Here is a 49644-nt window from a genome sequence, read left to right on the forward strand (position 1 = left end):
ATCATGTCGGACATCCTCGGTCGGCGGACAGGGCTCCCTGAGAGCGTAGCCAGTTGCCACATCCGGGTCGAAAAGGCCACCCCTACCGCCCCGTCTTCCGCCCCGACGAGGCGCGGATGCCGGGTCAGCGCAGGCGGCGGGTCAGCGCGGTGAGGGCCACCGCCAGCCCGGCCAGGGCGACGCCGGAGACGGCCGGCTTGTGCGTACCGATCCACAGGGCGGCCGAGTGGCCGCGGGCCCGGTCGGTGAACACGCCCTCCGCGCCCCGGTCCCGTTCGTCGTCCCCGGGACGCTCCAGGTTGTCCCGCCAGGTGGCCGGGTCGATCGGGGTCTCGGTCTGCTGGCTGTCGTAGCCGTCGCGTGCCAGCTTCCGGTCGAGCAGGCCGGGCGCGACGATGTCGCCGAGCCGGGCGCGCCAGGTCGGTCCGCCCACGTTCAGCTCGCGTGGCCCGTGGTCGGCCGCCCAGACGATCGCCCTCGCGGCGACCTCGGGTGCGAAGATCGGCGGTACGGGCTGGGGGTGCCGGGGCAGCCGCGTGCGTACCCAGGAGAACTGCGGGGTGTTGATCGCCGGCAGCTGCACCATCGACAGCTTCACACCCGGGCAGTCGTGCAGCAGCTCCGCCCGCAGCGAGTCGTTGAAGCCCTGGATGGCGTGCTTGCTCGCGCAGTACGCCGACTGCAACGGGATCCCGCGGTAGGCCAGCGCGGAGCCGACCTGCACGATCGCGCCCCGGCCACAGGCCCGCATGTGCCGCAGCGCCGCCAGGGTGCCGTGCACGGTGCCGAGGTAGTTGACCTCGGTGACCCGCCGGAACTCGGTGGCCGGGATCTCCCAGGCCGGGGCGAAGACCGAGGCCATCGCGTTGTTCACCCACACGTCGATGCCGCCGAAGCGGTGCACCACGTCGTCGGCGGCCTGCTGCACCGCCCCCGCGTCGGCCACGTCCACCCGGTAGGTGCGCACCTCCGAGGCGCCCCGCTCGCGGCAGTCGCGCTCCGCGGCGGCCAGCCCGGCCTCGCCGCGGGCGAGCAGCGCGAGCCGGGCGCCGCGCTCGGCGTACCGGCGGGCGACCGCCCGTCCCACGCCGGCGCTCGCCCCGGTGACCACCACGGTCTGCGTCACCGGTCCGCCTTCTGTCGCACGGCGATGTCGGCCAGCCGGGTCAGGGTCTCCTTGTTGCGCTGGTGCAGCACCAGGTCGTTGACCTTGTTGCGCACCCAGCGCAGCGGACCGGCGGCGAAGTCCTCGCCGATGCGTACGCGGGTCGCGCCCGTGCCGACCGCTTCGAGGGTGAACACCACGATGGCCTCCCCGGCCGGCCAGAGGCCGGCGCGGATGACCAACCGGCGCGGCGGCTCGCAGGTCAGCACCGTCGAGGAGTCGTGCAGGGAGATCGGCCACGGCCCGGCCTTGTGGTGCAACTGGCTGCCCACCCGGGGCCAGGCGTCGTCCACGTCGCGGACATGCACCGTGCCGACGACCCAGTCGCTGTACGTCCACCCGTCCGCCAGCACCGCCCAGACCTGCTCCGGGGAAGCTTCGATCACTTTCTCCACAATCGCCACTGCGCTCCCATACCCCGGGTGTGGGCGGGGCTAACGGTGCCGGCGGGTTAGCTTCTCCCGGGCGACGGGTAACGGCACCTGCGGGCCGGCGTGTCGACGCCGCCGGCGCGCGACGCGGCGGGCGCGTTCAAGCCGACGTTTACTCCCCGGGGCGCCGGGAACCCGCCGGCTGTGCGACAGGACCAGGTGGAGCCGGATCAGCGCAGGTCAGCCCGGGTTTTTGCCGGCGCTGACGGGGTCGCGTCCGGGCCCGTCCTGTTCGACGCGGTGCTGCTGGACCGCGACGGCACGCTGATCGAGGACGTGCCGTACAACGGCGATCCCGAGAAGGTGCGGCCGGTGCCGGGGGCACGGGCCGCCCTGGACCGGTTGCGGGCGGCGGGCCTGCGGCTGGCGGTGGTGACGAACCAGTCCGGCCTGGCCCGCGGATTGTTCACCGAGGCGCAGATGCGGGCGGTGCACGCCCGGGTCGAGCGGCTGCTGGGGCCGTTCGACGCCTGGCTGGTGTGCCCGCACGACGACGGCGACGGATGCGGGTGCCGCAAGCCGTCGCCGGGGCTGGTGCACGCCGCAGCGCGGGAGCTGGGCACCGTGCCGTCGCGGTGCGTGCTGGTGGGGGACATCGGCCGGGACATGGTCGCGGCGTCGGCCGCGGGCGCGTCGGGGATCCTGGTGCCCACGCCGGTGACCCGCCCACAGGAGGTGGCCGCCGCGCCGCAGGTCGCCTCCGACCTGCCGGCGGCGGTGGCGGAGATCCTGCGCCGCCAGGCGGCGGTCGGCCCGGCTGCGGCGCGGGGAGCCGGGCGGGAGCGGGCGGGGACGGTGCTGGTGGTACGCGCCGATTCGGCGGGGGACGTGCTGGTGACCGGGCCGGCCATCCGCGCCGTCGCCGCCATCGCCGAACGGGTGGTGCTGCTGTGCGGGCCCCGGGGGCGCGCCGCGGCGGAACTCCTGCCCGGCGTCGACGAGATCGTCGAACACCGGCTGCCGTGGATCGATCCCGTGCCCGATCCCGTCGACCCCGCCGACATGCGTCGGCTCGCCGACCGGCTGGCCGCCGTGGGCGCCGACGAGGCGGTCGTCTTCACCAGCTTCCACCAGTCGCCCCTGCCCCTGGCCCTGCTGCTGCGCCTGGCCGGGGTCCGACGCGTGAGCGCCATCAGCGACGACTACCCGGGCAGCCTGCTCGACGTCCGGCACCGCGTGCCGGCCGGCGTACCCGAACCGGAGCGCGCGCTCTCGCTCGCCGCCGCCGCCGGCTTCACCCTCGCCGACCACGACGGGCCCGCCCTGCGCCTGCGCCCGGCGCAGGCGCCGCCGCCGGAGGTCGGCGCGCCCGGCTACGTGGTGCTGCACCCCGGCTCGGCGGCGCAGGCCCGGGGCTGCCCGCCGGAGCTGGCCGCGCGCATCGCCCGCGCCCTGACGGCCGCCGGTCACCGGGTGGTGGTCACCGGCGGCCCCGACGAGCAGGAGCTGACCGCGCGGGTGGCCGGCGACGTCGCCGTCGACCTGGGCGGGCGTACCTCCCTCGCCGGGCTGGCCGCGACGGTCGCCGGCGCCGGCGCGGTCGTCGTCGGCAACACCGGCCCCGCCCACCTCGCCGCCGCCCACGGGGTGCCGGTGGTCAGCCTGTTCGCCCCCACGGTCCCGTTCGGTCAGTGGGGGCCGTGGCGGGTGCCCACGGTGCGGCTCGGCGACGCGGAGGCCGCCTGCCGGGACACCCGCGCCGCGCGCTGCCCGGTGCCCGGGCACCCCTGCCTCAGCGGCGTCGAACCCGGGCAGGTGCTCGACGGGTTGCGGCTGCTCGGGGTGGCCCCACCGGTCCGGCCGGCACCGCCCGCCGCCGGCCGGGCAGGCGGCGTGCCGGCGGGGGCCCACACCGGCGGGAGTGGCCGATGAACCTGCTCCTGTGGCACGTGCACGGCTCCTGGACCACGTCGTTCGTGCACGGCAAGCACCGGTACCTGGTGCCCGTCACCCCGGACCGGGGCCCCTACGGCCTCGGCCGCGCCCGCACCTACCCGTGGCCCGACACGGCCGTCGAGGTGACCCCCGAGCAGTTGCGTACCGCCGACGTCGACCTGGTCGTCCTGCAACGCCCCGAGGAGATCGACCTCGCCGAGCAGTGGCTCGGCCGGCGGCCCGGCCGCGACGTCCCCGCCGTCTACGTCGAGCACAACACGCCCAAGGACGGCGACGTGCCCAACAGCCGGCACCCCATGGCCGACCGCGACGACCTGCTCATCGCCCACGTCACCGGGTTCAACGAGCTGTTCTGGGACACCGGCACCACCCGCACCACGGTGGTCGACCACGGCATCGTCGCCCCCACCGCCGAGTACACCGGCGAACTCGACCGGCTCGCGGTGGTGATCAACGAGCCGGTACGCCGCTGGCGGGTCACCGGCACCGACCTGCTGCCCCGCTTCGCCGAGATCGCCCCGCTGGACGTCTTCGGCATGAAGGTGGCCGGGCTGGCCGAGCACCTGGGCCTGCCGGCGGACCGGCTCGCCAGCCACGACGACGTCCCCCAGCACCGGATGCACGCCGAGCTGGGGCGGCGGCGGGCGTACCTGCACCTGTGCCGGTGGACCTCGCTGGGGCTGAGCCTGATCGAGGCGATGTCCATCGGGATGCCGGTGGTCGCGCTGGCCGCCACCGAGGCGGCGATGGCGGTGCCACCCGGGGCGGGAGCGCTGTCCACCCGGCTCGACACCCTGCTCGACGCCGCCCGCCGGTTCGTCGACGAACCGGCGGAGGCGCGCCGGGCGGGGGAACGGGCCCGCGTCGCCGCCCGGGACCGCTACGGCCTCGACCGTTTCCTCGCCGACTGGGACCGGCTGCTGGAGGAGGAAGTATGCGCATCGCGATGATCTCGGAGCACGCCAGCCCGCTCGCCATCCTGGGCGGCGAGGACGCCGGCGGTCAGAACACGCATGTCGCCGAGCTCTCCGCAGCCCTCGCGGCCGCCGGACACGACGTGCGGGTCTACACCCGCCGCGACGCGGTGGACCTGCCGGTCACGGTGCGCAGCGCGGACGGCTACGACGTGGTGCACGTCCCGGCGGGGCCGGCCGAGCCGGTCGCCAAGGACGCCCTGCTGCCGCACATGAGGGAGTTCAGCCGCTGGCTGGTCGACCGGTGGCGGGGCGGCGACTGGATGCCCGAGGTGATCCACGCGCACTTCTGGATGAGCGGGCTCGCCGCGCTGGCCGCCAGCCGGCAGACCGGGGTGCCGGTCGTGCAGACGTACCACGCCCTGGGGGTGGTCAAGCGGCGGCACCAGGGCGTGCAGGACACCAGCCCGGCCCGCCGCATCGGCTACGAGCGGGAACTGGGCCGGGCCGTCGACCGGGTCATCGCCCAGTGCCGGGACGAGGTCGGCGAACTGGTCCGGATGGGCGTGCCCCGGTCCCGGATGACGGTCGTGCCGTCCGGGGTCAACCTGGGCACCTTCGCCCCGCTCGGGCCGACCGCCGAGCGCCAGGACGGCCGGCCGCGGATCCTGACCGTCGGGCGGCTGGTCGAGCGCAAGGGCTTCCAGACCGTCGTCCGGGCGATGGCGTACGTGCCCGGGGCCGAGTGCGTGGTGGTCGGCGGCCCGCCCGCCGGCCTGCTGGAGACCGACCCGTACGCCCGCCGCCTGCGCGCCCTCGCGGTCAGCTGCGGGGCGGCCGACCGGGTGAAGCTGGTCGGCGCGGTGCCCCGCGAGGAGATGGGCCGCTGGTACCGCTCGGCCGACGTCCTGGTGGCCGCCCCCTGGTACGAGCCGTTCGGGCTCACCCCGCTGGAGGCGATGGCGTGTGGCGTGCCCGTGGTGGGCACCGCCGTCGGCGGGATCAAGGACACCGTGGTCGAGGGCGTCACCGGCGACCTCGTGCCGGCCCGGGACCCGCGTGCGTTGGGCGACGCGATCCAGGGGCTGCTCGACGACCGGATCCGCCGCTTCGCGTACGCGACGGCGGCGAGGGAACGGGCCCGGCGACGGTACTCCTGGGCGGCCACCGCGGAGCGGCTGGTGGAGGTCTACGGCGACGTGGCGGCGGTCCGCCGGCCGACCCGGGTGGTGGCCTGATGGCGGCGCCCACGCCGCTGGACGCGCACCTGACGAACCTGGCGGCGGCGCTGGTGCCCTTCCGGACGCACGAGACGCTGCTGGCCCGGTGGGGCGAGGCCCTCGCGCGTCGGCTGGTCGACGGCGGCCGGCTGCTGGTGGCCGGCAACGGCGGTAGCGCCGCCGAGGCCCAGCACCTCACCGCCGAACTCGTCGGGAAGCTCCGCGACGACCGCCAGCCCCTGTCCGCCATCGCGCTGCACGCGGAGACCTCCGCGCTGACCGCCATCGGCAACGACTACGGCTACGACGAGGTCTTCGCCCGCCAGGTACGCGCCCACGGCCGCCACGGCGACGTCCTGTTGCTGCTGTCGACCAGCGGCACCAGCGCCAACCTGCTCGCTGCCGCCCGTGCCGGCCGCGACGGCGGACTCACCTGCTGGGCCCTGACCGGTCCCGCCCCCAACCCCCTCGCGGAGCTCTGCCACGACGTGCTCGCCGTCGGCTCGCCCGACAGCCAGGTCGTGCAGGAACTCCATCTCGTGACCAGCCACCTCCTCTGCGAGTACGTCGAGCGGGCGCTGCCCGCCGCGCCCGTACGGACCGGGGTCGAGGTGGTGCTCGACGGCGGTGCAGGTCAGCAGGTCCAGGCGTGATGAGGGGGGAAGCGTGAGGGGACCCGTCGTGGTGGTCGGTGACACCCTGCTGGACCGGGACGTCGAGGGGGTGGTGAACCGGCTCTGCCCGGACTCGCCCGTGCCGGTGCTGGACGAGACCGCGCACGTCGACCGGCCCGGTGGCGCCGGGCTGGCCGCGGTCTTCGCCGCCGCGCAGGGCGCCGAGGTGGTGCTGGTGACCGCGTTGGCGGACGACGCGGGGGGTGCCCGGCTCGCCTCGCTGCTCGCCGACGCCGGCGTGCAGGTGTATCCCCTCGGGCTGCGTGGCGGCACGCCGGAGAAGGTCCGGCTGCGCGCCCGGGGCCGGGTGCTGCTGCGCCACGACCGGGGCGGCGCGGCCGCTACGCCGGGCGAGCCGTCCGAGGCGGTGCTGCGGGTGATCGCCCGGGCCTCCGCCGTGCTGGTCAGCGACTACGGCCGGGGCGTCGCCCGGCAGCCCGCGCTGCGGGCGGCCCTCGCCGCCACCCGGGCGCCGGTGGTCTGGGACCCGCACCCGCGGGGACCGGCGGCCGTCCCGGGGGTGCACCTGGTGACCCCCAACGAGTCCGAGGTGCGGGAGTTGGTCACCGTCGCGCCGGGGGCGACCCGGCTGGCGACGGCGGCGCGGGGCGCGCAGGGGCTGCGCCAGCGCTGGCGCGCCGGCGCGGTCGCGGTGACCCTGGGCGGGGACGGCGCGCTGCTCTGCCACGCCGGCGCGACCCCGATGGTGGTGCCCGCCCCGGCCACCGCCGAGGGGGACACCTGCGGGGCCGGTGACCGGTTCGCGGCCACCGCCGGCCTCGCCCTGGCCCGGGGGGCTTTGGTCTCCGAGGCGGTGCAGGAGGCGGTCGCTGAGGCGTCGGCGTACGTGGCCGGCGGGGGAGTGGCGACGGCGCTGCCGCGGCCGGTGCGTCCGCTGCCGCCGGCGGTCTCCGGCCCCGGCGGCGAGCGCGTCGGCGTGGCCGCGGCCGCCGGCGTGGTGTCGGCGGTACGCGCGTCCGGCGGGACGGTGGTGGCCACCGGCGGCTGCTTCGACCTGCTGCACGCCGGGCACGTGGCGACGTTGCAGGCCGCCCGGCAGCTCGGCGACTGCCTGGTGGTCTGCCTGAACTCCGACGCGAGCGTGACGGGGCTGAAGGGCGCGGACCGGCCGGTGATCCCGCAGGGCGACCGGGCCCGGCTACTCGCGGCGCTGAGCTGCGTCGACGCGGTCATGATCTTCGACGAGGCCACCCCGCACGCGGCGCTGTCGTGGCTGCGGCCGGACGTCTGGGTGAAGGGTGGCGACTACGCCGGCGACGGCGGCGAGCCCGCCCTGCCCGAGGCGGAGGTGCTGCGCCGCTGGGGCGGCAACGCCGTGGTGGTGCCGTACCTGGACGGTCGCTCCACGACCGGGCTGATCGCCGCCGCCCGGTCGACCGGCACCGCCGTCGCGGTCGGGCCGCCGCTCACCGACACCGTGCCGCCGGCCTGTACGCAGCCACCCGGCCCCGCCCCCGGCGGAGCCTCGGCGCCCTCCGGCGGCGAGCGCCCGCGGGCGCGCTCCGGCCGGCCCGTCGCGGGGCCGAGCACGGCGGAGGGCACCCGATGAGCGGCGGGTCGCCCGGCGCGGGGCGGACCGTGCTGGTCACCGGCGGATCGAGCGGCCTGGGTGCCGCCGTGGTCGCGGCCGTGGCCCGGGCCGGCGGTCGACCGCTGGTGCTGGACCGGCAGGCGCCCGCCGACGGGGTGCCGTGGGTGGAGTGCGACCTGGCCGACACCCGCGCCGCAGAGGCCGCCACCCGGCAGCTTGCCGAGCGCTCGGGCGGGCTGGACGCGGTGGTCACCGCGGCGGGTATGGACGTGCCCGGGAAGCTGGCGGACGTGCCCGGCGAGACCTGGGACCGGATCGTGGCCGTGGACCTGCTCGCCACGGCGGCCGTGGTGCGGGCCGCCCTGCCCTTCCTGGAGACCTCCCGGGGGAGCATCGTCACCGTCGCCTCCACGCTGGGGGTGAAGGCCGTCGCCGACGCGACCGCCTACTGCGCCGCGAAGTTCGGGGTCGTCGGCTTCACCCGGGCCCTCGCCGCCGAACTCGCCGGCAGGGTCGGCGTCACGTTGCTCGTTCCGGGCGGCATGCGCACGGCCTTCTTCGACGACCGCGACGCCGCGTACCGACCCGGTCCCGACGCCGTCCTGAACGACCCCGCCGACACCGCCGCCGCCGTCATGTTCGCGCTGTCCCAACCCGCCGGCTGCGCCGTCCGCGAGATGGTCGTCTGCGCCGACCAGGAGACCTCCTACCCGTGATCCTCGCCCTGCGCGCCCTCGGCGTCGGCGACCTCGCCACCGCCGTGCCGGCCCTGCGCGCCCTGCGCGCCGCCCACCCCGACCGGGAGCTCGTCCTCGCGGCACCCGGCTGGCTGGCGCCGCTGGTCGACCTGGTGGGCGGCGTCGACCGGCTGGTGCCCACGGACGGGCTCGGTCGCCCCGACCCGGCCCTGCGGACGCCGCTCGTCGCCGTGAACCTGCACGGCCGGGGCCCCGAGTCGCACCGCCTGCTCACCGCCACCCGACCCGGTCGGCTGCTCGCCTACGCCAGCCCGGAGGCCGGCCACCACGACGGGCCGAAGTGGCGCGACGACGAACACGAGGTCGACCGCTGGTGCCGGCTCCTCGGCTGGTACGGCATCCCCGCCGACCGCGCCGACCTGGACCTGCGGCGCCCGCCCCCCGGCGGCGCCCCGGCGGCCGGCGTGACCGTGCTGCACCCCGGCTCCAAGATCCCCGCGAAGCGCTGGCCGCCCGGACGCTTCGCCGCGCTGGCCCGGGAACTGGCCGCCCGGGGGCACCGGGTGGTGCTCACCGGCAGCCCCGACGAGCGGGTCACGGCGCAGCGGATCGCGGATGCCGCGGGGCTGCCCGCCGACGCGGTGCTGGCCGGCCGGACGGACCTGGGCCGGCTGGCCGCGCTGGTGGCGTACGCCCGGCTGGTGGTCAGCGGGGACACGGGCGTGGCGCACCTCGCGACCGGCTACCGCACCCCGTCGGTGGTGCTTTTCGGCCCGGTCCCCCCGGCGCTGTGGGGTCCGCCGCCGGACCGGCCCCGGCACCGTGCACTGTGGGCGGCCGCGGGGGATTGGCCCTGGTGGGACGGGGTAGGAAGCCATCCGACGTTGGCGGGCATCGGTGTCGACGACGTGGTGACCGCCGTGGACGAGGTGGAACGGGCGGTGCGTGGCTCCGGTGCGGTTGCGGCGTAGCGATCCGGGCGGGCCGGGGTACGGGCGACGCCGGCGCGGTCGGGGCTGGCTCTTCCTGGATCCGTCCGGGCAGCCGGTCCGCGACCCCGACCGGTTGGGCCGGCTGCGCGCGCTGGTGATCCCGCCGGCCTGGCGGGACGTGTGGATCTGTCCGCACCCGAACGGGCACATCCAGGCCACCGGCATCGACGCGGCCGGGCGCAAGCAGTACCTCTACCACCCGCAGTGGCGCCAGAAGCGCGACGAGGCGAAGTTCGACCACGTGCTGGAGGTGGCCCGCCGGCTGCCGGTGCTGCGCGAGCGGGTCGGGCGGGACCTGTCCGGCCGGGGGCTGTACCGCGACCGGGTGCTGGCGACGGTGACCCGGCTGCTGGACATGGGCATGTTCCGGGTCGGCAGCGACCAGTACGCGGCCGGCGACGACCCGACGTTCGGGGTGTCGACCCTGCGCCCCGAGCACGCCCGGTCCCGGGGCGGCTGCGTGGTGTTCGAGTTCCCCGCGAAGGGCGGCATCGAGCAGGTGCGTCGCATCGAGGATCCGGAGCTGTGCCGGGTGCTGGTCAACCTGCGCCGCCAGCGCCGGTCGGCCGACCGGCTGTTCGGCTACCGGGACGGCGAGGACTGGCGCGACGTACGCAGCGACGAGGTCAACGAGTACCTGCGGGACGCCAGCGGCGGGGAGATGACGGCGAAGGACTTCCGCACCTGGCACGCCACGGTGCTGGCGGCGACCGAACTGGCGACGGTGGGCCCGCCGCGCTCGGCGACCGCCCGCAAGCGGACGGTCGCAGCGGTGATGCGGGAGGTCGCGGAGCTGCTCGGCAACACCGCCACCGTGGCCCGCACGTCCTACGTCGACCCGCGCGTGGTCGACCTCTTCCACGACGGCGTGGTGGCCCCGGTGGACCCCGCGACGCCCCGCGAGAAGGCCGAGCGGATCGTGCTCGAACTGCTGGAGGACGCCTGACGCGGCCCCGGCGCCGATCCTGGGCGAGGGGCGCCGGGGCCGGGCCGGGCCACCGGGCGGCCGCCCGCCTCCCCCGTGGCGGCGGGCGGCACGCCACGGCCTTCGTCGGCGGTCCGATCCCGACCGGTGCCGTGGCGGGGAGGGATCGGCCACCTCGATGCCAGTCTGCCGCGACCGGGTTGACCGTGGATGCCGCGCAGTTGACTTCCCGTGCCGCTCATTCCGCCTGGCCGGCCCGCCAGGCCTGCGGCCCGACGCCGTGCGCCTTGCGGAAGACCCGGCTGAAGTGCGCCTTGTCGGGAAAGCCCCAGCGGGCCCCGATCGCCTGGATCGGCTGGCCGCGCAGGCCGGGGTCGGCGAGGTCGTGCCGGCACCGCGCCAGCCGCAGCTCGCGGATGTACGACGCGACAGTCGACTCCTCGGCCTCGAAGAGCCGGTGCAGCGTACGCAGCGAGACGTGGTGCACGTCCGCCACCACCTGCGGGCTCAGCGTCGCGTCCCCGAGGTGCCGCTGGATGTACGCCCGGGCCTGGGCGACGAGCGCGCGCCGGCGGACCTCGGTCGGCACGGCGTCCTCGGCCACCAGGTGCCGCCCGAGCATGGTGGACGCCAGGTCGAGCCCGACGGCGCCGAGCCGGGCGGCGTCGGCGGCGTGGTACTGCTCGGGATGGTGGGCGATCTGGAGGAGGAACTGGGCCAGCAGCGCGCCGATCCCCTCGGTGCCCGACATCCGGCCGCCGAGCAGGGGCGCCAGCCGGTCCGGCGGCAACGGCAACGCGGCGTGCGGGATGATCGCCACGACGGAACGGGCCGGCTCGCGGCCGCCGTCGTCGCCGACGTGCCGGACCCCGTGCGGCCGCGACCCGTCGTAGAAGATGAACTCCTGCGGCCCCAGCACGCTGCTCCGGCCGGCCTGGCTGGCCGCGCCGTCCCCGTCGACGGTCAGCGCCAGCGTGTAGATCTCCGGGGCCGACTCGCGCCCCAGCCTCGGCGTTCGGACGCCCTCCAGCGACGGGTACCGGTAGTTGACCACCTGGATCGGGCCGAGTTCGACGATCTCCGCCCGGGCGGTGAAGTCGTGCGCGTGCTCCGTGCGGATCCGCAGCGGCGAGGCCGTACGCGCCACGAGGTCGAGCCACATGTCGAAGCGTTCGCCCGCCGGCACCTGCTCGGTGTCGACGGTGGTCCGCCGAAGCATCCGCTCCCCCGTCCTCGCGCCGTCCCGGTGGCCATTGTCCATCGTGGGCGCCCGGACCGCCCAGGACGTTTCCGGTCGACGGAGCCGGGGGCGACGGCCGGGGTGCGGCTCAGTGCGTGGCCGTCCGGCCGCGGATCAGCGCCTCGACGCCGTCGAGGATCCGGTCGAGGCCGAACTGCCACTCGGTGTCGAACACCTCGTCCTGCTGTCCCTCGGCGCTCTCCGCCAACAGCTCCCGGATCGCCGGGTAGGCGCCGTGCCGGGTCAGCCGGGCGAGCTGGTGCCAGTACCGCGCCCCGGCGTCGTCGGGGTCGATCTGTTCGCGCGCCGCGGCCTCGTCGAGGTCGGCGGTGAGCGTGGCCCAGTTCCGGGCGTACCCGCTGACCAGCATGATCGTCGACAGCCGCTCGATGCCGCGCAGGCCGGTGCCGCGCAGGGCGGCCAGCCCCTGCTCCATCCAGCGCACCTGGTTGGGCCCCAACGGCGGGCCGCTGATCGGGATCTGCCGGATCCACGGGTGGCGGTGGATCGCCGTCACGTTGGCCAGCGCCCAGCGGGCGAGCGCCGGCCGCCAGCCCTCGTCCGGGCCGCGTGGCGCGGGCGGGTCCCCGTACGCGACGTCGGCCATGAGGTCCAGCAGGTCGCTCTTGGCGGAGACGTAGCGGTAGAGCGACATGGTCGCCACGCCCAGCTCGCCGGCGACCCGGCTCATCGACACCGCCGCCAGCCCGTCGGCCTCGGCCACCCGGATGCCGGCGGCCACGACCTGCCGCATGGTGAGGCTGCGCCGGGGTCCCTTGCCGGGCCGTTCCCGCAGGCCCCAGGCGAGCTCGATGCTCTCCGGCAGTTCGACGTCGGCGTCGCTCATCCTCACCTCCCGGTACGCGTGTTGACCGACATCCTAGCTTCTGCGTATGGTGCACGCAGAACAGCGTATAGCGTACGCAGAAGATGGAGAGCGAGGGGCGATGGGCACAGCAGTCGCGGCGGTGGAGGCCGTCGACCTACGCAAGTCCTACGGCGGGGTGGCGGTGCTCGACGGCCTGACCATGCGGGTCGCCCGGGGCAGCGTGCACGCCCTGCTCGGCCCCAACGGGGCGGGCAAGACCACGACCGTGCGGATCCTGGCCACGCTCACCACGCCCGACGGGGGTGTGGCCCGCGTGGACGGCCACGACGTGGTCCGCGACCGGAGCCGGGTCCGGCGGACGATCAGCCTCGCCGGCCAGCACGCGGCGCTCGACGACCAGCAGACGGGCGCGGAGAACCTGCACATGATGGCCCGGCTGGCCGGGCTGGCTCCGGCCGCCGCCCGGCGGCGCGCCACGGACCTGCTGGAGCGCTTCGACCTGGTCGCCGCCGGCGGGCGGCGGGTGGTGACCTACTCCGGCGGGATGCGCCGCCGCCTCGACCTCGCGGCCAGCCTGGTCGGCGAGCCGTCCGTGATCTTCCTCGACGAGCCGACCACCGGCCTCGACCCGCGCAGCCGGCAGGGGCTGTGGGAGGTGGTCGCCGAGCTGGCCGGTGCCGGCGTGACGGTGCTGCTCACCACGCAGTACCTGGAGGAGGCCGACCGGCTCGCCGACCGGATCGCGGTGCTGCACGGGGGCCGGCTGGCCGCCGAGGGGAGTGCGGACGACCTCAAGCGCCGCTTCGGCGCCCACCGGCTGGAGCTGACGCTGCGGGACGCGCGCAGCTTCGCCGAGGCGGCGCACCGCCTCGGCGGCCGGGTCATGCACCGCGACCCGGCCCGGCTGGAGTTGGCGGTCGCCACCGACGGCGGCGCGCCGGAGATCCGCCACCTGCTCGACGAGGTCGACCCCGACCGGCGGGGGCTCACCCGGTTCACCGTCCGCGAGGCGACCCTGGACGACGTCTTCCTCACCCTCACCGGCGACCCGGTCGCCGCCCACCAGGAGGCGGCCAATGTCTGAGCTGACCCTGCGACCGACCCGTGCCGGCGAGGCCCTCGTCATGGTGGCGCGCTGCGTACGGCTGTCCCGCCGCAACGTCGACGCGCTGCTCACGTCGCTGCTGCTGCCGGTGCTGCTGATGCTGCTCTTCGTCTACCTGTTCGGCGGCGCGATCGACACCGGCACCCGGTACGTCACCTACGTCGTGCCCGGCGTCCTGCTGCTCTGCGCCAGTTTCGGCGCGGCGACCACCGCCGTCAGCGTGAGCACCGACCTGACCAACGGGGTCATCGAGCGGTTCCGCACGATGGACGTCAGCGCCACCGCGATCCTCGGCGGGCACGTCGCCGCCAGCATCGCCCGCAACACCGTCTCCACGGTGCTGGTGCTGGCCATCGCCGTCGGCATCGGCTTCCGCCCGGTCGTCACGCCGCTGCGCTGGCTGGCCGCGTTCGGGGTGCTGCTGCTCTTCCTGCTCGCGGTGTCCTGGCTGTCGGCGGCCATCGGCCTGCTGGCCCGCACCCCGGAGGCCGCCAGCGGCTTCACTTTCCTGGCGATGTTCCTGCCCTATCCGAGCAGCGCGTTCGTGCCGGTGGAGACGATGCCGAGCTGGATACACGGCTTCGCCGACCACCAGCCCGTCACGCCCGTCATCGAGACGCTGCGGGCCCTGCTGCTGGGCACCCCGACGGGCACCGCCCCGGCCCTGGCGGTGGCCTGGTGCCTCGGCATCCTGGCGGTCTCGGTGCTGCTGGCCGCCGTGCTGTTCCGCCGCCGCGTGGCCTGACCGCCAGCCGCGTGGCCTGACCGCCACGGGCCGACCGCGCCCGCCGCCGCCGGCCACCGTCACGCGCGGTCACCCGCGCCGGAACGCGCGACGGCGGCACCGGACCCGTCCGGTGCCGTCGTCGTCGTGTCAGTCGTTGAGGACCTGGGAGAGCCGGTCGCGGAAGCGGCGCTCCGAGTCGCTGACGACGTCCCCGCCGAGGCCCAGGATGCCGCCGCTGGACGCCGCGCCCACCACCTGCTCGGCGATGTCCACCAGCCAGTGCTTGTACGCGCCGGCCTCGCCCTCGTCCGTCCGGGCGGCCAGCAGCGCCGCCGCCTCCCTGGCCCGGCCCAGCACGTCCTCCAGGTAGGCGCGCGGGTCGGACGGCGCGATGACCGGCATCTCCTCGCCGGCCTCCGGATCGCCCACCCGGGTGACGATCTCGCCGGCCACGGCGGCGACCAGCGGGCTGGCCGACTCCCGCCCGGCGGCGATGGTCTCCAGCCCGGCCGCGTTCTCGGCCATGGTGCGCCGGGTGCCGTCGGACTCGGCGGCGCTCGCCGCGGTCAGCACCGACTGCGGCAGGCCGACCAGCAGCCCCCACTCCTCGTCGGAGAAACCGAATCCGGTGTACGCCGGCTGCTCGATCACGGCAACGCCCCTTCCGCACTGTTGTCGCTCGTCGTCCACGGCCCCGCCAGCGGTGCCCGGCTCAGGCTAGTCGAGGGTCAGCAGACCCTGTTCGGACACCACGCTGACGGACAGCGTCTTGTACCCCACCTCGTCGAAGAGAACCGTCATCCGGTCCTCCTCGTAGCTCAGCACCAGGCCGTGCCCCCACTCCGGGTGCCGGACCTGGCTGTGCACGGGGAACGGCCCGACCGCGCCGTCGTCGGGGGTGCTGGTGCCGGCGTGGCAGTTGTCGCAGTGCCCGCAGACCTGGGTCATCTGCTCGCCGAAGTAGGCCAGCAGCGTCTGCCCCCGGCAGGCGGTGGTCTCGGCGAAGGCCCGCATCATGTCGGTACGCGACCGGGTCACGGTCTGCTGCCGCTCGGCCTCCGCCAGGGCCGCCGCGGCGGCGTCCACGGGCGCGGGGGAGTAGCGGGGGGCGCCGATGCGCTGCTTCGCCCTCGGCTCGGCCGCGCCGACCTGCTCCAGCAGGGCGAGGTACTGGCCGAGCTTGCGCGGGCCGAGCCCGGTGACCTCGCGTAGCTCCTTCTTGTTCCGGGCCTTCTTGCGCAGCAGCGCGGACAGGTCGCGCAGCTCGTCGGCGTCCGGCAGGCCGCCGCTGAAGAAGCGTTGCAGCCCGACGTCCTCGGCCTGCCACAGCAGCAGCACCCGGGCCGGGGCGCCGTCGCGGCCGGCCCGCCCGATCTCCTGGAAGTAGCTGTCCGGCGAGTCCGGCAGCGCCATGTGGACCACCCAGGCGATGTTCGGCTTGTCGATGCCCATGCCGAAGGCCGAGGTCGCCACCATGATCGGCACCTGGTCGGCGAGGAACGCCTCGTGCAGTTCGGCGCGCGCCCCGGCCGCCATCCCGCCGTGGTAGTACTGGGCCGGGAAGCCGGCGTCGGTGAGCCGGGCCGACAGCTCCTCGGCGGAGCGCCGGGTGGGCACGTAGATGATGCCGGGCCGGGTGTCGTCGCGCAGCAGGGCGATCAGCCGCCGCCACCGGTAGTCCTCCGTCGGGCAGTGCGCCACCTCGAGGAACAGGTTCGGCCGGTCCAGCCCCGAGACCACCACCTCGGGCTCGGTCAGCCGCAGCCGGGCGATGATGTCGTCGCGTACGGGCGGGGAGGCGGTGGCGGTCAGCGCCACCACCGGCGGCCGGCCGATGCCGTCGATGAGGTGGCCCAGCGCCAGGTAGTCGGGGCGGAAGTCGTGCCCCCAGGCGGAGATGCAGTGCGCCTCGTCGATCGCCACCAGCGCCGGCTTCAGCGACTTCACCTCGGCCATCCGGTCGGGGTTGGCGAGCTGCTCCGGGGTGATGAAGAGGAACTCCGCGCGCCCGTCGCGGATCTCGGCGATCGCCTCCGCCTGCTGGGCGGCCGACTCGTTCGAGCTGATCCGCACCGCGCGCAGCTCGGGTCGTTGCCGCTCGTTGAGCGCCGCGATCTGGTCCTGTTGCAGGGCGAGCAGCGGCGAGATCACCACGGTCGGGCCGGGGATCAGGCTGGCCGGGATCTGGTAGATCGCCGACTTGCCGGCGCCGGTGGGCAGCACCACCAGGGCGTCGCGGCGCTTCATGACCGCCCGCATGGCGGCCAACTGGTGGGGCCGCAGCGCCGTCCAGCCGAAGAGGCTCTTGGCCGCGCGGCGCAGTGTCGTGGAGTGCGTGGACAGTTTCATCGAGGGCCGGAGGTACCCGCCGTGATCAGCGGCGAAACCGCCCGGCCCGGGTGACGCCGGCGACCCGGCGCGCCTGGTGGCCAGCGGCAGGGTTGCCGCCAGTTGCCGTCACTGCGCCAGGTAGCCGGTGGCGGGGTCGATCCCGGCGAGGAAGCCGCGGATGGCCTCCTCCATCGCGGCCCGGCTCATCGGGGCGCCGGCAGCCCCGGAGAGGCCGAAGCCGTAGTCGTGCGGCCCGCTGAGCCAGTCGAAGTCGTACGTGCCGGGCTCCCCGGTGCGTATCCGGACCCGGAGGTCGTGCCCGTTGACCGTCAACAGGATGGGATCACCGGCATAGCGGGGCGACTGGTCCTCGGGCGCGATGCCCGGCTCCGGCTCACTGGTCACGGCTTCTCCTTCTCGGTCCTCAGGGCGGGGCTGGGCATCATCGTGACCCCTCTGAAAGATCCCGAGGGGCCGTACGTCACAGGGCTGCCGCTTGCCGGCGCGACGGCTACGCTGCCGCACTGTGACAGGGAATGGGCCGACGGGACCTCGACTGCGGAAGGTCGCGATGCTGCTGCTCGGTGCGGTGCTGCTCGGGACGGTCGGCCTGGCCGTCGGCTCCTGGTACGGCGGCCGCGGCACCGTACCGCTCAGCCCCGACCGCGCGCAGGGCGTGGCGACGGAACTGCTCCCGGAGACCGGGCGAACCGGCTCGTCGTTCGTTTCCGGCCGCCGGTACGGCGTCTTCCTCGCCGCTGACGACTTCGGTTCGGCTCATGCGGAGTTCTACTACGGCGACCGCGCCGACTGCGCGCTCTCGGACCAACTCCGGCACAACGCCGCATCGTCGGGGTGGCAGGGCCTGCGTCGCGTGCCGGGCGCCGCGTGCGACGGCTGGCGGGCCGAGAGGGAGGGGCTGACGATCACGCTCAAGCACCAGGCGAACGGGTCCGTACTTAGCGTCGCGCCGGCTGCGCCGGACGGGTTCCTCGCCATCACCCTCGCTGGCATCCTCCTCGGCGCCGCCACCGGTGCGGCGCTGTTCTGGCTGGTGGCGCGCCGACCTGCGCCCGTGCCCCGGCTCATCGGCACGCTGGTGACGGCCGCCCTGCTCCCGGGCGTCGCCCTGACCTGGAGGGACCTGGCCGCGGACATGCTCGCCGAGCCGGTGTGGCCCGTCTGGCGGTCGATCGCCCCCCGCCTGGCGCCACTGTGGCTCGTGCTCCTGGTGGTGGGGCCGATCGTTCTCGCGAGACCACGGACGCTGACCGCTCACGCCAGTGACGCGGGGGCTGCCGCCCTGGAAACCAGCCCGAGTGCCAGCAGGGTCGGCTAGCCCGCGCTGAGCCCGGGCAGCCCCGCCGGCGGGGGTGCCCGGGAGACGTCGCGGTCAGCGTACGCGGGGGAACACCTCGCGCTGGTAGAGGTCGAGCAGGCCCTGCCAGTTCGGGCCGGTGTTGGCCACGTAGACCTCGTCGAAGCCGGCCTTGGCGTACTCCTCGATCTTCGCCAGGTGCCCGTCGACGTCCCGCCCGCAGACGAACGCGTCCTTCATCATCTCCGGGCGGACCAGCTCGGCGGCCTGCTCGAAGTGCCGCGGCGACGGCAGCACCTGGGACAGCTCGCCCGGCACCCCGGCGTTGGGCCAGCGCTCGTACGCGATCCGCATCCCCTCCTCCTCGGTCTGCGCGTACGCCGCCTTGAAGCCGGCCTGGCACGGCTTGTCGCCGCCGCCGCCCTCCCGGAACCGCCGGACCAGCTCCGCGTCGGGCGAGGTGTTGACGAAGCCGTCGCCGATGCGGGCCGCCAGGTCGACCGCCTTGGGGCCGAAGCCCGAGACGTAGACCGGCGGGGGAGTGTCCGGCAGCGTGTAGATCCGGGCGTGCTCGACGGTGTAGTGCTTGCCGTGGTGGTTGACGAAGCCGCCCCGCCACAGCTCGCGCATCACCTCGACGGCCTCCTCCAGCATCTCCAGCCGGACGTCGGTCTGCGGCCAGGCGTCGCCGAGGATGTGCTCGTTGAGCGCCTCGCCGCTGCCCACCCCGAGCACGAACCGACCGGAGTGCATGACCGCGCTGGTGGCTGCCGCCTGCGCCACGACGGCCGGGTGGATGCGCACGGTCGGGCAGGTCACGGCGGTGGTGACCGGGAGCTGGCAGACCTGGCTGAGCGCCCCGATCACCGACCAGACGAAGGGGCTCTGCCCCTGGGCGTCGGTCCACGGGTGGTAGTGGTCGGAGATCCAGAGCGCCTCGAAGCCGGCCCGCTCCGCGCCGCGCGCCTGCTCCAGCAGCTCGGCCGGCGTGTACTCCTCGGTGGACAGAAAGTAGCCGATCCTCATCGTTCCCCCTCGCGGTGTCCTACCGGTCCAACGAGGCAGGCGGTACCCCGGTGGCCGCCGCCGAATCACGGGCGGCGCCGGGGGACGGCGCGCTCAGCGCCGGAACATCGCGCGGATCGCGACGAGCAGCAACAGGCCGCCGACGACCAGGCCGAGCAGGCGTACGCCGGGGATGTCGGCCGGGCTCGTCGCGTCGGCCAGCAGCAGGGGATCCATCCCCGAACTGTCCCCAGCTCCGCGCCCGAGGGCAACTGTAAGGTTTATTGACTATTTCTTCGCACGGTGTGACCATGTCAGCACCGCCGCCGGTGGCGGGCCGCCGGGCGCGGAGAAGACGGGGGTACGACGACCGCATGAGCGAGCGACACATCAGCCACCACGCGGGCGGGCCGGCGTGAGCGCCCCCGCCGGGAGCCTGACGGCCCTGGCCGCCGCCGTCCTGCAACCGGGATTCGTCGGCACCACGCCGCCACCCTGGATCTGCCGCTGGCTCGGCGAGGGCCTCGGCTCCGTGGTGCTCTTCGCCCGCAACGTGGTCCACCCGGAGCAGGTGGCCGCCCTCACCGCCACCCTGCGCGCCGAGCGCCCCGACGTCGTCGTCGCCATCGACGAGGAGGCCGGCGACGTGACCCGCATCGAGTCCGCCCGGGGCAGCTCCCGGCCCGGCAACTTCGCCCTCGGCGCCGTGGACGACCCGGCGCTGACCGAGGAGGTCGCCCGCGACCTGGGCGCCGACCTCGCCGCGCTGGGGATCACCCTCAACTACGCCCCCGACGCCGACGTCAACTCCAACCCGGGCAACCCGGTGATCGGCGTACGCGCCTTCGGCGCCGAGCCGGCGCTGGTCGCCCGGCACACCGCCGCCTGGGTGCGCGGCCTCCAGGCGGGCGGGGTCGCCGCCTGCGCCAAGCACTTCCCCGGGCACGGCGACACCCAGGTCGACTCGCACCACGACCTGCCCCGGATCGCCGCCGACCGTCCCCGCCTCGACGCCGTGGAGCTGGCCCCGTTCCGGGCCGCCGTGGCCGCCGGGGTGCAGGCGGTGATGACCGGCCACCTGCTGGTGCCGGCGCTGGACCCGGAGCTGCCGGCCACCCTCAGCGGCCGGATCCTGGGCGGGCTGCTCCGCGACGAGCTGGGCTTCTCCGGCGTCGTGGTCACCGACGCGGTGGAGATGCGGGCGGTCACCGACCGGTACGGCTTCGCGGGCGCGGCGGTGCGTGCCCTCGCCGCCGGCGCCGACGCGATCTGCGTCGGCGGGGAGCGCGCCGACGAGGGATCGGCCCGGCTGCTGCGCGACGCCATCGTCGCCGCGGTCGTCGCCGGCGACCTGCCCGAGGAACGCCTCGCCGAGGCGGCCAAGCGGGTGGGGCAGCTCGCCGCCTGGACCGTGGCCGCCCGGGCCGACCGGCCGCACCGGCCCCGCCCGACCGCCGCCGGCTCGGCCGTCGGGCTGGCCGCCGCCCGCCGGGCCCTGCGGGTCACCACCGCGCCCGCCGGCGTCGGCGCGCTGCCGCTGGCCGGTCCCGCCCACGTGGTCGAGTTCGAGCCGCCGCGCAACATCGCGATCGGTCCGGAGACCCCGTGGGGGCTCGCCGCCCCCCTGGCCGACCAGCTCGCCGGCACCACCACCGTCCGCTACGCCGAGGCCGACGTGCCCGCCGACCCGACCGCCGGGGCGGCCGGCCGGTGCCTGGTGCTGGTGGTGCGCGACCTGCACCGGCACGACTGGATGCGGGCGTCGGTGAGCCGGGCGCTGGCCGCCCGCCCGGACGCGGTCGTGGTCGAGCTGGGCGTGCCCGAGCTGGTCACCGGCGCGGTCCACGTCGCCACCCACGGCGCCACCCGGGCCGCCGCCCACGCCGCCGTCGGGCTGCTGACGGGCCGCTGACGGGTTACGCCTCGGGGGTGACCAGGTCGGCGTACTCGGGGTGGCGGCGGATGAAGGCCGCCACGAACGGGCAGCGCGGCACCAGCGTCGTGCCGCGCTCGCGGAGCTGGTCGAGGGTGCCCCGGACCAGCGCCGCGCCGACGCCCATGTTCTGGAACCTCGGGTCGACCTCGGTGTGGGTGAAGACCAGCACCTCGCCGCGCGGCAGGTACGCGGTGAACCCGGCCAGCGCGTCGTCGACCAGGATCTCGAACCGGTGCTTGGCGGGATTGTCCTCGACCAGGGTGCTCACCCGGCCATTCTGCCCCCGCGACCGGCCAGCCGGTCCAGTTCGCCGAGCAACCGGTCCACCTCGTCGACGGTGTTGTAGTGGTAGAGGCTGGCGCGCACCGCCCCGCCGCTGTCGCGCAGCCCCATCGCCTGGAAGTACTCGTACGCGTAGTAGTCGCCGGCGGAGAGGCAGAGGCCGGCCGCGCCCAGCTCCTCCTGGGTGCGCTGCGGGGAGAGCCCGTCCAGCCGGAAGGACACCGTCGGGCAGCGCCGGGCGGGGGAGCCGAGCACGGTGACCCCGGGCAGCGCGGCCAGCCCGGCGAGCAGCCGCTGAAGCAGCGACTCCTCGTACGCCCGCGCGGCGCTCAGCCCGGCGAGCAGCCGCTCGCGCCGGCTCCCGGCGGCCGTCGGGTCCAGCCCGGCCAGGTGGTCCACGGCGGCGGCCACGCCGGCCAGCAGGGGGAAGCTCGGGGTGCCGTACTCGAAGCGGTCCGGCACCGCGTCGGAGGACGGCAGCAGCTTCGCCGGGCGCAGCCGCTCCCACGTCGTCGGGGCGGCCACCATCGCGGCCAGGTGCGGCCCCGACCACTTGTAGGCGCTGGTGACCAGGAAGTCGGCGCCCAGCGCGGCGACGTCGGTGGGCCCGTGCGGCACCGAGTGCACCCCGTCGACGCAGACCAGCGCCCCGGCGGCGTGCGCGGTCGCGGCGATCGCCGCCACGTCCGGGACGGTGCCGGTCGCGTTGCTGCCCGCGGTCACCGCGACCAGCCGGGTCCGCTCGCCGACCAGCTCCGCGTAGCGGGCCGCCGGCAGCTCCGCGGTGTCCCGGTCGAACTCGGCCCAGCGCACCGTCGCGCCGACCGCCTCGGCGGCCTGCACCCAGGGGCGCACGTTCGCGTCGTGGTCGAGCCGGGAGACCACGACCTCGTCGCCGGGCCGCCACCGCGCCCCCAGGGTCCGGGCCAGGGTGTACGTCAGCGCGGTGGCGCTCGGCCCCAGCACCACCCCGTCGGGTTCGGCGCCGAGCAGGTCGGCCACGGCCGAGCGGGCGGCGGCCACCATCTCCAGCGAGCGCCGGCCGGGCGCGAAGGCGGCGCTGCGGTTGCCCACCGCCGCGCGCATGGCGGCGGCGACCGCGTCGACGACCGGGCCGGCGGTCTGGGTGCCCCCGGCGCCGTCGAGGTGGACGAAGCCCTCGGCGAGGGCGGGGTAGGCGGCCCGGGTGCGGGCGATGTCGAACGGCATGCCCGGGACCCTAACCCCTGCCGCGGGCGCCCCACCTGGGCGGATGATCACGCGCTGCCGCAGTGGCCGACGTCTCGTACCCTTGGCGGGGTGACGAACCGACGTGTTGACTCCCCGCTGACCCCCACCCGCCGGGCCGCCGGCCTGTTGGCCGGCCTGGCGCTCGGCGTCGCCGTGCTCGCCGGCTGCAGCTCCGAGGGCGCCAGCACCGACTGCGGTCTGGACGCCTGCACCGTCACCTTCGACCGGGGCGTGGACGCCAGCGCCACCATCCTCGGCGTGGAGGCCAAGCTGATCGGCGCGCAGGGCGACCAGGTGACCGTCGAGGTCGCCGGTGAGCAGTTGTCGCTGACGACCGGCCAGCAGGCCACCGAGGTCGGCGGCTTCGCCGTGACGCTGGACAGCGTCACCGACCAGGAGGTCAAGATCCGGGTGTCGAGGAACCCGGGCAACTGACCTGGCCGGGGTGGCGGTGGCCGACGTTTGGAAATCTTCGTATTCGGTGATTGTGGCGCCATGTCACTCACCCGGAACGCCGAAGCCACCGCCTCCCGCACGGCGAACAGCAGGTGGCTCGAACTGTTGGCCAGAGCCGGTTTCATCGGCTATGGCATCGTGCACCTCCTGTTCGCCTGGCTGGCGTTGCAGATCGCGTTCGGCAAGGCCGGCGACGACGGCGACCAGTCCGGCGCGCTGCGCACCATCGCCGCCCAGCCGCTGGGCAAGTTCCTCGTCGTCACCATCGCGGTCGGCCTGCTCGCCATGGCGATCTGGCAGGCGCTGGAGGCGGCCGTCGGGCACCGCGCCGAGCGCGGCAAGGAGCGGGTCTGGGAGCGGCTCGCCTCGGTGGGGCGGACCATCGTCTACCTCTACTTCGCCTGGACGGCCTTCAAGGTCTTCAAGGACGCCGGCTCCAACAGCGCCGACCAGCAGGAGGCGCTGACCGGCAAGGCCATGGAGTCCTCCGGCGGTCGCTGGCTGGTCGGCCTGGCCGGGCTCATCCTCGCCGCGATCGGCGTCGGCCTGGTGATCTACGGCCTGGTCAAGCGCTTCGAGAAGCACCTCAAGACCGGTGAGATGAACGCGAAGACGCGCCAGCTCGCCCGCCGGCTGGGCATGGCCGGCTACATCTCCAAGGGTGTCGCGTACGGCATCTCCGGCCTGCTGATCATCCTGGCCGCCGTCAACTACGACCCGGAGAAGGCCCGCGGTCTGGACGCGGCACTGCGCACGCTGCGCGACCAGGCGTACGGCCAGATCCTGCTCACCCTGGTGGCGCTCGGTATCGCCGCCTTCGGCGTCTTCTGCTTCCTCCAGTCCCGGTATCGGAAGGTCTGAGCCTGGTCGATTCCGGCGTCGCCGGGCATTATTGGGCCTTTGCCCGAAGCACGTGCCCGGCGCAAGGAGGAGGAAAGAACCTGTGCAGAGCTACCTCGGGACGATCGTCGCCGCGCTCGCCGCGGCGGCGATCGCCCTGTTCGCGGTCGAGGTCGCGCACCGCGTGATCCGGCGGGTCGGCCGGCGCTCGCTGCTGCTGACCGAGCTCACCGACCACGCGCACCGGTCGATCCAGGTCGCCGCCACCGTCGTCGCCGTCCAGTTCGCCGTGCGGTTCAGCACCGGCTACGCGGTCGGCGACCAGTGGCGGCAGGTGCTGCTGCACCTGCTGGTGCTGGGCGTGATCGCCAGCGTCGCCTGGCTCGTCGCCTCGCTGCTCGTCGTCGCCGAGGACACCGCGCTGGCCCGGTTCCGGGTGGACGTGCCGGACAACCGGCACGCGCGGCGGGTGCGGACCCAGGTGGTCATGCTGCGCCGGCTGACGATCGCGGTGATCGTCGTGCTGGCGGTCGGCGTGATGCTGATGACCTTCCCGGCCGTACGCGGCATCGGCGCCGGCGTGCTGACCAGTGCCGGTGTGGTCGGTGTGGTCGCCGCGCTGGCCGCGCAGAGCCTGCTGGGCAACGTCTTCGCCGGCCTCCAGCTCGCGTTCAGCGACGCGGTCCGGCTCGACGACGTCGTGGTGGTCGAGGGGGAGTGGGGCCGCATCGAGGAATTGACGCTCAGCTACGTGGTCGTGCAGATCTGGGACGACCGGCGGCTGATCCTGCCGACCTCGTACTTCACCAGCAAGCCGTTCCAGAACTGGACCCGGACCGAGGCGGCGGTGCTGGGCACCGCCGAGTTCGACGTCGACTGGGCGATCCCGGTACAGGCCATGCGGGAGGAGCTGCGCCGCCTTGTCGAGGGCACCGACCTGTGGGACGGCCGGGTCTGCGTGCTCCAGGTGACCGACGCGACCGGCGGGACGGTGAAGGTGCGCGCCCTGGTGAGCGCCGCCGACGCCGGCAGCCTGTGGGACCTGCGCTGCCTGGTGCGCGAGCACCTGGTCGCCTGGATCCGCGACCACCGGCCGACCGCCATGCCCCGGATGCGCACCGAGATCGGGGACGCGGAGAGCAACCTGGCGTGGCAGTGGGTACGACCCCGCCAGCCCGTGCGTCGCCGCACCGACGCCGAGTTGCCCGACGACGCCCGGGTCTTCGGCGGCAGCGACGACGGCGACGCCCGCAGCGAGGCCTTCATCGGCCCCGACGAGCCCGCCGAAGCCCGCCGCTGACCCAACCGCCCCGACCCCGCCGCCCCACCGCGCCCACCCACCCGCGCCCCTGGAAGCCCCCCGGCCGTCCGCCCGCCGGGGGGCTTCCCCGTCCCCGTCCACCCCCGCTCGGCCGATCATGCAGTTGTGGTGGGCAGTACGCCGACGCGACCGGGTCGGCGCGACCGGGTCGGCGCGACCGGGGCGGCGCGACCGGGGCGGCGCGGCGCGGTCAGGGCCTTCCGGGGGTGGGTCGTGACCTGTGGGGGCCGGGGGCGTTGGAGGTGTGGGCGGGGTTGTGCCTCGTGGGGTGGTCGGGCGAAGTGCGCTGGCTCGGGAAGTTTGACCGGGCGTGTGGCGGGAACCGCTGCGCGACGCTTCTGCATCTTCTTCCGCGCCGTGCGGCGGCTCGGGACGCGGCGGTCCGGGCTCACCGACCGCCGGACGAAGGATTGGCGGGCGGCGACTCCGGGCATACAGCGCGGTGATGATGAAAGGAGGACAGCATGGCTGACGTGGCGAACGCCCGCACATCCCGTACCGGGAGCGAGCCGTCCACCGCCGAGCTGGTGCAGCGGGCCACGGAGCAGGTCTCCCGCCTGGTCCGGGACGAACTGGCCCTGGCCCGGGCGGAGCTGACCCAGAAGGGCAAGCACGCCGGTATCGGCATCGGTCTCTTCGGCGGTGGCGGGGCGCTGGCGCTCTACGGCCTCGGTGCCCTGGTCGCCACCGCGATCCTGCTGCTCGACCTGGTGCTTCCGGCCTGGGCGGCGGCCCTGATCGTCGCGGTGGTGCTCTTCGCGATGGCCGGCGTCCTGGCCCTGGTGGGCAAGAAGCAGGTCAGCCAGGCGGTCCCGCCGGTGCCGGAGGCCGCGGTCCGTAGCGTCCGGGCGGACGTGGACACGGTCGCCGCCGCCGTGAAGGACAGGGGACGGGCATGACGACGGGCAACGGCCGGGGCAGCGGCGACACCGAGGCGCTGCGGGAGGAGATCCGGCGGACCCGGGTCGAGCTGGGCGAGACGATGGAGGCGTTGGCGGCCAAGGCCGACGTCAAGGCGCGGCTGAGGTCCTCCGCCGACCAGGCGAAGGAGCGGGTGCGGGACCAGGCGGCGCAGACCGTGGCCCGGGTGCGCGGGCAGGCGGCGCAGAAGGCGCAGCTCGCGCGGGGGCAGGCGCAGGAGAAGGGCGCCGTCGTTCGGCGTAACCCGACGCCGTTCGTCGCCCTCGCGGCCGGCGCGGTGGCGGCCGTGATCGTGTTGGTGATCGTTCGGGGGAGGCAGCGGTGAGCAGGGGTATCGGAAAGGCCGCGTACAAGCCGGTCGGCGTGCTGATGGGCATCGCCGCCGGTGCGGTCGCGGGCGTGATCTTCCGGCAGGTGTGGAAGATGACGGCGGGCGACGGCGAGGCGCCCAGCGCCACCGACGAGGATCGCGGCTGGGGCGAGGTCCTGGCGGCGGCGGCGTTGCAGGGCGCGATCTTCTCGGTCGTCCGGGCCGCCGTCGACCGGGGTGGCGCGGTGGGCGTACGCCGGTTCACCGGAAGCTGGCCGGACTGACCGGACAACGTCGAAAGGCCCCCGCATCGTCACGACGGCGCGGGGGCCTTTTCGCGCGCGTGCAAGGGCCCACCCAGCGGATCTTCGGCATCCGTCAGGTCACATGTCGAAGAATTTCGTCCGGTAGTCTGTGCAGAGTTTTCGCTACGTGGTTTGCTGTTCCACGCTGTTGAGAGATGGCGTGGGTTGAGCGAAGTCTCCTTCGTGGGGGCCGCCTCAGGCACCGCTGCTCGAAAACGGCCAATCGGCCGCACGGCGTGCTCGGCCGCCAGTTTTAGAAGGAGATACACATGGCGCAGGGAACCGTGAAGTGGTTCAACGCAGACAAGGGCTTCGGCTTCATCACCGTCGACGGCGGGGGTGCTGACGTGTTCGTCCACTTCTCGGCCATCCAGACCAGCGGCTACCGCACGCTGGAGGAGAACCAGCGGGTGGAGTTCGAGATCGCCCAGGGTCAGAAGGGTCCGCAGGCCGAGCAGGTCCGCCCCATCTGAGCAGTGCCGGTCGGCAGCCGCCGGCCAGTGGGTGATCCGGCGCCCGGATCACAGCGAAGCCCCGTATCCCGCCCGGGATGCGGGGCTTTCCGCGTTACGACGCCGGCCGCCGTGGCCGGACGTGAAACCGGGGTGCGGGCTGCCGGGGGCGGCGAGAGGCAGGGGCCCGCCGACGGCGCTCAGCGGCGCTTGCGGACGCGCAGCCCGAACCAGAGCGCGACCAGCCCGGCGAGGACGACGAGGGGCCCCAGCACGGCCCAGATCCGTCGGTCGGTCATCACGCTGCCCTCGACGTAGCCGAGGCCCTGCACCGTCCACACCGCACCGCCGACCACGGCGAGCAGGCCGAGGGTGAGCGGCAGCCAGCCCTTCATCGCGTCTTCCCTCCGTCGATCCCCGTCCCGGCCACCCGACCTACCACCGGTCGTGCACCCGCGGCCGGACCAGCTCCTCGTAGACCTCCGCCACCGCCGCCAGCTCCCGTCCGGAGAGCGGCGCCTGGTCGGCCACGGCGGCGTTGCCCCGGGCCTGGGCGGCGTCGCGCGCGCCCGGGATGACCACGGTGACGCCGGGCTGGTCGACGACCCAGCGCAGCGCGAACTGGGCCATCGTGCGCCCGTCGCCGACCAGCGGCGCCAACCGGCGTACGGCGGCCAGGCCCAGCGCGAAGTCGACACCGGAGAAGGTCTCGCCGACGTCGAACACCTCGCCGTGCCGGTTGTAGCTGCGGTGGTCGTCGGCCGCGAAGGTGGTGTGCTCGTCGTAGCGGCCGGAGAGCAACCCGCTGGCCAGCGGGACGCGGGCGATGATGCCGACCCCGGCGGCGGCAGCGGCCGGGAGCACCCGGTCGAGGGGCTTGTGCCGCAGCGCGTTGAGGATGATCTGGACGCTGGCCACCCCCGGCCGGGCGATGGCGGTGAGCGCCTGGTCGCAGGTCTCCACGCTCACCCCGTAGCCGGCGACGCGTCCCTCGGCGACCAGGGTGTCCAGCGCGTCGAAGACGGCGTCGTCGGCGAAGACGGCGGTGGGCGGGCAGTGCAGCTGCACCAGGTCGAGCGTGTCCGCGCCGAGGTTGCGCCGGGACCGGTCGGTCCACTCGCGGAAGTGCGCCAGGGTGTACGCCTCGGGCGTCTGCGCGACGCGGCGGCCCATCTTGGTGGCGACCGTCAGCGTGGCGTCGGGCCGGCTGCGCAGGAACCGCCCGATGAGCTGCTCGCTGCGCCCGTCGCCGTAGACGTCCGCCGTGTCGAGGAAGGTGACCCCCGACTCGACGGCGGCGGTCAGTACGGCGGTGGCGTCGGCCTCGCTGACCGTGCCCCAGTCCGCGCCGAGCTGCCAGGCGCCCAGCCCGATCACCCCGGCGCGCCGCCCCAGCCGGGGGAAGGTGCGCTGCTGCATGGGACTGAGCCTAGTGATCGGCTTGTCCGGTCGCGCGACGGGCCGTACGGTGAAACAAGACGGACGTACGGTTTGGGAGGCAGCGATGTGGGATCCGACGACGTACCTGCGCTACGGCGACGAGCGCTCCCGGCCCTTCCACGACCTGCTCGCCCGGGTCCCCGCCGCGCGCCCGCGCGCGGTGGTCGACCTCGGCTGCGGCCCGGGCAACCTGACCGCCACCCTCGCCGCGCGGTGGCCGGACAGCCGGGTCGCCGGCCTCGACTCCTCGCCGGAGATGATCGCGCAGGCCACCGCCGTCGCCCCCGGGGTCTCCTTCGCCGTCGGCGACGTCCGGCACTGGCACCCGGAACCCGACGTGGACGTCGTGGTCAGCAACGCCGTGCTCCAGTGGGTGCCCGGCCACCGGGAGCTGCTCACCCGCTGGGCCCGGGAACTGCCCGCCGGGGCCTGGCTGGCCGTGCAGGTGCCGGGCAACTTCGACGCCCCCTCGCACCGGGCGCTGCGCGAGGTCGCCGACCGGCCGGCGTGGCGTGCCGACGTCGCCGGACTGCTGCGCCGCCCCCCGGCCGACGACACCGCCGTCGGCTACGCCGACCTGTTGACCGGTGCCGGCTGCGCGGTCGACGCCTGGGAGACTACCTACGTGCACCTGCTGCCGGCCCGCGCCGACGCCGACCACCCCGTGCTGAGCTGGCTGGAGGGGACGGCGCTCCGGCCGGTCCGTGCGGCCCTGGACGCCGCCGGCTGGTCCGACTTCCGGGCCGAGCTTGGCGTATGCCTCGGCGAGGCGTACCCGGTGCGGCACGGCCAGGTGCACTTCCCGTTCCGCCGCGTCTTCTTCGTCGCCCGCACCGGCGCCCGCGCAGAGGAGAACCAGTGACCGACCTGCAAACCTTCATTGCCGGACTGCCCAAGGTGGAGCTGCACGTGCACCACGTCGGCTCCGCCTCGCCCCGGATCGTCGCCGAGCTGGCCGCCCGCCACGAGGGCCGCAGCCCCGTGCCCGCCGACCCGGCCGCGCTCGCCGACTACTTCGCCTTCCGCGACTTCGCGCACTTCATCGAGGTCTACCTGAGCGTCGTGGACCTGATCCGCGACCCCGACGACGTCTGGCTGCTCACCCACGAGGTCGCCCGCGAGCTGGCCCGCCAGCAGGTCCGCTACGCCGAGCTGACCGTCACGCCCTACTCGCACGTGCACCGGGGGATCCCCGCGCCCGCGTTCTGCGAGGCGATCGAGGACGCCCGCAAGCGGGCCGAGGCGGACTTCGGCATCGAGCTGCGCTGGTGCTTCGACATCCCCGGCGAGGCCGGCCTGGCGGCGGCCGAGGAGACGCTGCGCATCTCGCTGGAGGAGCGCCCGGACGGGCTGATCAGCTTCGGCCTCGGCGGCCCCGAGATCGGGGTGCCACGGCCGCAGTTCAAGCCGTACTTCGACCGGGCCCGGGCGGCCGGGCTGCGTTCGGTGCCGCACGCCGGCGAGACCACCGGCCCCGAGACCGTCTGGGACGCGCTGCGCGACCTCGGCGCGGAGCGGATCGGGCACGGCATCTCCGCCGCACGGGACCCGGAGCTGCTGGCGTATCTCGCCGAGCACCGGATCGGCATGGAGGTCTGCCCGACCTCCAACGTGCGTACCCGCGCGGTCGCCAGCATCGAGGAGCACCCGCTGCGGCAGTTGGTCGACGCCGGCCTGCTGGTCACCATCAACTCCGACGACCCGCCGATGTTCGGCACCACCCTCGACGACGAGTACGCCGTCGCGGCCCGGCTGCTCGACGTGGGCCCGGAGGGGCTGGCCGCGCTGGCCCGCGACGCGGTGACCGCCTCGTTCCTGGACCCGGCCGGCAAGCGGCGGATCACCGCCGAGATCGACGCCCACCTGGCCGCCGCCACCGGCTGAGCGGAGGGGACGGCGCGCGGCGGGAGGAGGTGTGGGGGGACCGAGTCTCCCGCCGCGCGCCCGGTTCCACCGGCCGGTGGGGTGCCCCGAGGCACTGACCGGTGGAACTGATGGGTTCGGATTCGATCCTGTCAGCGCCGACCCGCTCCGGCACCGTGGTTAACCCCGATCTAAGGAAGACTTGCGCTGCCCCACAACCGCCCGCCGCTCCGGGGCCTGAGCCCGGGCCGCTCAGTCGTCGGTGGGCCGCTGGCGGGGCCAGCGACGGCTGCCGGTCTTCTGCTCCCGCGCCATCCGGCCGACCAGGCCGAACCGGCTGACCTGCCGGGGCGTCGCCTCCGGGTCGGCGAGCAGCATCACCACGCTCGCCCCGCCCAGCCGGGCCCGGTCGATGCTGACCGAGCCGTTCGCCTGCAACGCCACCCGCTTGGCGATGTCCAGCCCCAGCCCGGTCGAGCCCTGGTCGCTGGCGCCCCGGCGCAGCGCCCGGTCCGGATTGGCGATCCCCGGGCCGGCGTCGTCGATCCGGATGGCCACGTATCCGTCGCGGCGGGAGACCGCCACCTCGAATGCGGTGCCCTGAGGGGTGTAGCGGAAGACGTTGCCGATCACCGCGTCCAGCGCGGCGGCCAGCTCGGCCCGGGGAACCGGCGCCGGGATGCGCAGCTGGGCGCCGCTGACCCGGTGCGGCCGGTTCTGGTCGCCGGCCAGGGCGGCCCAGAACACCATCCGGTCCCGCACCACCTCGCTGACGTCGCACTCCGCCGGCCCGGCCTCGTGCGCGACCGCCTTGCGGGTGGTCTTGATCAGCACGTCGATCTCGCCCTCGAGGGTGACGATCGCCTGCCGGATCCGGCGGATGCCCCGCCGCCGGTCCAGCTCCGCCTCGCTGAACGAGCCCACGCTGGTGTCGTCGGACTCCAGCGCCTCCGCGTCCAGCCGCAGCACCGTCAGCGGGGTACGCAGCCGGTGCGACAGGTCGGCGACCAACTCCCGCTCGTCGGTGCGGGCCGCGTCCAGCCGGTCGGCCATCCGGTTGAAGGCGTGCCCGGCCTCGGCCAGTTCCCGAGGGCCGCTCGGGTCGACGCGTACGCCCTGGTCGCCGTCGCCGATCGCGAGCGCCGCCCGGACCAGGCCCCGGGCCGAGTCGACCGCGCGGGCGGCGACCCGGTCCACCACCAGCACCGCCGCGGCCACCAGTGCGGCGGCCACCCCGAGCAGCAGCAGCCACCGGCTGTTGCCGCCTAGCGCCGACTCGGGCACGAACACCTCGACCACGGCCGTGGTGTCGCCGAGCACCACCGGGTCCAGCCGGAGCACGCCGCCCTCGACGTCGACGACCACGGAGCGCCGCTCGGCCCGCGCGCGTTCCAGGCTCCCGGCGTCGGCGCGGGCCGACGACTCGTCCATCCCGAGCCCGCGCACGACCGGCCGGGTGGCCGGGTCGTCGCCGCTGGCCGCCACGACCCGCTGCACCACGGCGGGGTCGGTGCTGACGGTGAGGGCGCCGGTCACCAGCGCGCTGCGCCGGGCGGCGTCGGCGATGGCCTCCTCGCGCGCCCGGTCCCCGAGACCGAGGGCGAGCGGGACGAGGAACGCCAGCGCCACCAGGGCGCACATGCCGGCCGTGAGCAGGGCCAGCGACGGCCTCAGTCCGGCGCCACCAGCCGGAAGCCGACCCCCCGCACGGTGCGCAGGTAGCGCGGCTTCGCCGCGGACTCGCCCATTTTGCGGCGCAGCCAGTACAGGTGAACGTCGATGGTCTGGTCCTCGCCGACCGATGGCTGCCGCCATACCTCCTCCAGAAGTTCCCGGCGGGACACTACCCGGCCCGGTCGTGCGGCGAGATAGGCCAGCAGGTCGAATTCCTTGCGGGTCAGCGCCAGCGGCTCGCCGTCGAGGTGGGCGCTGCGCTCGCCGACGTCCACCCGCAGCCCGCCGACGCTGTGCACGGCCGGCTGCACCGTCCGGCTGGCCCGCCCGGCCCGGCGCAGCACGGTGGTGATCCGCGCGTCGAGGTGCGCGCCGGTGAACGGCTTGACCATGTAGTCGTCGGCCCCGGCGCGCAGCAGCCGGACCACGGACTGCTCGTCGTCGCGGGCGGTGGCGATGATGATCGGCACGTCGGTGATGCCGCGCAGCATCCGCAGCGCGTCCGAGCCGTCGAGGTCGGGCAGCCCGAGGTCGAGCACCACGAGGTCGGGGGTCTCGGCCGCCACCCGGCGCAGCGCGTCCAGCGCCGTGCCGACGGCGTGCACGGCGTGCCCCCGGTCGGCGAGGGATCGCAGCATCGCGCCGCGTACGACGTGATCGTCTTCGACCAGGAGCACGGTGGCCACAGCAAGACCGTACTCGCGGTGGCAAGTCGAGCGCGTTGCGGCGCACGCGGCAACGGGGCAAGCTGGTACAACGATGTCCTTCACGCTCTTTCCCGACACCCGCCTCGCGCTGGCCCGGGACTCCCTCGCCGGCCTGTCGGTCGGCGACGCGCTCGGCTCACAGTTCTTCGTCCCCGGCCGGCACCCGGGCGACCTGGCCACCGGGAAGCTGCCCCCACCGCCGTGGCAGTGGACCGACGACACCGAGATGGCCTGCTCGGTGGTCGCCGCCCTCGCCGAGACCGGCCGGATCGACCGGGACGCGCTCGCCGCGGCCTTCGCCGAGCGCTGCGAGCCCTACCGGGGGTACGGGCCGGGCGCGGTGACCATCCTGCGGCTGATCCGCACCGGCACGCCGTGGCCGGTCGCGGCCGCCTCGGCCTTCGACGGCCAGGGCTCCTGCGGCAACGGCGCGGCGATGCGGGTCGGCCCGCTGGGCGCGTGGTACGCCGACTCCACCGCGCGGGCGGCGACGCAGGCCCGGGCGTCGGCCGAGGTGACCCACGCGCACCCGGAGGGCGTCGCCGGCGCGGTGGCGGTGGCGGTGGCGGCGTCGCTGGCCGCCCGCGCCCGCCTCGACGGCCACCGGCCCGCCCCGGACCGGCTGCTGGCCGGCGTCACCGCCGCGCTGGACCCGGCCACCGAGGTGCACCGGGGCGTGCGCCGGGCCGCCGGCCTGCTCGACCGGTCGGTCGCCGAGGCCGCCGACGTGCTCGGCAACGGCTCCCGGGTCACCGCCCAGGACACCGTCGCCTTCACCTGCTGGGTGGCCGCCGTGCACCTGGACGACTACCCGGCGGCGGTGCGCGCCTGCGTCGAGGCCGGCGGGGACGTCGACACCACCGCCGCGATCGTCGGGGCGGTGGTGGCCGCGCACACCGGCGTCGGGACCCCGGGCGGGGTGCCGGCCGGGTGGCTGGCTGCCCGGGAGCCCCTGCCGGACTGGGCCGGCTGACCTGCGCGCGCCGCGCTCAGCGGGCGGCGACCGGCCCGCCCGGCGACCCCGCCCCGGCGTCGGTCGGGGACGTCGGGTCCTCCCGCAGCACCGACAGGTCGACCGGCTCGGCCGGCTCGCGGCGGCGCCATCGGCTGACCAGCCAGCCGATCGCCGCGCCCCCGCCGAGGCCGGCGAGCAGCCCGGCGGCCAGCATCCCGTCCGCGTTCCCGCCGGCCGGGGCGTCGCCGCCCGCCGGCACACCGGCCGCCCGGGCCCCCGCGGCCGGTACGTCGCCGACCCCGCCGGGCGGCGCCCCGGCGGCCCCGGCTGCCGGGCCGGCGCCGTGCCCACCGTGCCCGGCCGCCGCGCCACCGGGGGCCGGAGGCAGCAGGGTGAGCGCCGGCGCCCGGCGGGCCCCGGTCGGCCCGGCCCAGCGCACCACCGTCCCGTCGGCGTACGTGCGCACCACCTCGAAGGTGAGCCGGTCGGCCTGCGGCAGCGGCCCCATGGACAGGGTGAGCCGGGCCGGGCCGGGGGCCGTGCCGGGCATCCGGATCCAGGTCACCGCGCTGACGACCTCGTCGACCCGGGACGAGTGGATGCCGGCGACCGGCTGGTCGAGCCGGCGGGAGGTGATCCGGGGCGCCCAGCCGGGCACCGACATCGGATAGACCTCGGCGATCGGGGCGTCGGCCGGCAGCCGGACCTCGATCCGGTCGGCGCGGGCGCCCGGCAGCTCGTCGGGCACCACGAACTCCAGCTTCACGGAACCGCCCTGCCGCGCCTGCGTCGGGCTGGTCGTCACGTCGGTCGCGTACGCCGGGGCGGGCCAGGTCAGCACCCCGGCCGCCACCAGGACGGCCATCGTCGCGGCCCGGCGCCGGGGCCGCGCACCGCGCATCGTCGCCATCGTCGCGGCCCGGCGCCGGGGGTGCGCACCGCGCATCGTCGCCATCGTCGCGGCCCGGCGCCCGGGGCGCGCACCGTGCATCGTCGCCATCGTCGGTCCCATCCGTCTCCACGGGGCCGGCACCGGTTCCGGCCACACCGAACAGTTCGGATGCGGGGACGGAAAGGTTCAACGCGAGGCTCACGACGCCGGCCGGACCCGACGCGGTCGGCCACGCCCGGGGTGTCGGCGGGGCGGCGCCCGTCCCACGGACCCGGGGGCGGTGGCGTCGGCGACCGTGCCGGCGGGGGCGACCGATAGCATCGCAGGAGCCGAACGTTCGGCGTCATCCGTGCCGTCTGCTGGAGGAGTCACCGTGTCCGCACCCCGTACCCCCGCCGTGGCCGACCCCGTCGTCGTCGCCGCCGGGACCACGGCGGCCGACGCGGTGGCCGCGGCCGGTCTGCCCGCGTCCGGCCCGAAGGCGATCGTGGTGGTCCGCGACCCGCAGGGCCAGCTGCGCGACCTGGACTGGGCCCCGCAGGCCGACACCGAGGTCGAGCCGGTCAGCCTCGACTCGCCGGACGGGCTCAACGTGCTGCGGCACTCCTGCGCGCACGTGCTCGCCCAGGCCGTGCAGGACGTCTTCCCGGAGGCCAAGCTCGGCATCGGCCCGCCCATCGAGAACGGCTTCTACTACGACTTCGCCGTCGAAAAGCCGTTCCAGCCGGACGACCTCGGCAAGCTCGAGAAGCGGATGCAGGAGATCGTCAAGTCCGGCCAGCGGTTCCGCCGCCGGCGCTTCGGCAGCCTCGACGAGGCGAAGGCCGAGCTGGCCGCCGAGCCGTTCAAGCTGGAGCTCATCGACGTCAAGGGCGAGGGGCTGGACACCTCCGAGGTGATGGAGGTGGGCGGCGGCGAGCTGACCATCTACGACAACCTCGCCGCCACCGAGGACAAGGTCTGCTGGTCGGACCTGTGCCGGGGCCCGCACCTGCCGAACACCCGGCTGATCGGCGCGTTCAAGCTGATGCGCTCGGCCGCCGCGTACTGGCGGGGGTCGGAGAAGAACCCGCAGCTCCAGCGGGTCTACGGCACCGCCTGGCCGACCCGGGACGAGCTGAAGGCGTACCTGAAGCTGCTGGAGGAGGCCGCGCGGCGCGACCACCGCAAGCTCGGCGCGGACCTGGACCTGTTCAGCTTCCCCGACGAGCTGGGTTCGGGCCTGGCGGTCTTCCACCCCAAGGGCGGCATCATCCGCCGGGAGATGGAGAACTACTCGCGCATCAAGCACGAGCAGGCCGGCTACGCCTTCGTCAACACCCCGCACATCACCAAGGGCCACCTGTACGAGGTCTCCGGGCACCTGGACTGGTATGCCGACGGCATGTTCCCGCCCATGGAGGTCGAGGGCGCGAGCTACTACCTCAAGCCGATGAACTGCCCGATGCACGACCTGATCTTCCGGTCCCGGGGGCGGTCCTACCGCGAGCTGCCGCTGCGGATGTTCGAGTTCGGCACTGTCTACCGCTACGAGAAGTCCGGCGTGGTGCACGGCCTGACCCGGGTACGCGGCATGACCCAGGACGATGCGCACATCTTCTGCACCGAGGAGCAGATGGCGGGCGAGCTGAAGTCGCTGCTCGTCTTCGTGCTCGAACTGCTGCGTGACTACGGCCTGGACGACTTCTACCTGGAGTTGTCCACCCGCAACCCGGAGAAGTCGGTCGGCACCGACGAGAACTGGGAGCGGGCCACCGAGGCCCTGCGCTCCGCCGCCGAGGAGTCCGGGCTGGACCTGGTGCCCGACCCGGGTGGCGCGGCCTTCTACGGCCCGAAGATCTCGGTGCAGGCCAAGGACGCCATCGGCCGGACCTGGCAGATGTCCACCATCCAGGTCGACTTCAACCTGCCGGAGCGCTTCGGGCTGGAGTTCCAGGCCGCCGACGGCACCCGGCAGCGGCCGGTGATGATCCACCGGGCGCTCTTCGGCTCGATCGAGCGCTTCTTCGGGGTGCTCACCGAGCACTACGCGGGCGCGTTCCCGGCGTGGCTGGCGCCGGTGCAGGTGGTCGGCATCCCGATCCGCGAGGACCACACCGACTACCTGCACGGCTTCGTCGCCGCGCTGCGCGCCGAGGGCGTCCGCGCCCAGGTCGACGCGGGCGACGACCGGATGCAGAAGAAGATCCGCACCGCCCAGCAGCAGAAGATCCCGTTCATGGTGATCGCCGGCGACGACGACGTGGCCGCCGGCACCGTCTCGTTCCGCTACCGGGACGGCTCGCAGCGCAACGGCGTGCCGGTCGCCGACGCCGTGGCCCACGTGCTCGACGTGGTCGGCTCCCGGACCAACGTCGGCCCGTCCGCCGCCTGACCCGCCACGCACCGAAGGCCCCCCGCACCGCGGGGGGCCTTCGTCGTCAGGTCGTCAGATCCCGCAGCTCGGCGCGGACCAGCCACCGACCGCACCGACGTGGGTGTGGTCGTTGTGACCCGGGTAGCCGGGGCCGAGGATGTTGCCGAAGCCGTGGTAGCGGGCCTGCTGGGCGAGCCGGCAGAACGAGGGCGACCCGACCAGGTCGACGCCGTCGCCGTAGAGGTGCCGGCTGTTGGAGGCGCCGCCGACCGCGCTGTTGCACGAGTAGCTGCGGAAGCCGCTGCTGATGTAGATCGACACGCTGCCGAGGGCCTTCCGCATGGCCTGGAGCTTCCACATCGACACCAGCGCGTTGAACCGGGCGGTGCTCGCGGAGACGGCACCACCGGACCAGGTGCTGTTGCAGTTGTTCAGCTCGGCGTAGGTGAAGTTGACCGGGGTGCAGTCGTCGTCCTGCAGCGCGTAGAGCGTGTTGAAGGTCTGCGGGCCGGCGACGCCGTCGGCGCTCAGGCCGTACGCCTGCTGGAAGCGGATCACGGCGGACCGGGTGGCCGGGCCGAACGCCCCGTCGAGGCCGAGCACCGCGTTGTAGCCGGGGTAGCCGGCGAGCCGGATCTGCAGCTGCCGGACGTCCTCGCCGGACGCCCCCTGCGCCAGGGTGCGTCCCCAGGTGTAGCAGCCGTCGGCCTGGGCCGCGCTGCTCGTCGCCACCACCCCGACGAGGGTGGTGACCGCAGCGAGGGTGCAGGCGGCGAAGGCCCGGCCGATCCGGCGGAATGCGGTTCTCACGATGGGCTCCCATCGACAGGGGGTGATGTATGTGGATGGGATTCTTCATTCATGTTCATCAGTTCGTCAAGAACCTTCACCCCCTATCCGTCCCCCTGAACGCGACCCGGGCCCCAGAGGGCGTCGGGGTCGGGCGCGGACCGGCGTACGGCGTCCGGGGCGCCCGCCGCCGGGAACGTAGGATCGGTGGCGTGACTGGGGTGGAACGGCACATGGACAGCGGCATGGCCGACGGCCTGGAGCGGCTCTGGACTCCGCACCGGATGACCTACATCTCCGGGGAGGACCGGCCCGAGGGCGGCTACGAGCGGCCCGCCGGCTGCCCGTTCTGCCGGGCCCCGGGGCTGGCGCCGGAGGAGAGCCTGGTGGTGGCCCGGGGCGAGCACGTGTTCGCGGTGCTCAACCTCTATCCCTACAACCCCGGGCACCTGCTGGTCTGCCCCTATCGGCACGTGGCCGACTACACCGAGCTGGACCTGGCCGAGACCACCGAGCTGGCGGCGTTCACCCAGACCGCCATGCGGGTCGTACGCAAGGTGAGCAACGCGCACGGGTTCAACCTGGGCATGAACCAGGGCGGCGTGGCCGGCGCGGGGATCGCCGCGCACCTGCACCAGCACGTGGTGCCCCGCTGGGGCGGGGACGCCAACTTCATGCCCGTGATCGGGCAGACGAAGGTCCTGCCGCAACTGCTCACCGACACCCGCGACCTGTTCACCCGGGCCTGGCCGACCTGACCGACCCGCCCGTCCTTCCCGGCGATCGTCCGGCTCGTCCGCCCGTCCTTCCCGGCGGTCGTCCGGTTCGTCCGCGCGGGGTCCCTCCCTGGTGCCCCTGACGGTGGGCGGCTGCGCCTGCCGGGCCCTTCCCCGCGTCCGGGGCGACCGGCGGTCGCGCGTGGTCGTGTCCTTCTCCGCGTCCGGGGCGGGCGGCCGCGCGTGGTCGTGTCGTCGTGAACTTTCTGCTCCGGGTCGGGCGCGAGGTGGCACGATCTGGCGATGGCAGTGACGACGCGGACGTTGGGTCGCAGCGGCATCGAGGTCAGCGCCCTCGGCATGGGGTGCTGGGCGATCGGCGGCCCCTGGGCCGAGGGCAGCCAACCGCTGGGCTGGGGCGCCGTCGACGACGACGAGTCGGTCCGCGCGATCCGGCACGCGCTCGACCTCGGGGTGACGCTCTTCGACACCGCCGACACCTACGGGGCCGGGCACGGGGAGCGGGTGCTCGGCCGGGCGCTCGCCGGCCGGCGCGACGAGGCCGTGATCGCCACCAAGTGGGGCTACACCTTCGACGAGGCCACCCGCCAGGCCACCGGCGAGGACCCCTCCCCGGCGTACCTGCGGCAGGCCGTCGCACACTCGCTGCGCCGGCTGGGCACCGACCGGATCGACCTCTACCAGCTGCACCTGGCGGACCTGCCGGTGCCGCGCGCCGAGGCGCTCGTGGGCACCCTGGAGGACTTGGTCGCCGAGGGGCTGATCCGGGCGTACGGCTGGAGCACCGACCGCCCCGACCGGGCCGCCGCGTTCGGGCGGGACGCCCGGCACGCCACCGCCGTGCAGCACACGCTGTCGGTGCTCCGGGACGCCCCCGAGCTGCTCGCCGTCTGCGACAAGCACGACCTGGCCAGCGTCAACCGGGGACCGCTGGGGATGGGGCTGCTCTCCGGCAAGTACACGGCCGGCTCCACGCTGCCGCGCGACGACGTACGCGGGGTCGCCCCCGGTTGGCTGGAGTGGTTCCGGGGCGGCCGGCCGGCGCCGGAGTGGCTGCGCCGCGTCACCGCCGTACGGGCGGCGTTGACCGCCGACGGGCGTACCCTCGCCCAGGGCGCGCTCGGGTGGCTCTGGGCGCGCAGCGACCGTACGGTCCCGATTCCCGGCTGCCGCACCGTGGCGCAGGTGGAGGAGAACGCCGGCGCCCTGCGCCGGGGCCCGCTGCCCGCCGACCAGTTCGCCGAGGTGGAGCGCCAGCTGGCCGCGCTGCGGTCGGCCGCCCTGCGCGACGCCGACCGCCCCTACTGGCCGAGCCCGATGCTCCCCACCGCCCGCCCCTGACCCGGCCCCGCGACCTCGCGACACGGCCACCCGGCGGGCCGGTAGGAGCGGGGTGGTGGGGGAGAGGGCTAGGGGTGGGTGGGGTGTTCCTTGCGGATCTGGTCGGCCAGGTGGGTGGGCATCGGGTCGTAGCGGACGAAGTGGCGGCGGAACGTGCCGGTGCCCGACGTCATGGAGCGCAGCTCGACCGCGTAGCGGAGCAGCTCCGTGGCGGGTACCTCGGCGCGGACCACGGTGCGCCCCTCGGCCTCGGGGTCGGCCTCGGTGCCGAGCACCCGGCCCCGCCGGCCGGACAGGTCGCCCAGCACCGCGCCCACCGAGGAGTCGGGCACCCGGACCACCACCTCGTCGACCGGCTCCAGCAGCGCCGGCTGGCCCTTCTCGGCGGCGTCGCGCAGCGCCAGCGCGCCGGCGGTCTGGAAGGCCGCGTCGGAGGAGTCGACGCTGTGCGCCTTGCCGTCGACGAGGGTCACCCGCAGGTCCACCACCGGGTGGCCGGCGACCAGACCGTGCTCCATCTGGGCGCGTACGCCCTTCTCGACGGAGGGGACGTAGTTGTGCGGCACCGCCCCGCCGACCACCCGGTCGACGAACTCGAATCCGACGCCGGGCGGCAGCGGCTCGACCTCGATGTCGCAGACGGCGTACTGGCCGTGGCCGCCGGACTGCTTGACGTGCCGGCCGTGCCCCAACGCCCGGACGGTCAGCGTCTCGCGCAGCGCGACCCGGACGGGCTCGGTGTCCAGCTCCACCCCGCCGGAGCGCAATCGCTCCAGCACCACGTCGGCGTGTGCCTCGCCCATGCACCAGAGCACCAGCTGGTGGGTCTCCGGGTTGCGCTCCAGCCGCATGGTCGGGTCGCCGGCGACCAGGCGGGCCAGGTTGCGCGCCAGGGCGTCCTCGTCGGCGCGGCTGCGGGCCGCGACGGCCACCGGCAGCAGCGGCTCGGGCATCTCCCACGGGGCGATCAGCAGCGGGTCGTCCTTGGCGGAGACGGTGTCGCCGGTCTCCGCGCTGCCCGACTTGGTGATCGCGCAGATGTCGCCGGCCACGCAGGCGCCCACCTCGCGCAGGCTCGCGCCCAGCGGCGTGTAGATGTGGCCGACCCGCTCGTCGGCGTCGTGGTCGGGGTGGCCGCGCTCGGCCATCCCGTGCCCGGAGACGTGCACGGTCTGCTCGGGGCGCAGGGTGCCGGAGAAGACCCGGACCAGGGAGACCCGGCCGACGTGCCGGTCGACGGTCGTCTTGACCACCTCGGCGACCAGCGGGCCGGCCGGGTCGCAGGTCAGCGGCGGCCGTGGGGAGCCGTCCACCCCGGCGACCGCCGGCAGCTCGTGCTCCAGCGGCGACGGGAAGCCGGCGGTGAGCACCTCCAGCAGCGCGTCCAGCCCCACGCTGGTCGCGGCGCAGACCGGCACCACCGGGTAGAAGTGGCCGCGGGCGACCGCCTTCTCCAGGTCGTCGACGAGCACGGCGGTGCCGATCTCCTCGCCGTCGAGGTAGCGGTCCATCAGGGACTCGTCCTCGCTCTCGGCGATGATCCCCTCGATCAGCTCGTTGCGGGACTCGGCGATGGCGGGCAGGTGCTCCGGGTCCGGCTCGCGTACCTCGGCCGGCAGACCCGCGGTGTAGTCGAAGACCCGGCGGGTGATCAGGCCGAGCAGGCCGGCGGTGGAGACCCCGTCGTCGCCGAGCATCGGCAGGTAGAGCGGCATCACGTTGTCACCGAAGACCCGTTGGCACAGCGCGACCGCCTCGTCGAAGTCGGCGCGCGGGTGGTCCAGCCGGGCCACGGCGACGGCCCGGGGCATGTCGACCGCCGCGCACTCCTCCCAGAGGGCGGCGGTGGCGGCGTCCATCCCGTCGACGGCGGAGACCACGAACAGCGCCGCGTCGGCGGCCCGCAGCCCCGCCCGCAACTCGCCCACGAAGTCGGCGTAGCCGGGGGTGTCGAGCAGGTTGACCTTGATCCCGTCGTGCAGCAGCGGCGCGCAGGCCAGGCTCACCGAGCGCTGCTGGCGTACGGCTGCCGGGTCGTGGTCGCAGACGGTCGTGCCGTCGGCGACGGTGCCGGCCCGGCCGATCGTGCCGCTCGCCGCGAGCAGCGCCTCGACCAGCGTCGTCTTGCCCGCTCCGGAGTGCCCGACGAGCACCACGTTGCGGATCCTGCCGGGCTCGGTCACCACCGGCGCGCCGCCGGCGGCCCCCTTCTCCTGACTCTTCTGCGCCATGGGGCGCACCTCCCTCAGCCGTGGTTGGTGGCGACCGCCGCGCGCGACGGGGAAGCGGCCCGGTCGGGTTCCGCGGCGACATCCTCCGGTGCGGTGCCGGATTGCGGGTAATCAACGGGCGGGTGGGTGAGCTGGCTCACTTCCCTGCCTCGATCTCACACCCGATCCGGGGTCGGCACAAGGCTCCGTCCCCGCGGGTCGCCTGACCGGCCGTACCGCTGCTGCTACGCGGACCGTTATCGTGGGACCGCCATGGCGAAGATCTTCCAAGTGTCGGCCCGCGCGGGGATGACCCGCGTCGTCGAGCCGGTCGCACGCCGCCTGCTCCGAGCGGGCGTAACTCCCAACGCGGTCACCGTGGCGGGCACCCTCGGGGTGCTCGTCGGTGCGCTCGGCTTCGGTGCCCGCGGTCATCTGGTCGCCGGGGCCCTGATAGTCACCTTCTTCGCGCTCACCGACCTGCTCGACGGGACGATGGCCCGGATGAGCGGGGGCGCCACGAAGTTCGGGGCGTTCCTGGATTCGAGCATGGACCGGGTCGCGGACAGCGCCGTCTTCGGCGCGGTGGCGTACTGGCTGGCCACGCAGCACCAGTACTCCGGCGTCGCCGCCGCGCTGCTCTGCCTGGCCGCCGGCGGGCTGGTCTCCTACGTCAAGGCCCGCGCCGAGGGCCTCGGCATGACCTGCAACGTGGGCATCGCCGAGCGCACCGAGCGGCTGCTCATCGTCGGCGTCGGCGGGCTGCTCACCGGCGTCGGCGTCGACCCGGCGCTGGAGATCGCGCTCTGGCTGCTCGCCGCCGTGTCGATCTTCACCGTGGGTCAGCGGATGGCACACGTCTACCGCCAGGCCCAGCGGGTGCACACCCCGGGCGGGCAGGGGTGAGCGCGACACCCGCGGGTCTGCCGCGGGCGGGGGGCCGGCGCCGGTGAACCTCACCGAGCTCGGCTACGTGGCCGGGTGGCGCGTGATCCGCGCGCTGCCCCGGTCCGTCGCGGCGGCGGCGTTCCGGGCGGGCGCCGACCGCGCCCACCGTCGCGGCGGCGGGGGTACGACCCGACTGCGCGCGAACCTGCGCCGGGTGGTCGGCCCCGACCTGCCGGAGGCCGAGCTCGACGAGCTGGTCCGCCGCGGCCTGCGCTCGTACGCCCGGTACTGGATGGAGGCGTTCCGGCTGCCCGCGCTCAGCCGGGCGGAGATCCTGGCCGGCTTCCGGCTCGACGGCGAGGAGAAGCTCGCCGCCGACGTGGCGGCCGGCCGGGGCGCGGTGGTGGCGCTGCCGCACGCCGGCAACTGGGACGCCGCCGGCGCCTGGGTGGCGGCGACCGGCTGGCCGATCACCACGGTCGCGGAGCGGCTCCGGCCCGAGGGCGTCTACCAGCGCTTCCTCGCCTTCCGCCGGAGCCTGGGCATGGAGATCCTGCCCACCCACGGCGGCGAGCGGAACGCCTTCGACGTGCTGGTCGACCGGGTCCGGGCCGGCACGGTGGTGCCCCTGCTGGCCGACCGCGATCTCTCCGCGCGGGGCGTGGAGGTCGAGTTCTTCGGCCACCGCACCCGGATGCCCCCCGGCCCGGCCCTGCTCGCGCTGCGCACCGGAGCGCCGCTCTACGTCGCCTCGATGTGGTACGAACCGGACGCGGCGTGCGCCTCGATCGAGGGACCGCTGCCGCTGCCCGGCCTGGAGGAGGGCCCGCTCGACCAGCGGGTCCGGTCGCTGACCCAGCGGATCGCCGACGGTCTGGCGGCGGGCATCGCCCGGCATCCGGAAGACTGGCACATGTTGCAGCGGATGTGGCTGGACCAGCACGGCACGGGTGGCGACGCGGCCCTGCCCTCCCCGGCCGCCGGACAGGCGTAAGGGAGGCGTTTGCACGTGCGCATCGGCATCGTGTGCCCGTACTCCTTCGACGTGCCCGGTGGGGTGCAGAACCACGTCATGGACCTCGCCGAGGCGCTGATCGGGCTCGGCCACGAGGTGAGCGTGCTCGCCCCGGCCGACGAGGACTCCCCACTGCCGCCGTACGTGGTGCCGGCGGGACGGGCCCTGCCCCTGCCGTACAACGGCTCGGTGGCCCGGATCGCCTTCGGCCCGGTCTCCACGGCGCGGGTGCGGCGGTGGATCATCCGGGGCGAGTTCGACGTGCTGCACGTGCACGAGCCGCTGACCCTGAGCCTGTCGCTGCTGGCGGTGCTCTCCGCCCGTGGCCCGGTGGTGGCCACCTTCCACACCGCGATGACCCGGTCGCGGGCGCTGGCCGCCGCGCAGGGCGTGCTCCAGATCGTGCTGGAGCGGATCACCGCCCGGATCGCGGTCAGCGCGCTGGCGCGCAAGGTGCAGGTCGAGCACATGGACGGCGGGGCGGTGGAGATCCCGAACGGGGTGGCCGTCGCGAAGTTCAGTCACGCGCTGCCCCTGCCGGGCTGGCCGGGGGAGTGCCCACCGGGCCGCGACGGCGCGATCGGGTTCCTCGGCCGGTTCACCGAGGCCCGCAAGGGCTTCCCGATCCTGCGGGACGCCTTCGTGGAGCTGGCCCGGCAGCGGCCCGGCCTGCGGCTGCTGGTCGCCGGGCCCGGCGACGCGGACGACCTGTTCGGGCGGTTCCCGGCCGACCTGCGCGACCGGGTGACCTTCCTCGGGCTGGTCTCCGAGGAGGACAAGGCGCGGATGTTGCGCAGCGTGCACCTCTACGTGGCGCCGAACACCGGCGGCGAGTCCTTCGGCATGATCCTCACCGAGGCGCTCGCGGCGGGCACCACCGTCGTCGCCAGCGACCTCGACGCGTTCCGCCGCGTGCTCGACGGCGGCCGGGCCGGCCGGCTGTTCCCGACCGGGGACCCGGCCGCGCTGCGTACCGCCCTCGCCGACCTGCTCGACGATCCCGGCGCCCGGGCCGCGCTGACCGCCTGCGGTGACCAGGTGGTGGCCACCTTCGACTGGCCCGTGGTCGCCCGGCGGGTGCTGGAGGTGTACGCGGCGGCGATCGAGGCCACCGACGGGCGGGTCATGGACACCGAATGGGTGGGGCTGGACTAGACGATGTCGCGCATGTGGTGGGTGGTGCTCGCGGCCCTGGTCGTCGGGCTGGTCGTGGCGTACCTCGTCTGGACCGCCGGGCGGGTCGGCCGGCTGCACGCCCGGGCGGAGCTGGCGGCCCGCGCCCTGGAGGCCCACCTGCTACGCCGGGCGGCGGCCGCCGCGGTCCTGGCCGAGCGCCGCTACGGCGTCGAGCTGTACGCGGCGGCGCGGATCGCGCTGGACGCCGAGCCGGACGAGCGGGAGGCCGCCGAGAACGACCTCACCCGCCAGCTGCGGGCGGTGGAGCTGGACCCGGCGGATCCGGACTGCGAGGCGGTGATCGGCGCCAGCCGGCGGCTCGCCCTGGCCCGCCAGGTGCACACCGACCTGGTCCGCGACGCCCGTGCGGCGCGGGGCCGCCCGCTGGTGCGCCTGTTGCGGATGGGGCGCCGCCGGCCGTGGCCGCGCTACTTCGACATCGACGACCCGACGCTCACCGTCCCGGCCGACGTCCCCGCCGGCTGAACCGGCGCAGGCGCGAGCTGGGCGCACCGTGATCAGGACCCCGTGGACGTCACCCGGCCGCGTTGAGGTCCATGGCGTCCTGATCACCGGACGCCGCCGCCCAGCCGGGCACGGACGTCGCGCCGGGGAGCCCGGGGCGGGCCGGGGAGGAACCGGCGGGCGGCCGGTGACGACTGCCACAGTGCAGGCCACCGTGGGCCTGATTGGCTGTCGGATCGGCGTTGGGACCGTCGTAGCATTTCCGCAGCCACCCCCCGAGCACGTTCGAGGAGCGATGACCCGTGCCCGAAACCACTGCCCAGAACGCTAGCGCCAGCCCCGTCACCGGCACCGCCCGCGTCAAGCGCGGCATGGCCGAGATGCTCAAGGGCGGCGTGATCATGGACGTGGTCAACGCCGAGCAGGCCAAGATCGCCGAGGACGCCGGCGCCGTCGCGGTGATGGCGCTCGAGCGGGTGCCCGCCGACATCCGTGCCCAGGGCGGGGTGTCCCGGATGAGCGACCCCGACATGATCGACGGCATCATCAACGCCGTCTCCATCCCGGTCATGGCCAAGGCCCGGATCGGTCACTTCGTGGAGGCCCAGATCCTCCAGTCGCTCGGCGTCGACTACGTCGACGAGTCCGAGGTGCTGACCCCGGCCGACTACGCCAACCACATCGACAAGTGGGCCTTCACCGTGCCCTTCGTCTGCGGGGCGACCAACCTCGGCGAGGCCCTGCGCCGGATCACCGAGGGCGCGGCCATGATCCGCTCCAAGGGCGAGGCCGGCACCGGCGACGTCTCCAACGCCACCACCCACATGCGCAAGATCCGCCAGGAGATCCGCCGGCTGGGCTCGCTGCCGACCGACGAGCTGTACGTGGCCGCCAAGGAGCTCCAGGCGCCGTACGAGCTGGTCAAGGAGGTCGCCGAGAGCGGCAAGCTGCCGGTGGTGCTGTTCACCGCCGGTGGGATCGCCACCCCGGCCGACGCCGCGATGATGATGCAGCTCGGCGCCGAGGGCGTCTTCGTCGGCTCCGGCATCTTCAAGTCCGGCAACCCGGCGCAGCGGGCCGCGGCGATCGTGAAGGCCACCACCTTCCACGACGACCCGGACGTGCTGGCGAAGGTCTCCCGGGGCCTCGGCGAGGCGATGGTCGGCATCAACGTCGACGACATCCCGCAGCCGCACCGCCTGGCCGAGCGCGGCTGGTGAGGAAGCGCCCCTCCGCACGCCTCGGCTGGCGGAGGGGCCACCGCGGCAGGTCGACGAGAGGAACGGTGACATGAGCGACGCACCCGTGATCGGCGTGCTCGCCCTCCAGGGGGACGTCCGCGAGCACGTTGCCGCGCTGGCGGCGGCCGGCGCGGACGCCCGCCCGGTACGCCGCCCGCAGGAGCTGGACGCGGTGGACGGGCTGGTCATCCCCGGCGGTGAGTCCACCACGATCAGCAAGCTCGCCGACATCTTCGAGCTGCGCGAGCCGATCGACAAGCGGATCGCCGACGGCATGCCGGTCTACGGCTCCTGTGCCGGCATGATCATGCTGGCCACCGAGGTCCTCGACGGCCGGCCCGACCAGCGCGGCTTCGCCGGCATCGAGATGACCGTACGGCGCAACGCGTTCGGCCGGCAGGTCGACTCGTTCGAGGCGCCGGTGGGGGTCACCGGGGTCGAGGGCGGGCCGTTCCACGCGGTGTTCATCCGGGCGCCGTGGGTCGAGCGGGTCGGCGAGGGCGTCGAGGTGCTCGGCACGGTGACCGAGGGCCCGGCGGCCGGCCGGATCGTGGCGGTGCGGCAGGGCAACCTGCTGGCCACCTCGTTCCACCCGGAGCTGACCGGCGACGCGCGGGTGCACGCGTACTTCGTGGAGCTGGTCCGGGCCGCCCGCTGAGCGGTCCCCTGGCAGGTCGGGCGGGGTCTCCTCCTCGGGAGGGGCCCCGCCCGCGCCGTTCGCCCGGCGGTGGGGCGCAGGCACCCGGGCCGTCCCCGTCGTCCCTGTTCGCACGGCTTCGGGCGGGCCGCCGCCGTGCCGCGCGTGACAGCCACCCGCCGGGCGTCGGTAGGATTGCCGAGATTCGGCGGGGCCAGCTGCCCGTCACGGCTTTCCCGCAGGGCTGACCGGCACCACCGCGTGCGCCGGCGGGAGCGGGGCGTGCGCGGTCGGTCGATGCAGACGGCGGGTAGCAACGGAGGTAGCAGATGTCCGGCCACTCAAAGTGGGCGACGACCAAGCACAAGAAGGCGGTCATCGACGCCAAGCGCGGCAAGATGTTCGCCAAGCTGATCAAGAACGTCGAGGTCGCCGCGCGGACCGGCGGCGGTGACCCGGCCGGCAACCCGACGCTCTACGACGCCATCCAGAAGGCGAAGAAGAACTCGGTCCCCAACGACAACATCGACCGCGCCGTCAAGCGTGGCTCGGGCCTGGAGGCCGGCGGCGCCGACTGGCAGACCATCATGTACGAGGGCTACGGCCCGAACGGCGTGGCGATGCTGATCGAGTGCCTGACCGACAACCGCAACCGCGCGGCGACCGAGGTGCGCACCGCGCTGACCCGTAACGGCGGCTCGCTCGCCGACGCGGGCTCGGTGTCGTACATGTTCTCCCGCAAGGGAGTGGTGATCGTCCCCAAGGGCGCGACGACCGAGGACGACGTCATGATGGCGGTCCTCGACGCCGGCGCCGAGGAGGTCAACGACCTGGGTGAGGCGTTCGAGGTGGTCTCTGAGCCGACCGACCTGATCGCGGTCCGCACCGCGCTCCAGGACGCCGGCATCGAGTACGAGTCGGCCGAGTCGTCGCTGATCCCGAGCGTCAACGTCCCCCTCGACGAGGAGGGCGCCCGCAAGATCTTCAAGCTGATCGACGTCCTGGAGGACTGCGACGACGTGCAGAACGTCTACGCGAACTTCGACGTCAGCGACGAGGTGATGGAGGCCGTCGGCTGATCCGACGTCCCCGGTGCGCGGGCCGGCGCCGCCGCGACCGCCGTCGACTTCCGGCATCGACCGGGGCCGACGGCGGGAGGCGGTGGCCCGCGCGTCACCCCCGAATCGGCGCGTTATGTCCGACATGCGACTTGGTTTCGCCGTACTCGCGGGGTTTGTGCTCGGGGTGTGCCGCCCCCGCGCTGGCTAGGCTGCGGGAGTGGATCTTCCGGGTGAGGCGGGGCGAAGCGGTGACCGGGCGGGCGACGGTGGCCGGTTCGCGCCGGGCGACGTCGTGGTCCGGCGCGAGATCCTGCGCGGCGAGGTGTGGTTCGGCTGCCCGACGATCTGCGTCGAGGACTCGCCCGACCTGCTCGCGCTCTACCTGCCTCCGGGCGCGGAGTTCGGCTTCCCCGAGGCCGGCGGCTTCCCGTGCGGGCGGCACCCGTGGCAGGCCGCCGGGCACCGGGCGTGGAGCGGGCACGGCAAGCTCATGCTGCACCGCCCGGGTGAGGCGCACTCCGTGGACGTCTTCTGGGCCGGCCCGGAGCGCGCCTTCGCCGGCTGGTACTTCAACCTCCAGGAGCCGTTGCGGCGTACGCCGATCGGGGTGGACACCCTCGACCACGAGCTGGACCTCTGGTGGGGCGCCGGCGACGACCGCTACGTCTGGAAGGACATGGAGCTGTTCGCCCAGCGTCTCGACGAGGGGCGCTACCCGGGGATGGCCGAGGCGATCCGGGCCGAGGGCGACCGGATCGCCGCCCTGCTTGACGCGGGGGAGCGCTGGTGGGACGAGGCCTGGTCGGTCTGGCGCCCGGACCCGGCCTGGCCGGTGCCGACCCTGCCGTCCGGCTGGGACACCGTCCCGCCGTCCCGCTGGGACACGGTCCCACCCTCCCGCTGACCGCGCGTCGCCCGGCGCCTGACGCGTCGCGCAGGTGGCGTCCGCCGCCGACCGGCGACGCGGCATCCGCCGTCGACCTGCACGTGCTTGCCACGGCGGCGGGGGGGGGGGGGGGGGGGGGGGGGCGGGCCCCCCCCCCCCCCCCGCCCGCGTCGTCAGCACGGAACGCGCAACGCCAAGCGCCGGGGTGATCAGGACGCCATGGACCATAAAACTGC

The 49644-nt window shown here is 74.8% G+C and carries 52 protein-coding genes (1 of these 52 only partly in view); 33 read left to right on the top strand and 19 right to left on the bottom strand.

What is annotated here, in order from left to right; all coding sequences use genetic code 11:
• The 3 genes from ACLQ22_RS19205 to ACLQ22_RS19215 form a co-directional block, all read right to left on the bottom strand.
• Positions 1-5 carry the 5' end (the start) of a polyprenol monophosphomannose synthase gene (locus tag ACLQ22_RS19205; protein WP_425693515.1) on the bottom strand. 763 nt of this gene lie to the left of the window's left edge, so only the first 5 of its 768 coding nucleotides appear in the window; it begins with the start codon at positions 3-5; its stop codon lies off the left edge, out of view.
• Between the two features lie 119 nt (positions 6-124).
• Positions 125-1126: an SDR family oxidoreductase gene (locus ACLQ22_RS19210; protein ID WP_425693516.1), complete on the bottom strand. Its 1002-nt coding sequence runs from the start codon at positions 1124-1126 to the stop codon at positions 125-127.
• The gene (locus tag ACLQ22_RS19215; protein ID WP_425693517.1) at positions 1123-1551 is read right to left on the bottom strand and encodes an SRPBCC family protein; all 429 of its coding nucleotides are present in this window, start codon (positions 1549-1551) and stop codon (positions 1123-1125) included. Before ACLQ22_RS19215 ends, ACLQ22_RS19210 begins: the two co-directional genes overlap by 4 nt.
• Before the next feature lie 285 nt (positions 1552-1836).
• On the opposite strand from ACLQ22_RS19215, the gene ACLQ22_RS19220 reads away from it, so the two are divergent.
• The 8 genes from ACLQ22_RS19220 to ACLQ22_RS19255 are packed head-to-tail and all read left to right on the top strand — an operon-like array spanning position 1837 to position 10488.
• Positions 1837-3468 (top strand): HAD-IIIA family hydrolase, encoded by a 1632-nt coding sequence (locus tag ACLQ22_RS19220; protein WP_425693518.1) that lies wholly within the window; start codon positions 1837-1839, stop codon positions 3466-3468.
• Positions 3465-4442 (top strand): glycosyltransferase, encoded by a 978-nt coding sequence (locus ACLQ22_RS19225; protein WP_425693519.1) that lies wholly within the window; start codon positions 3465-3467, stop codon positions 4440-4442. The genes ACLQ22_RS19220 and ACLQ22_RS19225 overlap by 4 nt, the downstream gene beginning before the upstream one ends.
• Positions 4427-5644: a glycosyltransferase gene (locus tag ACLQ22_RS19230; protein ID WP_425693520.1), complete on the top strand. Its 1218-nt coding sequence runs from the start codon at positions 4427-4429 to the stop codon at positions 5642-5644. Before ACLQ22_RS19225 ends, ACLQ22_RS19230 begins: the two co-directional genes overlap by 16 nt.
• Positions 5641-6279, top strand: coding sequence for a D-sedoheptulose-7-phosphate isomerase (locus tag ACLQ22_RS19235; RefSeq protein ID WP_425693570.1), 639 nt, complete (start codon positions 5641-5643; stop codon positions 6277-6279). The genes ACLQ22_RS19230 and ACLQ22_RS19235 overlap by 4 nt, the downstream gene beginning before the upstream one ends.
• A gap of 13 nt (positions 6280-6292) precedes the next feature.
• A complete protein-coding gene (locus tag ACLQ22_RS19240; RefSeq protein WP_425693521.1) occupies positions 6293-7870 on the top strand; it encodes a PfkB family carbohydrate kinase in 1578 nt (525 codons plus the stop codon).
• Positions 7867-8568: an SDR family oxidoreductase gene (locus ACLQ22_RS19245; RefSeq protein ID WP_121395447.1), complete on the top strand. Its 702-nt coding sequence runs from the start codon at positions 7867-7869 to the stop codon at positions 8566-8568. Before ACLQ22_RS19240 ends, ACLQ22_RS19245 begins: the two co-directional genes overlap by 4 nt.
• Positions 8565-9521: a glycosyltransferase family 9 protein gene (locus ACLQ22_RS19250; RefSeq protein ID WP_425693522.1), complete on the top strand. Its 957-nt coding sequence runs from the start codon at positions 8565-8567 to the stop codon at positions 9519-9521. The genes ACLQ22_RS19245 and ACLQ22_RS19250 overlap by 4 nt, the downstream gene beginning before the upstream one ends.
• Positions 9505-10488, top strand: coding sequence for a DNA topoisomerase IB (locus tag ACLQ22_RS19255; RefSeq protein ID WP_425693523.1), 984 nt, complete (start codon positions 9505-9507; stop codon positions 10486-10488). The genes ACLQ22_RS19250 and ACLQ22_RS19255 overlap by 17 nt, the downstream gene beginning before the upstream one ends.
• A 217-nt stretch (positions 10489-10705) precedes the next feature.
• Here the strand turns inward: ACLQ22_RS19255 and ACLQ22_RS19260 are convergent, their stop codons facing one another.
• The gene (locus ACLQ22_RS19260) at positions 10706-11686 is read right to left on the bottom strand and encodes a helix-turn-helix domain-containing protein (protein WP_425693524.1); all 981 of its coding nucleotides are present in this window, start codon (positions 11684-11686) and stop codon (positions 10706-10708) included.
• 109 nt (positions 11687-11795) lie between these two features.
• On the bottom strand, positions 11796-12554 hold the full coding sequence (locus ACLQ22_RS19265) for a TetR/AcrR family transcriptional regulator (protein ID WP_425693525.1): 759 nt from the start codon (positions 12552-12554) through the stop codon (positions 11796-11798).
• Positions 12555-12654: 100 nt separating this feature from the next.
• Between ACLQ22_RS19265 and ACLQ22_RS19270 the strand changes: the two genes are divergently transcribed.
• Both ACLQ22_RS19270 and ACLQ22_RS19275 read left to right on the top strand, forming a co-directional pair.
• Positions 12655-13620: an ATP-binding cassette domain-containing protein gene (locus ACLQ22_RS19270; RefSeq protein ID WP_425693526.1), complete on the top strand. Its 966-nt coding sequence runs from the start codon at positions 12655-12657 to the stop codon at positions 13618-13620.
• Positions 13613-14386, top strand: a complete 774-nt coding sequence (locus ACLQ22_RS19275; RefSeq protein ID WP_425693527.1) for an ABC transporter permease — start codon at positions 13613-13615, stop codon at positions 14384-14386. The genes ACLQ22_RS19270 and ACLQ22_RS19275 overlap by 8 nt, the downstream gene beginning before the upstream one ends.
• Before the next feature lie 129 nt (positions 14387-14515).
• On the opposite strand, the gene ACLQ22_RS19280 is transcribed toward ACLQ22_RS19275, so the two are convergent.
• The 3 genes from ACLQ22_RS19280 to ACLQ22_RS19290 form a co-directional block, all read right to left on the bottom strand.
• Positions 14516-15019, bottom strand: coding sequence for a hypothetical protein (locus tag ACLQ22_RS19280; protein ID WP_121395439.1), 504 nt, complete (start codon positions 15017-15019; stop codon positions 14516-14518).
• A 66-nt stretch (positions 15020-15085) separates the two neighbouring features.
• Entirely contained in the window at positions 15086-16717 is a 1632-nt protein-coding gene (locus tag ACLQ22_RS19285) for a RecQ family ATP-dependent DNA helicase (RefSeq protein WP_425693528.1), read from the bottom strand.
• 108 nt (positions 16718-16825) lie between these two features.
• The gene (locus tag ACLQ22_RS19290) at positions 16826-17104 is read right to left on the bottom strand and encodes a hypothetical protein (RefSeq protein ID WP_425693529.1); all 279 of its coding nucleotides are present in this window, start codon (positions 17102-17104) and stop codon (positions 16826-16828) included.
• Between the two features lie 166 nt (positions 17105-17270).
• Here ACLQ22_RS19290 and ACLQ22_RS19295 point away from each other — a divergent pair, with 166 nt between their 5' ends.
• Positions 17271-18038, top strand: coding sequence for a hypothetical protein (locus ACLQ22_RS19295; protein WP_425693530.1), 768 nt, complete (start codon positions 17271-17273; stop codon positions 18036-18038).
• 54 nt (positions 18039-18092) lie between these two features.
• Here the strand turns inward: ACLQ22_RS19295 and ACLQ22_RS19300 are convergent, their stop codons facing one another.
• Both ACLQ22_RS19300 and ACLQ22_RS19305 read right to left on the bottom strand, forming a co-directional pair.
• Entirely contained in the window at positions 18093-19043 is a 951-nt protein-coding gene (locus ACLQ22_RS19300; RefSeq protein WP_425693531.1) for a TIGR03557 family F420-dependent LLM class oxidoreductase, read from the bottom strand.
• Between the two features lie 93 nt (positions 19044-19136).
• Complete coding sequence (locus tag ACLQ22_RS19305; RefSeq protein WP_255421002.1) at positions 19137-19259, bottom strand: hypothetical protein; 123 nt, start codon at positions 19257-19259, stop codon at positions 19137-19139.
• A gap of 178 nt (positions 19260-19437) precedes the next feature.
• On the opposite strand from ACLQ22_RS19305, the gene ACLQ22_RS19310 reads away from it, so the two are divergent.
• The gene (locus ACLQ22_RS19310) at positions 19438-20934 is read left to right on the top strand and encodes a glycoside hydrolase family 3 protein (RefSeq protein WP_425693532.1); all 1497 of its coding nucleotides are present in this window, start codon (positions 19438-19440) and stop codon (positions 20932-20934) included.
• A 4-nt stretch (positions 20935-20938) separates the two neighbouring features.
• Here ACLQ22_RS19310 and ACLQ22_RS19315 read toward each other — a convergent pair whose 3' ends face one another.
• Both ACLQ22_RS19315 and ACLQ22_RS19320 read right to left on the bottom strand, forming a co-directional pair.
• Positions 20939-21226 (bottom strand): GNAT family N-acetyltransferase, encoded by a 288-nt coding sequence (locus tag ACLQ22_RS19315; protein WP_425693533.1) that lies wholly within the window; start codon positions 21224-21226, stop codon positions 20939-20941.
• The gene (locus ACLQ22_RS19320; RefSeq protein WP_425693534.1) at positions 21223-22449 is read right to left on the bottom strand and encodes a cysteine desulfurase-like protein; all 1227 of its coding nucleotides are present in this window, start codon (positions 22447-22449) and stop codon (positions 21223-21225) included. Before ACLQ22_RS19320 ends, ACLQ22_RS19315 begins: the two co-directional genes overlap by 4 nt.
• A gap of 90 nt (positions 22450-22539) precedes the next feature.
• Here ACLQ22_RS19320 and ACLQ22_RS19325 point away from each other — a divergent pair, with 90 nt between their 5' ends.
• The 7 genes from ACLQ22_RS19325 (at position 22540) to ACLQ22_RS19355 (ending at position 27096) form a co-directional block, all read left to right on the top strand.
• On the top strand, positions 22540-22905 hold the full coding sequence (locus ACLQ22_RS19325; protein ID WP_121395429.1) for a hypothetical protein: 366 nt from the start codon (positions 22540-22542) through the stop codon (positions 22903-22905).
• A gap of 60 nt (positions 22906-22965) precedes the next feature.
• Positions 22966-23787, top strand: a complete 822-nt coding sequence (locus ACLQ22_RS19330) for a DUF1206 domain-containing protein (protein WP_425693535.1) — start codon at positions 22966-22968, stop codon at positions 23785-23787.
• An 82-nt stretch (positions 23788-23869) separates the two neighbouring features.
• The gene (locus ACLQ22_RS19335; RefSeq protein WP_425693536.1) at positions 23870-25066 is read left to right on the top strand and encodes a mechanosensitive ion channel family protein; all 1197 of its coding nucleotides are present in this window, start codon (positions 23870-23872) and stop codon (positions 25064-25066) included.
• A 485-nt stretch (positions 25067-25551) separates the two neighbouring features.
• A complete protein-coding gene (locus ACLQ22_RS19340) occupies positions 25552-25986 on the top strand; it encodes a phage holin family protein (RefSeq protein WP_121395423.1) in 435 nt (144 codons plus the stop codon).
• Positions 25983-26333 (top strand): DUF3618 domain-containing protein, encoded by a 351-nt coding sequence (locus ACLQ22_RS19345; RefSeq protein WP_425693537.1) that lies wholly within the window; start codon positions 25983-25985, stop codon positions 26331-26333. The genes ACLQ22_RS19340 and ACLQ22_RS19345 overlap by 4 nt, the downstream gene beginning before the upstream one ends.
• Positions 26330-26602 carry a DUF4235 domain-containing protein gene (locus ACLQ22_RS19350; protein WP_425693538.1) on the top strand — a complete coding sequence of 91 codons (273 nt, stop codon included), beginning with the start codon at positions 26330-26332 and terminating at the stop codon, positions 26600-26602. The genes ACLQ22_RS19345 and ACLQ22_RS19350 overlap by 4 nt, the downstream gene beginning before the upstream one ends.
• A gap of 290 nt (positions 26603-26892) precedes the next feature.
• Complete coding sequence (locus ACLQ22_RS19355; protein ID WP_007075740.1) at positions 26893-27096, top strand: cold-shock protein; 204 nt, start codon at positions 26893-26895, stop codon at positions 27094-27096.
• Positions 27097-27275: 179 nt separating this feature from the next.
• Here the strand turns inward: ACLQ22_RS19355 and ACLQ22_RS19360 are convergent, their stop codons facing one another.
• Entirely contained in the window at positions 27276-27470 is a 195-nt protein-coding gene (locus ACLQ22_RS19360; RefSeq protein ID WP_425693539.1) for a hypothetical protein, read from the bottom strand.
• A 40-nt stretch (positions 27471-27510) separates the two neighbouring features.
• The gene (locus ACLQ22_RS19365; protein WP_425693540.1) at positions 27511-28494 is read right to left on the bottom strand and encodes an aldo/keto reductase; all 984 of its coding nucleotides are present in this window, start codon (positions 28492-28494) and stop codon (positions 27511-27513) included.
• Between the two features lie 85 nt (positions 28495-28579).
• Here ACLQ22_RS19365 and ACLQ22_RS19370 point away from each other — a divergent pair, with 85 nt between their 5' ends.
• A complete protein-coding gene (locus ACLQ22_RS19370; protein ID WP_425693541.1) occupies positions 28580-29377 on the top strand; it encodes a trans-aconitate 2-methyltransferase in 798 nt (265 codons plus the stop codon).
• A complete protein-coding gene (locus ACLQ22_RS19375; RefSeq protein ID WP_121395411.1) occupies positions 29374-30399 on the top strand; it encodes an adenosine deaminase in 1026 nt (341 codons plus the stop codon). Before ACLQ22_RS19370 ends, ACLQ22_RS19375 begins: the two co-directional genes overlap by 4 nt.
• Positions 30400-30630: 231 nt before the next feature.
• Here the strand turns inward: ACLQ22_RS19375 and ACLQ22_RS19380 are convergent, their stop codons facing one another.
• Positions 30631-32019 carry a HAMP domain-containing sensor histidine kinase gene (locus ACLQ22_RS19380; protein ID WP_425693542.1) on the bottom strand — a complete coding sequence of 463 codons (1389 nt, stop codon included), beginning with the start codon at positions 32017-32019 and terminating at the stop codon, positions 30631-30633.
• 29 nt (positions 32020-32048) lie between these two features.
• Complete coding sequence (locus tag ACLQ22_RS19385) at positions 32049-32738, bottom strand: response regulator transcription factor (protein ID WP_089001050.1); 690 nt, start codon at positions 32736-32738, stop codon at positions 32049-32051.
• A 73-nt stretch (positions 32739-32811) separates the two neighbouring features.
• Between ACLQ22_RS19385 and ACLQ22_RS19390 the strand changes: the two genes are divergently transcribed.
• Complete coding sequence (locus ACLQ22_RS19390) at positions 32812-33732, top strand: ADP-ribosylglycohydrolase family protein (protein ID WP_425693543.1); 921 nt, start codon at positions 32812-32814, stop codon at positions 33730-33732.
• Between the two features lie 16 nt (positions 33733-33748).
• On the opposite strand, the gene ACLQ22_RS19395 is transcribed toward ACLQ22_RS19390, so the two are convergent.
• Positions 33749-34660: a YcnI family protein gene (locus tag ACLQ22_RS19395; protein ID WP_425693544.1), complete on the bottom strand. Its 912-nt coding sequence runs from the start codon at positions 34658-34660 to the stop codon at positions 33749-33751.
• Between the two features lie 319 nt (positions 34661-34979).
• Between ACLQ22_RS19395 and thrS the strand changes: the two genes are divergently transcribed.
• Complete coding sequence (gene thrS, locus ACLQ22_RS19400) at positions 34980-36980, top strand: threonine--tRNA ligase (protein WP_425693545.1); 2001 nt, start codon at positions 34980-34982, stop codon at positions 36978-36980.
• A gap of 54 nt (positions 36981-37034) precedes the next feature.
• On the opposite strand, the gene ACLQ22_RS19405 is transcribed toward thrS, so the two are convergent.
• Complete coding sequence (locus ACLQ22_RS19405) at positions 37035-37772, bottom strand: D-Ala-D-Ala carboxypeptidase family metallohydrolase (protein ID WP_425693546.1); 738 nt, start codon at positions 37770-37772, stop codon at positions 37035-37037.
• Between the two features lie 224 nt (positions 37773-37996).
• Here ACLQ22_RS19405 and ACLQ22_RS19410 point away from each other — a divergent pair, with 224 nt between their 5' ends.
• Together ACLQ22_RS19410 and ACLQ22_RS19415 are read left to right on the top strand one after the other, a co-directional pair.
• Positions 37997-38509 carry an HIT family protein gene (locus ACLQ22_RS19410; RefSeq protein ID WP_199729380.1) on the top strand — a complete coding sequence of 171 codons (513 nt, stop codon included), beginning with the start codon at positions 37997-37999 and terminating at the stop codon, positions 38507-38509.
• A 261-nt stretch (positions 38510-38770) separates the two neighbouring features.
• Positions 38771-39829 carry an aldo/keto reductase gene (locus ACLQ22_RS19415; protein ID WP_425693547.1) on the top strand — a complete coding sequence of 353 codons (1059 nt, stop codon included), beginning with the start codon at positions 38771-38773 and terminating at the stop codon, positions 39827-39829.
• A gap of 68 nt (positions 39830-39897) precedes the next feature.
• Here the strand turns inward: ACLQ22_RS19415 and ACLQ22_RS19420 are convergent, their stop codons facing one another.
• Entirely contained in the window at positions 39898-42060 is a 2163-nt protein-coding gene (locus tag ACLQ22_RS19420) for an elongation factor G-like protein EF-G2 (protein WP_425693548.1), read from the bottom strand.
• A gap of 252 nt (positions 42061-42312) precedes the next feature.
• Between ACLQ22_RS19420 and pgsA the strand changes: the two genes are divergently transcribed.
• From pgsA to ACLQ22_RS19460, 8 genes are all read left to right on the top strand, one after another.
• Positions 42313-42945, top strand: coding sequence for a phosphatidylinositol phosphate synthase (gene pgsA / locus ACLQ22_RS19425; RefSeq protein ID WP_366639203.1), 633 nt, complete (start codon positions 42313-42315; stop codon positions 42943-42945).
• 43 nt (positions 42946-42988) lie between these two features.
• Positions 42989-43921: a phosphatidylinositol mannoside acyltransferase gene (locus tag ACLQ22_RS19430; protein WP_425693549.1), complete on the top strand. Its 933-nt coding sequence runs from the start codon at positions 42989-42991 to the stop codon at positions 43919-43921.
• Positions 43922-43936: 15 nt separating this feature from the next.
• Positions 43937-45097, top strand: a complete 1161-nt coding sequence (locus ACLQ22_RS19435; protein WP_121395392.1) for a glycosyltransferase family 4 protein — start codon at positions 43937-43939, stop codon at positions 45095-45097.
• 12 nt (positions 45098-45109) lie between these two features.
• Positions 45110-45604, top strand: coding sequence for a hypothetical protein (locus ACLQ22_RS19440; protein WP_366640268.1), 495 nt, complete (start codon positions 45110-45112; stop codon positions 45602-45604).
• A gap of 281 nt (positions 45605-45885) precedes the next feature.
• On the top strand, positions 45886-46803 hold the full coding sequence (gene pdxS, locus ACLQ22_RS19445; protein ID WP_363896040.1) for a pyridoxal 5'-phosphate synthase lyase subunit PdxS: 918 nt from the start codon (positions 45886-45888) through the stop codon (positions 46801-46803).
• Positions 46804-46873: 70 nt separating this feature from the next.
• Entirely contained in the window at positions 46874-47482 is a 609-nt protein-coding gene (gene pdxT / locus ACLQ22_RS19450) for a pyridoxal 5'-phosphate synthase glutaminase subunit PdxT (RefSeq protein WP_425693550.1), read from the top strand.
• Positions 47483-47790: 308 nt separating this feature from the next.
• Entirely contained in the window at positions 47791-48540 is a 750-nt protein-coding gene (locus ACLQ22_RS19455) for a YebC/PmpR family DNA-binding transcriptional regulator (RefSeq protein WP_425693551.1), read from the top strand.
• 199 nt (positions 48541-48739) lie between these two features.
• On the top strand, positions 48740-49426 hold the full coding sequence (locus tag ACLQ22_RS19460; RefSeq protein ID WP_425693552.1) for a DUF402 domain-containing protein: 687 nt from the start codon (positions 48740-48742) through the stop codon (positions 49424-49426).
• The last annotated feature ends 218 nt before the right edge of the window (positions 49427-49644 follow it).

Source organism: Micromonospora sp. DT178 (assembly GCF_049841695.1).
Classification (GTDB): Bacteria; Actinomycetota; Actinomycetes; order Mycobacteriales; family Micromonosporaceae; genus Micromonospora.

What these genes read in the sequence shown, in the direction of transcription:
- ACLQ22_RS19225 (WP_425693519.1), top strand. Translation starts at nt 3,465, where the DNA reads ATGAACCTGCTCCTGTGGCACGTGCACGGCTCCTGGACCACGTCGTTC.
- ACLQ22_RS19230 (WP_425693520.1), top strand. Translation starts at nt 4,427, where the DNA reads ATGCGCATCGCGATGATCTCGGAGCACGCCAGCCCGCTCGCCATCCTG.
- ACLQ22_RS19245 (WP_121395447.1), top strand. Translation starts at nt 7,867, where the DNA reads ATGAGCGGCGGGTCGCCCGGCGCGGGGCGGACCGTGCTGGTCACCGGC.
- ACLQ22_RS19260 (WP_425693524.1), bottom strand. Translation starts at nt 11,686, where the DNA reads ATGCTTCGGCGGACCACCGTCGACACCGAGCAGGTGCCGGCGGGCGAA.
- ACLQ22_RS19265 (WP_425693525.1), bottom strand. Translation starts at nt 12,554, where the DNA reads ATGAGCGACGCCGACGTCGAACTGCCGGAGAGCATCGAGCTCGCCTGG.
- ACLQ22_RS19270 (WP_425693526.1), top strand. Translation starts at nt 12,655, where the DNA reads ATGGGCACAGCAGTCGCGGCGGTGGAGGCCGTCGACCTACGCAAGTCC.
- ACLQ22_RS19275 (WP_425693527.1), top strand. Translation starts at nt 13,613, where the DNA reads ATGTCTGAGCTGACCCTGCGACCGACCCGTGCCGGCGAGGCCCTCGTC.
- ACLQ22_RS19285 (WP_425693528.1), bottom strand. Translation starts at nt 16,717, where the DNA reads ATGAAACTGTCCACGCACTCCACGACACTGCGCCGCGCGGCCAAGAGC.
- ACLQ22_RS19295 (WP_425693530.1), top strand. Translation starts at nt 17,271, where the DNA reads ATGCTGCTGCTCGGTGCGGTGCTGCTCGGGACGGTCGGCCTGGCCGTC.
- ACLQ22_RS19300 (WP_425693531.1), bottom strand. Translation starts at nt 19,043, where the DNA reads ATGAGGATCGGCTACTTTCTGTCCACCGAGGAGTACACGCCGGCCGAG.
- ACLQ22_RS19305 (WP_255421002.1), bottom strand. Translation starts at nt 19,259, where the DNA reads ATGGATCCCCTGCTGCTGGCCGACGCGACGAGCCCGGCCGACATCCCC.
- ACLQ22_RS19320 (WP_425693534.1), bottom strand. Translation starts at nt 22,449, where the DNA reads ATGCCGTTCGACATCGCCCGCACCCGGGCCGCCTACCCCGCCCTCGCC.
- ACLQ22_RS19330 (WP_425693535.1), top strand. Translation starts at nt 22,966, where the DNA reads ATGTCACTCACCCGGAACGCCGAAGCCACCGCCTCCCGCACGGCGAAC.
- ACLQ22_RS19340 (WP_121395423.1), top strand. Translation starts at nt 25,552, where the DNA reads ATGGCTGACGTGGCGAACGCCCGCACATCCCGTACCGGGAGCGAGCCG.
- ACLQ22_RS19345 (WP_425693537.1), top strand. Translation starts at nt 25,983, where the DNA reads ATGACGACGGGCAACGGCCGGGGCAGCGGCGACACCGAGGCGCTGCGG.
- ACLQ22_RS19355 (WP_007075740.1), top strand. Translation starts at nt 26,893, where the DNA reads ATGGCGCAGGGAACCGTGAAGTGGTTCAACGCAGACAAGGGCTTCGGC.
- ACLQ22_RS19360 (WP_425693539.1), bottom strand. Translation starts at nt 27,470, where the DNA reads ATGAAGGGCTGGCTGCCGCTCACCCTCGGCCTGCTCGCCGTGGTCGGC.
- ACLQ22_RS19365 (WP_425693540.1), bottom strand. Translation starts at nt 28,494, where the DNA reads ATGCAGCAGCGCACCTTCCCCCGGCTGGGGCGGCGCGCCGGGGTGATC.
- ACLQ22_RS19370 (WP_425693541.1), top strand. Translation starts at nt 28,580, where the DNA reads ATGTGGGATCCGACGACGTACCTGCGCTACGGCGACGAGCGCTCCCGG.
- ACLQ22_RS19380 (WP_425693542.1), bottom strand. Translation starts at nt 32,019, where the DNA reads ATGTGCGCCCTGGTGGCGCTGGCGTTCCTCGTCCCGCTCGCCCTCGGT.
- ACLQ22_RS19390 (WP_425693543.1), top strand. Translation starts at nt 32,812, where the DNA reads ATGTCCTTCACGCTCTTTCCCGACACCCGCCTCGCGCTGGCCCGGGAC.
- ACLQ22_RS19395 (WP_425693544.1), bottom strand. Translation starts at nt 34,660, where the DNA reads ATGCGCGGTGCGCACCCCCGGCGCCGGGCCGCGACGATGGCGACGATG.
- ACLQ22_RS19410 (WP_199729380.1), top strand. Translation starts at nt 37,997, where the DNA reads ATGGCCGACGGCCTGGAGCGGCTCTGGACTCCGCACCGGATGACCTAC.
- ACLQ22_RS19415 (WP_425693547.1), top strand. Translation starts at nt 38,771, where the DNA reads ATGGCAGTGACGACGCGGACGTTGGGTCGCAGCGGCATCGAGGTCAGC.
- ACLQ22_RS19420 (WP_425693548.1), bottom strand. Translation starts at nt 42,060, where the DNA reads ATGGCGCAGAAGAGTCAGGAGAAGGGGGCCGCCGGCGGCGCGCCGGTG.
- pgsA (WP_366639203.1), top strand. Translation starts at nt 42,313, where the DNA reads ATGGCGAAGATCTTCCAAGTGTCGGCCCGCGCGGGGATGACCCGCGTC.
- ACLQ22_RS19440 (WP_366640268.1), top strand. Translation starts at nt 45,110, where the DNA reads ATGTGGTGGGTGGTGCTCGCGGCCCTGGTCGTCGGGCTGGTCGTGGCG.
- pdxT (WP_425693550.1), top strand. Translation starts at nt 46,874, where the DNA reads ATGAGCGACGCACCCGTGATCGGCGTGCTCGCCCTCCAGGGGGACGTC.
- ACLQ22_RS19455 (WP_425693551.1), top strand. Translation starts at nt 47,791, where the DNA reads ATGTCCGGCCACTCAAAGTGGGCGACGACCAAGCACAAGAAGGCGGTC.